The organism is Streptococcus oralis, from assembly GCF_001578705.1.
Taxonomy (GTDB): Bacteria; Bacillota; Bacilli; order Lactobacillales; family Streptococcaceae; genus Streptococcus; species Streptococcus oralis_J.
This window is the reverse complement of the sequence record NZ_KQ969037.1, coordinates 665,241-721,844: the sequence shown is the minus strand read 5'-3', so window position 1 is coordinate 721,844 and position 56,604 is coordinate 665,241. Positions and strand designations below refer to the sequence as shown.

61 protein-coding genes (1 of these 61 cut by a window edge) are annotated in these 56,604 nt (G+C 42.1%); 57 read left to right on the top strand and 4 right to left on the bottom strand.

Features of this window, described 5'->3' with window-relative positions:
• The 7 genes from SORDD05_RS03610 to SORDD05_RS03580 form a co-directional block, all read left to right on the top strand.
• Positions 1-348 carry the final stretch of a tRNA modification radical SAM protein MnmL/YtqA gene (locus SORDD05_RS03610; RefSeq protein ID WP_061417122.1) on the top strand. 609 nt of this gene lie to the left of the window's left edge, so 348 of the gene's 957 nt are visible here — the last part of the coding sequence; the start codon falls outside the window, past its left edge; it ends in the stop codon at positions 346-348.
• Entirely contained in the window at positions 332-889 is a 558-nt protein-coding gene (locus SORDD05_RS03605) for a tRNA 5-(aminomethyl)-2-thiouridylate-methyltransferase MnmM (RefSeq protein ID WP_061417121.1), read from the top strand. The genes SORDD05_RS03610 and SORDD05_RS03605 overlap by 17 nt, the downstream gene beginning before the upstream one ends.
• Complete coding sequence (locus tag SORDD05_RS03600) at positions 882-1,136, top strand: hypothetical protein (protein WP_061417120.1); 255 nt, start codon at positions 882-884, stop codon at positions 1,134-1,136. The genes SORDD05_RS03605 and SORDD05_RS03600 overlap by 8 nt, the downstream gene beginning before the upstream one ends.
• Before the next feature lie 11 nt (positions 1,137-1,147).
• On the top strand, positions 1,148-3,202 hold the full coding sequence (locus SORDD05_RS03595; protein WP_061417119.1) for a cation:proton antiporter domain-containing protein: 2,055 nt from the start codon (positions 1,148-1,150) through the stop codon (positions 3,200-3,202).
• Between the two features lie 35 nt (positions 3,203-3,237).
• Positions 3,238-4,122, top strand: a complete 885-nt coding sequence (locus SORDD05_RS03590; RefSeq protein ID WP_061417118.1) for a YihY/virulence factor BrkB family protein — start codon at positions 3,238-3,240, stop codon at positions 4,120-4,122.
• An 87-nt stretch (positions 4,123-4,209) separates the two neighbouring features.
• Positions 4,210-4,662: a MarR family winged helix-turn-helix transcriptional regulator gene (locus SORDD05_RS03585; RefSeq protein ID WP_061417117.1), complete on the top strand. Its 453-nt coding sequence runs from the start codon at positions 4,210-4,212 to the stop codon at positions 4,660-4,662.
• A 13-nt stretch (positions 4,663-4,675) separates the two neighbouring features.
• Positions 4,676-5,383 (top strand): B3/B4 domain-containing protein, encoded by a 708-nt coding sequence (locus SORDD05_RS03580; RefSeq protein WP_061417116.1) that lies wholly within the window; start codon positions 4,676-4,678, stop codon positions 5,381-5,383.
• Between the two features lie 61 nt (positions 5,384-5,444).
• Here the strand turns inward: SORDD05_RS03580 and queA are convergent, their stop codons facing one another.
• On the bottom strand, positions 5,445-6,473 hold the full coding sequence (gene queA, locus SORDD05_RS03575; protein ID WP_061417815.1) for a tRNA preQ1(34) S-adenosylmethionine ribosyltransferase-isomerase QueA: 1,029 nt from the start codon (positions 6,471-6,473) through the stop codon (positions 5,445-5,447).
• A 147-nt stretch (positions 6,474-6,620) separates the two neighbouring features.
• Between queA and SORDD05_RS03570 the strand changes: the two genes are divergently transcribed.
• The 21 genes from SORDD05_RS03570 to SORDD05_RS03470 all read left to right on the top strand — a co-directional run bounded on the left by SORDD05_RS03570 (position 6,621) and on the right by SORDD05_RS03470 (position 22,831).
• On the top strand, positions 6,621-7,328 hold the full coding sequence (locus tag SORDD05_RS03570; protein WP_061417115.1) for a glucosamine-6-phosphate deaminase: 708 nt from the start codon (positions 6,621-6,623) through the stop codon (positions 7,326-7,328).
• A gap of 287 nt (positions 7,329-7,615) precedes the next feature.
• Complete coding sequence (gene rpsU, locus SORDD05_RS03565; RefSeq protein WP_000048054.1) at positions 7,616-7,792, top strand: 30S ribosomal protein S21; 177 nt, start codon at positions 7,616-7,618, stop codon at positions 7,790-7,792.
• Positions 7,793-7,922: 130 nt separating this feature from the next.
• Positions 7,923-8,858: an HPr(Ser) kinase/phosphatase gene (gene hprK / locus SORDD05_RS03560; protein ID WP_000115188.1), complete on the top strand. Its 936-nt coding sequence runs from the start codon at positions 7,923-7,925 to the stop codon at positions 8,856-8,858.
• Positions 8,851-9,639: a prolipoprotein diacylglyceryl transferase gene (lgt, locus tag SORDD05_RS03555; protein WP_061417114.1), complete on the top strand. Its 789-nt coding sequence runs from the start codon at positions 8,851-8,853 to the stop codon at positions 9,637-9,639. The genes hprK and lgt overlap by 8 nt, the downstream gene beginning before the upstream one ends.
• Entirely contained in the window at positions 9,640-10,023 is a 384-nt protein-coding gene (locus SORDD05_RS03550; protein ID WP_061417113.1) for a DUF948 domain-containing protein, read from the top strand.
• A 15-nt stretch (positions 10,024-10,038) separates the two neighbouring features.
• The gene (locus SORDD05_RS03545; protein WP_000517387.1) at positions 10,039-10,437 is read left to right on the top strand and encodes a YtxH domain-containing protein; all 399 of its coding nucleotides are present in this window, start codon (positions 10,039-10,041) and stop codon (positions 10,435-10,437) included.
• Between the two features lie 73 nt (positions 10,438-10,510).
• On the top strand, positions 10,511-11,641 hold the full coding sequence (hemW, locus tag SORDD05_RS03540) for a radical SAM family heme chaperone HemW (RefSeq protein WP_061417112.1): 1,131 nt from the start codon (positions 10,511-10,513) through the stop codon (positions 11,639-11,641).
• A 4-nt stretch (positions 11,642-11,645) separates the two neighbouring features.
• Positions 11,646-12,383 (top strand): acyl-[acyl-carrier-protein] thioesterase, encoded by a 738-nt coding sequence (locus SORDD05_RS03535; RefSeq protein WP_061417111.1) that lies wholly within the window; start codon positions 11,646-11,648, stop codon positions 12,381-12,383.
• Between the two features lie 10 nt (positions 12,384-12,393).
• Positions 12,394-13,167, top strand: coding sequence for a TIGR01457 family HAD-type hydrolase (locus SORDD05_RS03530; RefSeq protein ID WP_061417110.1), 774 nt, complete (start codon positions 12,394-12,396; stop codon positions 13,165-13,167).
• Positions 13,157-13,777, top strand: a complete 621-nt coding sequence (locus tag SORDD05_RS03525; protein ID WP_061417109.1) for a TIGR01906 family membrane protein — start codon at positions 13,157-13,159, stop codon at positions 13,775-13,777. The genes SORDD05_RS03530 and SORDD05_RS03525 overlap by 11 nt, the downstream gene beginning before the upstream one ends.
• Before the next feature lie 197 nt (positions 13,778-13,974).
• Entirely contained in the window at positions 13,975-14,376 is a 402-nt protein-coding gene (locus SORDD05_RS03520) for a Spx/MgsR family RNA polymerase-binding regulatory protein (RefSeq protein ID WP_004246303.1), read from the top strand.
• Positions 14,377-14,655, top strand: coding sequence for a UPF0223 family protein (locus SORDD05_RS03515; protein WP_061417108.1), 279 nt, complete (start codon positions 14,377-14,379; stop codon positions 14,653-14,655).
• The gene (locus SORDD05_RS03510; RefSeq protein WP_061417107.1) at positions 14,645-15,418 is read left to right on the top strand and encodes an inositol monophosphatase family protein; all 774 of its coding nucleotides are present in this window, start codon (positions 14,645-14,647) and stop codon (positions 15,416-15,418) included. The genes SORDD05_RS03515 and SORDD05_RS03510 overlap by 11 nt, the downstream gene beginning before the upstream one ends.
• The gene (locus SORDD05_RS03505) at positions 15,419-16,723 is read left to right on the top strand and encodes an RsmF rRNA methyltransferase first C-terminal domain-containing protein (protein ID WP_061417106.1); all 1,305 of its coding nucleotides are present in this window, start codon (positions 15,419-15,421) and stop codon (positions 16,721-16,723) included.
• Between the two features lie 213 nt (positions 16,724-16,936).
• The gene (locus SORDD05_RS03500) at positions 16,937-17,818 is read left to right on the top strand and encodes a phosphate ABC transporter substrate-binding protein PstS (protein ID WP_061417105.1); all 882 of its coding nucleotides are present in this window, start codon (positions 16,937-16,939) and stop codon (positions 17,816-17,818) included.
• Positions 17,815-18,732 carry a phosphate ABC transporter permease subunit PstC gene (pstC, locus tag SORDD05_RS03495; protein WP_061417104.1) on the top strand — a complete coding sequence of 306 codons (918 nt, stop codon included), beginning with the start codon at positions 17,815-17,817 and terminating at the stop codon, positions 18,730-18,732. Before SORDD05_RS03500 ends, pstC begins: the two co-directional genes overlap by 4 nt.
• Positions 18,722-19,606 carry a phosphate ABC transporter permease PstA gene (gene pstA, locus SORDD05_RS03490; RefSeq protein ID WP_061417103.1) on the top strand — a complete coding sequence of 295 codons (885 nt, stop codon included), beginning with the start codon at positions 18,722-18,724 and terminating at the stop codon, positions 19,604-19,606. Before pstC ends, pstA begins: the two co-directional genes overlap by 11 nt.
• 10 nt (positions 19,607-19,616) lie before the next feature.
• On the top strand, positions 19,617-20,420 hold the full coding sequence (gene pstB, locus SORDD05_RS03485) for a phosphate ABC transporter ATP-binding protein PstB (protein WP_061417102.1): 804 nt from the start codon (positions 19,617-19,619) through the stop codon (positions 20,418-20,420).
• A 12-nt stretch (positions 20,421-20,432) separates the two neighbouring features.
• Positions 20,433-21,191: a phosphate ABC transporter ATP-binding protein PstB gene (gene pstB / locus SORDD05_RS03480; protein ID WP_061417101.1), complete on the top strand. Its 759-nt coding sequence runs from the start codon at positions 20,433-20,435 to the stop codon at positions 21,189-21,191.
• Positions 21,192-21,202: 11 nt separating this feature from the next.
• Complete coding sequence (gene phoU / locus SORDD05_RS03475) at positions 21,203-21,856, top strand: phosphate signaling complex protein PhoU (RefSeq protein WP_061417100.1); 654 nt, start codon at positions 21,203-21,205, stop codon at positions 21,854-21,856.
• A 159-nt stretch (positions 21,857-22,015) separates the two neighbouring features.
• On the top strand, positions 22,016-22,831 hold the full coding sequence (locus SORDD05_RS03470) for an ABC transporter substrate-binding protein (RefSeq protein WP_061417099.1): 816 nt from the start codon (positions 22,016-22,018) through the stop codon (positions 22,829-22,831).
• Positions 22,832-22,850: 19 nt separating this feature from the next.
• Here the strand turns inward: SORDD05_RS03470 and SORDD05_RS03465 are convergent, their stop codons facing one another.
• Positions 22,851-24,122, bottom strand: coding sequence for an aminotransferase-like domain-containing protein (locus SORDD05_RS03465; RefSeq protein WP_061417098.1), 1,272 nt, complete (start codon positions 24,120-24,122; stop codon positions 22,851-22,853).
• Positions 24,123-24,266: 144 nt separating this feature from the next.
• On the opposite strand from SORDD05_RS03465, the gene budA reads away from it, so the two are divergent.
• The 4 genes from budA to SORDD05_RS03445 all read left to right on the top strand — a co-directional run bounded on the left by budA (position 24,267) and on the right by SORDD05_RS03445 (position 27,737).
• Positions 24,267-24,998 (top strand): acetolactate decarboxylase, encoded by a 732-nt coding sequence (gene budA / locus SORDD05_RS03460; protein WP_061417097.1) that lies wholly within the window; start codon positions 24,267-24,269, stop codon positions 24,996-24,998.
• Between the two features lie 9 nt (positions 24,999-25,007).
• Entirely contained in the window at positions 25,008-25,763 is a 756-nt protein-coding gene (locus SORDD05_RS03455) for a YhfC family intramembrane metalloprotease (RefSeq protein WP_061417096.1), read from the top strand.
• Between the two features lie 185 nt (positions 25,764-25,948).
• Positions 25,949-26,761, top strand: coding sequence for a Cof-type HAD-IIB family hydrolase (locus tag SORDD05_RS03450; RefSeq protein ID WP_061417095.1), 813 nt, complete (start codon positions 25,949-25,951; stop codon positions 26,759-26,761).
• Positions 26,762-26,804: 43 nt separating this feature from the next.
• Positions 26,805-27,737, top strand: coding sequence for a LacI family DNA-binding transcriptional regulator (locus tag SORDD05_RS03445; RefSeq protein ID WP_061417094.1), 933 nt, complete (start codon positions 26,805-26,807; stop codon positions 27,735-27,737).
• Positions 27,738-27,761: 24 nt separating this feature from the next.
• Here the strand turns inward: SORDD05_RS03445 and SORDD05_RS03440 are convergent, their stop codons facing one another.
• Positions 27,762-28,970: an MFS transporter gene (locus SORDD05_RS03440; protein ID WP_061417093.1), complete on the bottom strand. Its 1,209-nt coding sequence runs from the start codon at positions 28,968-28,970 to the stop codon at positions 27,762-27,764.
• Positions 28,971-29,069: 99 nt separating this feature from the next.
• Between SORDD05_RS03440 and SORDD05_RS03435 the strand changes: the two genes are divergently transcribed.
• From SORDD05_RS03435 to alaS, 9 genes are all read left to right on the top strand, one after another.
• Positions 29,070-29,891 (top strand): AraC family transcriptional regulator, encoded by an 822-nt coding sequence (locus tag SORDD05_RS03435; protein ID WP_061417092.1) that lies wholly within the window; start codon positions 29,070-29,072, stop codon positions 29,889-29,891.
• Between the two features lie 268 nt (positions 29,892-30,159).
• Positions 30,160-31,065: a UDP-N-acetylmuramate dehydrogenase gene (gene murB / locus SORDD05_RS03430; protein WP_061417091.1), complete on the top strand. Its 906-nt coding sequence runs from the start codon at positions 30,160-30,162 to the stop codon at positions 31,063-31,065.
• Between the two features lie 158 nt (positions 31,066-31,223).
• A complete protein-coding gene (locus SORDD05_RS03425; RefSeq protein ID WP_000742901.1) occupies positions 31,224-32,381 on the top strand; it encodes an ABC transporter ATP-binding protein in 1,158 nt (385 codons plus the stop codon).
• Positions 32,362-33,168 carry an ABC transporter permease gene (locus SORDD05_RS03420; protein ID WP_061417090.1) on the top strand — a complete coding sequence of 269 codons (807 nt, stop codon included), beginning with the start codon at positions 32,362-32,364 and terminating at the stop codon, positions 33,166-33,168. Before SORDD05_RS03425 ends, SORDD05_RS03420 begins: the two co-directional genes overlap by 20 nt.
• Positions 33,165-33,938, top strand: coding sequence for an ABC transporter permease (locus SORDD05_RS03415; RefSeq protein WP_061417089.1), 774 nt, complete (start codon positions 33,165-33,167; stop codon positions 33,936-33,938). Before SORDD05_RS03420 ends, SORDD05_RS03415 begins: the two co-directional genes overlap by 4 nt.
• Entirely contained in the window at positions 33,935-35,005 is a 1,071-nt protein-coding gene (locus SORDD05_RS03410; RefSeq protein WP_061417088.1) for an ABC transporter substrate-binding protein, read from the top strand. Before SORDD05_RS03415 ends, SORDD05_RS03410 begins: the two co-directional genes overlap by 4 nt.
• Positions 35,006-35,142: 137 nt before the next feature.
• Positions 35,143-35,394 (top strand): hypothetical protein, encoded by a 252-nt coding sequence (locus SORDD05_RS03405; protein ID WP_061417087.1) that lies wholly within the window; start codon positions 35,143-35,145, stop codon positions 35,392-35,394.
• Positions 35,395-35,648: 254 nt separating this feature from the next.
• The gene (locus SORDD05_RS03400; RefSeq protein ID WP_061417086.1) at positions 35,649-36,134 is read left to right on the top strand and encodes an LURP-one-related/scramblase family protein; all 486 of its coding nucleotides are present in this window, start codon (positions 35,649-35,651) and stop codon (positions 36,132-36,134) included.
• 21 nt (positions 36,135-36,155) lie between these two features.
• On the top strand, positions 36,156-38,774 hold the full coding sequence (gene alaS, locus SORDD05_RS03395; RefSeq protein ID WP_061417085.1) for an alanine--tRNA ligase: 2,619 nt from the start codon (positions 36,156-36,158) through the stop codon (positions 38,772-38,774).
• A 90-nt stretch (positions 38,775-38,864) separates the two neighbouring features.
• Here the strand turns inward: alaS and SORDD05_RS03390 are convergent, their stop codons facing one another.
• Complete coding sequence (locus SORDD05_RS03390; protein ID WP_061417084.1) at positions 38,865-40,313, bottom strand: alpha-amylase; 1,449 nt, start codon at positions 40,311-40,313, stop codon at positions 38,865-38,867.
• A gap of 270 nt (positions 40,314-40,583) precedes the next feature.
• Between SORDD05_RS03390 and SORDD05_RS03385 the strand changes: the two genes are divergently transcribed.
• The 16 genes from SORDD05_RS03385 to SORDD05_RS03310 all read left to right on the top strand — a co-directional run.
• Positions 40,584-41,747: a class I SAM-dependent rRNA methyltransferase gene (locus SORDD05_RS03385; RefSeq protein WP_061417083.1), complete on the top strand. Its 1,164-nt coding sequence runs from the start codon at positions 40,584-40,586 to the stop codon at positions 41,745-41,747.
• A complete protein-coding gene (gene aroD, locus SORDD05_RS03380; RefSeq protein ID WP_007518326.1) occupies positions 41,744-42,421 on the top strand; it encodes a type I 3-dehydroquinate dehydratase in 678 nt (225 codons plus the stop codon). The genes SORDD05_RS03385 and aroD overlap by 4 nt, the downstream gene beginning before the upstream one ends.
• The gene (locus SORDD05_RS03375; protein ID WP_061417082.1) at positions 42,411-43,265 is read left to right on the top strand and encodes a shikimate dehydrogenase; all 855 of its coding nucleotides are present in this window, start codon (positions 42,411-42,413) and stop codon (positions 43,263-43,265) included. The genes aroD and SORDD05_RS03375 overlap by 11 nt, the downstream gene beginning before the upstream one ends.
• A gap of 18 nt (positions 43,266-43,283) precedes the next feature.
• Positions 43,284-44,351, top strand: coding sequence for a 3-dehydroquinate synthase (gene aroB, locus SORDD05_RS03370; RefSeq protein ID WP_061417081.1), 1,068 nt, complete (start codon positions 43,284-43,286; stop codon positions 44,349-44,351).
• Positions 44,352-44,360: 9 nt separating this feature from the next.
• On the top strand, positions 44,361-45,527 hold the full coding sequence (gene aroC / locus SORDD05_RS03365; protein WP_061417080.1) for a chorismate synthase: 1,167 nt from the start codon (positions 44,361-44,363) through the stop codon (positions 45,525-45,527).
• Positions 45,528-45,536: 9 nt separating this feature from the next.
• Positions 45,537-46,640, top strand: a complete 1,104-nt coding sequence (locus SORDD05_RS03360) for a prephenate dehydrogenase (RefSeq protein WP_061417079.1) — start codon at positions 45,537-45,539, stop codon at positions 46,638-46,640.
• A 10-nt stretch (positions 46,641-46,650) separates the two neighbouring features.
• The gene (locus SORDD05_RS03355) at positions 46,651-46,989 is read left to right on the top strand and encodes a YlbF/YmcA family competence regulator (RefSeq protein WP_000065973.1); all 339 of its coding nucleotides are present in this window, start codon (positions 46,651-46,653) and stop codon (positions 46,987-46,989) included.
• 90 nt (positions 46,990-47,079) lie between these two features.
• Entirely contained in the window at positions 47,080-48,363 is a 1,284-nt protein-coding gene (aroA, locus tag SORDD05_RS03350) for a 3-phosphoshikimate 1-carboxyvinyltransferase (RefSeq protein ID WP_061417078.1), read from the top strand.
• Positions 48,356-48,832: a shikimate kinase gene (locus tag SORDD05_RS03345; protein WP_061417077.1), complete on the top strand. Its 477-nt coding sequence runs from the start codon at positions 48,356-48,358 to the stop codon at positions 48,830-48,832. Before aroA ends, SORDD05_RS03345 begins: the two co-directional genes overlap by 8 nt.
• Complete coding sequence (gene pheA, locus SORDD05_RS03340; protein WP_061417076.1) at positions 48,829-49,677, top strand: prephenate dehydratase; 849 nt, start codon at positions 48,829-48,831, stop codon at positions 49,675-49,677. The genes SORDD05_RS03345 and pheA overlap by 4 nt, the downstream gene beginning before the upstream one ends.
• A complete protein-coding gene (locus SORDD05_RS03335; protein ID WP_061417075.1) occupies positions 49,674-50,954 on the top strand; it encodes an LCP family protein in 1,281 nt (426 codons plus the stop codon). Before pheA ends, SORDD05_RS03335 begins: the two co-directional genes overlap by 4 nt.
• A gap of 147 nt (positions 50,955-51,101) precedes the next feature.
• Positions 51,102-51,938: a LicD family protein gene (locus tag SORDD05_RS03330; RefSeq protein ID WP_061417074.1), complete on the top strand. Its 837-nt coding sequence runs from the start codon at positions 51,102-51,104 to the stop codon at positions 51,936-51,938.
• Complete coding sequence (locus SORDD05_RS03325) at positions 51,935-52,903, top strand: glycosyltransferase family 2 protein (RefSeq protein WP_061417073.1); 969 nt, start codon at positions 51,935-51,937, stop codon at positions 52,901-52,903. The genes SORDD05_RS03330 and SORDD05_RS03325 overlap by 4 nt, the downstream gene beginning before the upstream one ends.
• 21 nt (positions 52,904-52,924) lie before the next feature.
• Positions 52,925-55,084, top strand: a complete 2,160-nt coding sequence (locus SORDD05_RS03320; protein WP_061417072.1) for a LicD family protein — start codon at positions 52,925-52,927, stop codon at positions 55,082-55,084.
• Between the two features lie 57 nt (positions 55,085-55,141).
• Positions 55,142-55,954: a LicD family protein gene (locus tag SORDD05_RS03315; protein ID WP_061417071.1), complete on the top strand. Its 813-nt coding sequence runs from the start codon at positions 55,142-55,144 to the stop codon at positions 55,952-55,954.
• Between the two features lie 36 nt (positions 55,955-55,990).
• Positions 55,991-56,604: MBL fold metallo-hydrolase (locus SORDD05_RS03310; protein ID WP_155718847.1), on the top strand; the 614-nt coding region annotated here is incomplete at its 3' end.

Sequence of the window (56,604 nt, the reverse complement as noted above, 5' to 3'; positions counted from 1 at the left end):
AATGTCCGTCGCTGTGTCATGGATAATGATATTCAAGGAATTAAACTGCACTTGCTTCACCTCATGACCAATACACGGATGCAGCGAGATTACCATGAGGGACGCTTGCAACTGATGAGTCAGGATGAGTATGTCAAGGTCATCTGTGACCAGTTGGAAATCATTCCCAAACATATCGTCATCCATCGAATCACAGGAGATGCGCCTAGAGATATGTTGATTGGTCCCATGTGGAGCCTCAATAAATGGGAAGTGCTAAATGCCATTGAAACTGAAATGAGACGCCGCGGCAGTGTTCAAGGATGCAAGGCTGTAAAACAGGAGTTTGAAAATGAAAAGACCACTTGAGATGGCACATGATTTTTTGGCTGAAGTCGTGACAAAAGAGGATATCGTAGTGGATGCGACCATGGGCAATGGTCACGATACGCTTTTTTTAGCCAAGCTAGCCAAGCAAGTCTATGCCTTTGATATCCAGGAGCAGGCTTTGGAGAAGACGCGAGACCGTTTGGATCAGGCTGGAATGACAAATGCCCAGTTAATCTTGCAAGGTCATGAGACACTAGACCAGTTTGTGACAGAAGCTAAGGCAGGGATTTTTAATCTGGGTTATCTGCCTTCTGCTGACAAATCAGTCATCACTCGACCTCAGACCACCATTAAAGCACTGGAAAAGCTTTGTCATTTACTTGTTAAGGGTGGAAGGATTGCCATTATGATTTACTATGGTCATGAGGGAGGAGATATTGAGAAGGATGCTGTTTTGGACTTTGTGAGTCAGTTGAACCAACAAGAGTACACAGTTGTGATTTATCGAACCCTCAACCAAGTCAACAATCCGCCGTTTTTAGTTATGATTGAGAAATTAGAAAGATATAGACATGGATAAACAATACCTACGTGAGAAATTAGAGGCTATGCGCCAAAATTTTGTCGAGTCAACGCAGCATGAGCGAGCGGTTGGAGTACTTGACGAAGCACATATGAGCAAAAAGATGCTTAAAATCAAGAAAAAATTAGTGGCTCTTGAAATGGAACGGTGCCAGAAAAAAATTGAGCATAAAGACTGCTCAAAGATTGATCAGAAAATCCAAGAGCAAACGGAGATTTTTGAATCTTGTTGTAAAAAAGATTAAGGAGGAATTGTATGGAATTACTCATTTACTTGATTCTATTTTTATTTGTCTTAATCATTTCAACTACGACCAATAAACTTATCCCTTTTTTGCCCCTTCCTCTTGTACAAATCCTTTTGGGGATTGGGATTGGTTTATTTGTTCCCGATGCGGATTTTCATCTCAATACAGAGCTGTTTCTGGCCATGGTTATTGGCCCCTTACTTTTCCGAGAGGCAGAAGAAGCCGATATTACATCTGTTTTAAAACACTGGCGCATCATTGTCTACTTAATCTTTCCAGTGATTTTCATCTCGACCTTGAGTTTGGGAGCCTTGGCTCATTTCCTTTGGCTCAGTCTTCCCTTAGCTGCCTGTTTGGCTGTTGGGGCAGCGCTTGGTCCGACGGATCTGGTAGCCTTTGCTTCTCTTTCTGAGCGTTTTCGTTTTCCAAAACGGGTATCCAATATTCTCAAAGGAGAAGGTCTTTTAAATGACGCTTCTGGTTTGGTAGCCTTTCGGGTGGCACTGGCTGCATGGACAACTGGCGCTTTTTCCCTCAGTCAGGCTGGAACATCCCTAGCGCTTTCGATCCTTGGTGGTTTTGCAGTCGGTTTTGTGACGGCAATGATCAATCGTTTCTTGCATACATTTTTACTGAGTGTGCGAGCGACAGATATAGCGAGTGAACTCTTGCTTGAATTGAGTTTGCCTCTAATGACCTTCTTTATCGCTGAAGAAATCCATGTTTCAGGGATTATCGCAGTTGTAGTCGCAGGCATTTTGAAGGCCAGTCGTTTCAAAAAAATCACGCTCCTCGAAGCTCAGGTAGATACTGTTACAGATACGGTTTGGCATACCGTTACCTTTATGCTCAATGGTTCTGTCTTTGTCATCTTGGGAATGGAATTGGAAATGATAGCAGAACCTATTCTGACCAATCCCCTTTATAACCCCATACTGCTAATAGTATCGGTTGTTTTGCTGACACTTTTACTTTTTGCAATTCGCTTTGTTATGATTTATGGCTTCTATGTTTGGAGAACACGACGCCTCAAGAAAAGTCTCCGTAAATACATGAAGGATATGCTTCTTTTGACCTTCTCTGGTGTAAAAGGAACAGTATCTATTGCAACCATTCTTCTCATACCAAGCAATCTAGAGCAGGAGTATCCCCTTTTACTTTTTCTAGTAGCAGGTGTCACGTTATTAAGCTTTTTAACAGGTCTCTTAGTTCTTCCTCACCTTTCTGAGGAACAAGAGGAAACAAAAGATTACCTCATGCACATTGCGATTTTAAATGAGGTCACAGCAGAATTAGAAAAAGAACTGGAAGGGCATAAGAATAAACTTCCCCTTTATGCAGCTATTGATAATTATCACGGTCGAATTGAAAACCTAATCCTTAGTCAAGAAAACAAAAGTGCCCAAGAGGACTGGGAGGCTTTAAAACTCCTCATCTTGAGTATCGAAAGCGATGGTTTGGAGCAGGCTTACGAGGAAGGGAAAATCGGTGAACGTGGTTATCAAGTTTATCAACGCTATCTGAAAAATATGGAGCAGAGTATCAATCGCAAGGTGGCTTCCCGCCTGACATATTACTTCCTTGTGTCGCTCCGTATCTTGCGTTTTCTCCTGCATGAATTGCTGACCTTTGGCCAAACCTTCCGTAGTTGGAATGACAAGGAGCAACGTCGCCTTCGAGCTATTGACTATGATCAAATATCTGAACTCTATCTGGAGAATACGGAGCTGATTATCGAAAGTTTGGAAAACCTAAAAGGAATCTACAAGAGTAGTCTGATCAGCTTTATGCAAGAGTCTCGTCTACGCGAGACGGCCATTATCGGTAGTGGTGCCTTTGTCGAACGTGTTATCAATCGTATTAAACCAAACAATATCGATGAAATGCTAAGAGGTTACTATCTAGAACGTAAGTTAATCTTTGAATACGAAGAGAAGAAATTGATTACGACCAAGTATGCCAAAAAATTACGACAAAATGTCAACAATCTTGAGAATTATTCTCTAAAAGAAGCTGCAAATACCCTACCCTATGATATGATGGAATTAGTCAGAAGAAATTAGTTTAGAAAATCAACTTGTATTAGGAGGATTGCAACATGAAAAAGTGGTGGAAAGAGCTGATGGAACGGCCCTTGTTGAAAGCTTTTTTACATTTTTATCAAGCTGCCGATAGTGAACTGACCAGTGTTGCGGTTGCCTACTATTGGTTGATTTCAATCTTCCCCTTGTTGATGATAGTGGTCAATATTTTGCCCTATTTTCAAATTCCGATTTCAAATTTTTTGCTCACCATCAAGGAATTTGTGCCGGATACGGTCTATGATGTGGTCGCAAAGATTGCCCGAGAAGTCCTGACTCAACCATCGACTGGTTTGCTGAGTTTTGCAGTCTTGTCTGCCCTTTGGACCTTCTCGAAATCGATGGATTTCCTCCAAAAAGCTTTTAATAAGGCCTATGGAGTGGCTAAGAGCCGAGGAATTATCTCCCATCAACTGATGAGTTTACTCGTCAGCTTTGGCTTGCAAATTCTTTTTGCTCTAGCCTTATTTTTGAGTATGTTTGGGCGTATGTTGCTCAACCTGCTCAAAACTTACTGGCAATCAGACAGTCCTTTCTTTGATTGTCTACAAGACTTTACAGACCCTTTGATTTATGCCTTGCTCTTTGCCATCTTGGTCATGCTCTACTATTTCCTTCCAAATGTCAGAGTCCCTCGTATTCGCTACGTTTTTCCTGGCAGTATCTTTGTTTTGCTGACGCTTGTCTTTCTGTTGAATATCTTTTCTGTCTATTTCAATAACTATGTCAACCATCTGGTCGATGTCCGATTTTTCAGCTCCATTATCGTGGTAGTGATGATGTTCTGGTTTATTCTCATCGCAAAGATTTTGATTATCGGAGCAGTTATCAATGCCAGTGTACAGAGTTTGAAGGATCCAAAGTTTCGTGATAACACATTCTTTTTAAAAAATGAAGAATAAAAAAAGACGCTTTGTTTTCAAAGTGTTTTTATTGCATTTGCAACAAAAATGTGCTATTCTATCATCATAGATACGAGGGGAGGAAACATGTCGTTATTACGCGAAATCGGAGTTATAGCCCGTGCCCTAGATTCTATTGCTAATATTGAGTTTCGTGATATTGAACTAGCTCGTGGGCAATATCTTTATTTAGTACGAATCAAGGAGAATCCAGGAATCATTCAAGAAGCCTTGTCGGATTTACTGAAGGTTGACCGTTCGACAGTTGCTCGTTCAGTAAAAAAACTGGAAGAAAAGGGGTTAATAAAACAAGGAATAACCAGTACAAATCGGAAAAATAAAGAGTGGTTTGTCACTGAAAAAGGAGAGGCACTTTATCCTTTTATCCTTGCTGAACATCACTATTCAGAGAATTCTGCCCTAAAAGGATTTTCTAGGGAAGAGGCCAGGGAACTGGAGAGCCTACTAATTCGGGTTAGAAAAAATATTACAAGTGATTGGGATATGGTCAAAAAAGGCCAGAAAAGAAATTATTTATAATAAGAGGTGAAAGATGAAAGTTATCGTTGAAAATGAATTTTGGAGCTTGTTTCCAGAAGCACAGATTAGCGTTTTAGTAGTAAAGGGATTAGATAATACAGTTGATGAAAGCAAGGATCCCTATTTCAAAACCTTGCTAGATAAGGGAGCTAGACGAGCTGAGGATTTCATTTCGGACGAGAATTTTACTCAGAATGATGTCATTCAAGAATGGCGTCAGGCTTTCAGCAAGTTCAAAACGAAAAAGGGTGCTCGTTCTTCGATTGAAGCCCTACTTAAGCGGGTCAGTCAGGGAAGAGAGTTCAATCCCATCAATCCCTTGGTAGACATCTATAATAGTGTCTCTCTATCTTATGCGGTTCCCTGTGGTGGCGAGGATGCGAACAAGATTGTAGGCAATCTTCATCTTGGTCAGGCCAAGGGAGGAGAACCTTTCTTTCCACTAGGAGCTGAAAACGATGCTCCTGCACTTCCAGAAGAACTGATCTATTACGATGATGAAGGAGCAGTTTGTCGTTGTCTCAACTGGAGAGAGGCGCAGAGAACCATGCTGACAGAAGAGACAAAAGATGCTGTCTTAGTGATTGAAGCGATCAATGGTGAACAGGCGGCGCGTGCTCGGGCTGCCATGGAAGAATTACAGGACTTGGTAAAGGACTACTTTGGTGTTCAAGGCAAACTGATTCATTTAACTTCTGAGTCCCCAGAAATTACACTTTAAACAGAAATAGCCCCGTCATCTCTTAGGAATAAACTATCCTAAAGAAATGATGGAGCTATTTTTAATAGATAAACATGGCATCACCGAAACTGAAGAAACGGTAGTGTTCTTGAATAGCGTGGTGGTAAGCATCTAAGACTAATTCACGGCCTGCAAAGGCAGAAACCAACATGACGAGGGTTGATTTTGGCAGGTGGAAGTTGGTTGAAAAGGCATCCACGACCTTCCATTCGTAACCAGGTTTGATAAAGATATTGGTCCAGCCAGAATCTGCTTGGATTTGCCCATCAAACTTGGAACCAATAGTCTCCAGTGTGCGAATAGAAGTAGTTCCAACAGCAATAACACGACCTCCATTTTCCTTGACAGAGCGAAGGGTGGCTGCGGCTTCATCAGAAAGTTGGTAGAACTCTGAGTGCATTTCGTGTTCGTCCAGATTGTCAACAGAAACGGGTCTAAAGGTTCCTAAACCAACGTGGAGCGTTAAATAAACCAAATGGACACCTTTTGCTTGGATCTCTGCTAGCAGTTCTTTGGTGAAGTGCAGTCCAGCAGTCGGTGCAGCAGCAGAGCCACTTTCCTTAGCGTAGACCGTTTGATAACGTTCACGGTCATCCAGTTTTTCATGGATGTAGGGTGGTAGTGGCATTTCACCTAAACTTTCCAAAACTTCTAGGAAAATCCCTTGGTATTCAAAGCGGACAATGCGCCCACCGTGGGTCAATTCCTCCGTAACGACAGCGCTAAGGCGACCATCACCAAAGCTGACGCGAGTACCGACCTTGAGGCGTTTGGCAGGTTTGGCTAGGACTTCCCACTCATCACCGGCAGTATTTTTGAGCAGGAGAAGCTCCACATGACCTCCTGTCTCTTCCTTTTGGCCATAGAGGCGGGCTGGGAGAACACGGGTGTCGTTCATGACAAGGGCATCACCTGGCTCCAACATATCGATGATGGAGTGGAAGTGCTTATCCTGAAATTCTCCCCTCTCTCGGTTGACGATGAGGAGTTTGGAGGCATCTCGTTTTTCAAGTGGTGTTTGGGCAATCAATTCCTCAGGCAAGTGGAAATCAAAATCAGCTGTATTCATTTTTTTCATCATTCTTTCTAACTTCTAATCTTATCCATTATAACACGTTTCAAGTTTGGACGCTCTTTTTTTGGAAATTAAATCGTTTTCACTTGACAAAAATTGGTCTATACCATATAATGAATATAGAAATATGGAGGATATAAAATGAAAGTTATTAAAGTTGAAAATCAAGTCGAAGGTGGAAAAGTAGCTTTTGAGATTTTGAAGGAAAAGTTGGCCAATGGTGCTCAAACATTGGGACTTGCAACAGGGAGCAGTCCACTTGAGTTTTACAAGGAAATCGTTGAGAGTGACCTTGATTTTTCAAATCTGACCAGTGTGAACCTTGATGAGTATGTAGGGCTTGATGGGGACAATCCTCAGTCTTACCGTCACTTTATGCAAGAACACTTATTCAACCAAAAACCATTTAAAGAAAGCTTCTTACCCCGTGGGATTAAGGACAATGCTGAAGCTGAAGTTGAACGCTACAACCAAATTTTGGCTGACCATCCAGTCGATCTCCAAATCTTAGGAATCGGTCGCAATGGTCATATTGGCTTTAATGAGCCTGGTACTCCATTTGACAGTCAAACGCACTTAGTTGAGCTTGACCAGTCCACAATCGAAGCCAATGCTCGCTTCTTTGACAAGATTGAAGACGTTCCAACTCAAGCCATTTCAATGGGAATTAAAAACATCTTGGATGCCAAGTCAATTATCCTCTTTGCTTACGGTGAGTCGAAAGCAGAGGCTATTGCTGGGACAGTTTCTGGACCTGTTACTGAGAATCTCCCAGCAAGTAGCCTGCAAAATCACCCTGATGTGACTATTATTGCAGATGCTGAAGCACTCAGCTTACTTGAAAAATAAAAATTACAAGAACCACTTGCTCTTTGGAGTGAGTGGTTTTTGAGATCTTGAATTGATATCGCTTAACAACCACCAAGACCTCATTGTAAGTTGGGAGCGGAGAAAATTCTTGGCAGTGCAGATTTTAAATAACTTTCTTTTAGGTATCATGGTATCTATTGTAACAATTTGGTTCTTTCTAGGGAAGAAAGTGAAGATAATATAAGTTTATGGCAGTTTTTTCCTTGACATTTATTCATTTTGCGTGTAAAATAGAATAGATCTTGAACTTGAAGGGAGTGAAAAAAATGTCTAAAACAGTAGTACGTAAGAATGAATCTCTTGACGATGCACTTCGTCGTTTCAAACGTGCGGTTACTAAAGCTGGTACTCTTCAAGAAACACGCAAACGTGAATTCTATGAAAAACCTTCTGTAAAACGTAAACGTAAATCAGAAGCAGCTCGTAAACGTAAAAAATTCTAATTTGAAATGAAAGGCTAGAGAAATCTAGTCTTTTTATTTTTAAATAAATACTGTAAATCCTGCAAAAAAAGGAAACTTCCAACTACAATTTGATATAATAGTAAGGAGAACTCAATTGAAGGAGGAAATTATGTCGGTTTTAGTAAGAGATGTCATTGAAAAGCTCAGACTAGATATTGTCTATGGTGAAGGCGAGTTACTTGAAAAGGAAATCAACACTGCGGACATTATGAGACCAGGTCTTGAAATGACGGGCTATTTTGATTACTATACTCCAGAACGGATTCAACTGTTAGGGATGAAGGAGTGGTCCTATTTGGTCGCCATGCCTGCCCATAACCGTTATCAAGTTTTGAAGAAAATGTTTCTACCTGAAACACCCGCTGTCATCGTTGCTCGTGGCTTGGTAGTGCCAGAAGAAATGTTGAAAGCTGCTAGGGAATGTAAGATTGCGATTTTAACCAGTCGAACATCAACCAGTCGTTTATCTGGAGAGTTATCTAGCTACCTTGATTCCCGTTTAGCTGAACGTACGAGTGTGCATGGCGTCTTGATGGATATCTATGGCATGGGTGTCTTGATCCAAGGGGATAGTGGTATCGGTAAGAGCGAGACAGGTCTTGAGCTTGTGAAACGTGGACACCGTTTGGTAGCAGATGACCGTGTGGATATCTTTGCCAAGGATGAAATGACCCTTTGGGGAGAGCCCGCTGAAATTTTGAAGCATTTACTTGAGATTCGTGGAGTGGGTATTATTGACGTGATGAGTCTCTACGGAGCAAGTGCTGTGAAAGATTCTTCGCAAGTCCAGTTGGCTGTTTACTTAGAAAATTATGATACCCATAAGACCTTTGACCGTCTAGGAAATAATGCCGAAGAACTCGAAGTTTCTGGTGTGACGATTCCGCGTATCCGCATCCCAGTAAAAACAGGACGCAATATCTCTGTTGTTATTGAGGCGGCAGCCATGAACTATCGCGCTAAAGAAATGGGATTTGATGCGACGCGTTTATTTGAAGAACGCTTGACTAATCTCATCTCAAAAAATGAGGTGAAAGATGATTAATCCAGTTGCATTTGAAATCGGTCCTTTTTCCATTCGTTGGTATGCTTTGTGTATTGTGGCTGGATTGGTCTTGGCTGTCTATCTTGCCATGAAAGAAGCTCCTAAAAAGAAAATTCTATCAGATGATATTTTGGATTTTATCCTGATTGCTTTTCCAGTTGCGATTTTAGGTGCTAGACTTTACTATGTGATTTTTCGATTAGATTATTATCTGCAAAATCCAGGTGAAATCATCGCCATCTGGAATGGTGGCTTGGCCATTTACGGAGGTTTGATAGCAGGGGCTATTGTTCTTTATATCTTTGCAGATAGAAAGCTGATCAATACTTGGGATTTCTTAGATATTGCAGCTCCGAGCGTCATGGTTGCGCAAAGTTTAGGACGCTGGGGAAACTTCTTTAACCAAGAAGCCTACGGTGCAGCAGTAGATAGTCTGGAATATTTGCCAGGCTTTATCCGTGATCAGATGTACATTGAGGGGAGCTACCGTCAGCCGACCTTCCTATATGAGTCGGTTTGGAATCTGATCGGATTTGCTTTGATTCTGATTTTTAGACGAAAATTAAAAGGAATCAGACGCGGTCAGATCACTGCTTTCTACTTGATTTGGTATGGCTTTGGTCGTATGATCATCGAAGGAATGCGGACGGATAGTCTCATGTTCTTTGGTCTGCGAGTTTCCCAATGGTTATCAGTTGTCCTTATCGGACTTGGTATTTTTATCATACTTTATCAAAATCGAAAGAAAGCCCCTTTCTATCATACAGAGGAGGAAAAATAAATGTTAGAAGTTGCATATATACTTGTTGCGATTGCTTTGATTGTCTGTTTAGTCTATTTGACAATCACGATTCAAAAAGCAGGTCGTATGATTGATGAGACAGAGAAAACCATCAAAACGTTGAGCTCAGATGTGAACGTTACCTTGCATCAGACCAATGAGTTGTTGGCTAAGGTCAATGTGTTAGCAGACGATATTAATGTCAAAGTTGCGACGATTGATCCACTCTTTACGGCTGTAGCAGACTTGTCAGAGTCAGTATCTGATCTCAACCAACATGCACGTGTTTTAGGCAAAAAAGCTTCATCTGCTGGTTCAAAGACCATTAAAACAGGTGCAAGCTTGTCAGCTCTTCGTTTCGCAAGTAAATTTTTCAAAAAATAAAAAAGGAGAAATCTTATGGGAAAACTATCCTCTATCCTTTTAGGAACGGTTTCAGGTGCAGCTCTTGCCTTGTTCTTAACCAGTGACAAGGGCAAGCAAGTTTGCAGTCAAGCTCAGGATTTTCTGGATGATTTGAGAGAAGATCCAGAATACGCTAGAGAGCAAGTCTGTGAGAAATTGACAGAAGTGAAGGAACAGGCAAGGGACTTTGTGCTGAAAACAAAGGAACAAGTAGAATCTGGTGAAATCACTTTTGATAGTGTCCTTGACCAAGCTAAAAACTGTGCTCGACAAGCGACAGAAGCATCGAAGGAAACCTTTAACAACCTCAAGGAGCAATGGCAAGAACAGTCAGCAACTCCAGACGTCGCTGAAGACCAAGAAGAAATCATCATCGATATTACTGAAGTATAAGGTATCACCATCTCTGATTTTTGGAGATGGTGATTTTTATCTGCAAGCCTGTCTTTGTGGTATAATAAATACTATGCAGAAAAAACCAACGTCCGCCTATGTGCATATTCCCTTTTGCACACAGATTTGTTATTATTGCGACTTTTCAAAGGTCTTTATCAAGAATCAACCAGTAGATAGTTACCTGGAGCATCTGCTGGAAGAGTTTCGTTCTTATGATATCCAAAAGTTGTCAACTCTCTATATTGGAGGTGGAACGCCAACGGCTCTGTCCGCTCCGCAATTAGAGCTGCTCTTAGATGGCTTGACTAAAAACTTGGACTTGTCTGTCTTGGAAGAGTTGACCATTGAGGCCAACCCAGGCGATTTGGACGCGGATAAGATAGCCGTTTTGAAGAACTCGGCTGTCAATCGTGTTTCGCTAGGTGTGCAGACCTTTGATGACAAGATGCTGAAAAAAATTGGGCGCAGTCATTTGGAGAAGGATATTTATGAAAATATTGACCGTCTGAAACTGGCTGGTTTTGACAATATCTCCATCGACCTAATCTACGCTCTTCCTGGTCAAACTATGGATCAGGTCAAGGAAAATGTGGCTAAGGCCATTTCCCTTGATATTCCTCATATGAGCCTTTATAGCTTGATTTTGGAGAATCATACGGTCTTTATGAACCGTATGCGACGAGGGAAGTTGCCTCTGCCCAAGGAAGAGTTAGAAGCAGAAATGTTTGAGTACATCATTGCAGAACTTGAGCGGGCTGGTTTTGAGCATTATGAGATTTCCAATTTCTCCAAGCCAGGCTTTGAAAGTCGCCACAATCTCATGTACTGGGACAATGCTGAGTATTATGGTATTGGTGCGGGTGCTTCAGGTTATGTGGACGGGGTGCGTTATAAAAACCACGGTCCTATCCGCCACTATCTCAATGCAGTAGAGGCAGGGAATGCTCGGATTACAGAAGAACACCTGAGTCAAAGGGAGCAGATGGAAGAAGAAATGTTCCTAGGACTCCGGAAAAAATCCGGGGTTTCCATGACACGATTTGAGGAAAAATTTGGACGGTCCTTTGATGGACTTTATGGCGAAATCATCAGAGACTTGGTTCAACAAGGCCTCATGCAGATAGATGGAGATCGTGTCCGAATGACAAAGAGAGGTCTCTTTTTAGGAGACACTGTAGCAGAACGATTTATTTTGGAGTAGAACAATGGGCTTAACTTATCAAATGAAAATGAAAATTCCTTTTGATATGGCGGACATGAACGGTCATATCAAACTTCCAGATGTGATTTTGCTGTCCCTGCAAGTATCAGGTATGCAGTCGATTGAATTGGGAGTTAGCGACAAGGATATGTTAGAACGTTACAATCTGGTCTGGATTATTACAGACTATGCGATTGACGTGGTTCGCTTGCCTCGCTTTGCTGAGGAGATTACGATTGAAACGGAAGCTTTGAGCTATAATCGTCTCTTTTGCTATCGTCGCTTCACCCTCTACGATGAAGCAGGCCAAGAAATCATTCGCATGGTAGCAACCTTTGTTCTCATGGACAGAGACAGTCGTAAAGTTCATGCTGTCGAACCGGAGATTGTTGCTCCTTATCAGTCTGAGTTTGATAAAAAACTCATCCGTGGGCCAAAGTATGCAAATCTAGAAAACCCGATCAGTAAAGGCTACCATGTTCGTTTTTACGACTTGGATATGAATGGTCATGTTAATAACAGCAAATACCTGGATTGGATTTTTGAGGTCATGGGAGCAGACTTTTTGACCAAGTATATTCCAAAGAAAATCAATCTCAAATATGTCAAAGAAGTGCGACCGGGTGGCATGATTGCTTCAGCTTATGAACTCAAGGGACTAGAAAGCAAGCATGAGATTATCAGTGATGGCGAAATCAATGCCCAAGCCATGATTACTTGGCAAGAAATTAAAGGCAATTAGAAAGGACGATATGGCTTATAAAGGTTATTTAATTGATTTAGACGGGACCATTTACAAGGGGAAAGACCGAATTCCGGCAGGTGAGGCTTTTGTGCATGAACTGCAAAAGCGAGAGATTCCCTATCTCTTTGTAACCAACAATACAACCCGAACTCCAGAGAGTGTTCAAGGGATGTTGGCTCAGAATTTTAACATTAATACCCCTCTATCAACTGTCTACACGGCAACTCTGGCAACCATAGACTATATGAACGACTTGGGACTGGAAAAGACAGTCTATGTCATCGGTGAAGCTGGGCTCAAGGATGCCATTCAGGCAGCTGGTTATGTCGAAGACAAGGAAAATCCTGCCTATGTGGTAGTTGGACTGGACTGGCAAGTCGACTATGAAAAATTTGCTACGGCGACCCTAGCAATCCAAAAGGGTGCTCATTTTATCGGAACTAATCCAGACCTCAATATTCCGACGGAACGTGGCCTTTTGCCTGGTGCTGGTTCACTAATTACACTTCTTGAAGTGGCAACACGAGTGAAGCCTGTTTATATTGGAAAACCAAATGCTATCATTATGGATAAGGCAGTTGAGCACTTGGGCTTGAAAAGAGAAGAATTGCTCATGGTCGGGGATAACTACTTGACTGATATTCGAGCAGGGATTGACAATGGCATTCCAACGCTTTTAGTGACAACAGGTTTCACCAAGGCAGAAGAAGTAGCAGACCTGCCAATCGCACCAACTCATGTGGTGTCTAGCCTTGCGGAGTGGAATTTTGATGAAAACTAAACTGACCTTTTGGGGAAGTATGCTCTTTCTCCTCTCCCTTTCTATCCTACTGACTATTTATCTGGCATGGGTTTTCTATCCTTGGGAAATTCAGTGGCTGAACTTAACGGAACGGGTTTATCTAAAGTCCGAAACCATTCAGTACAATTTTCATATCTTGATGAATTACCTGACCAATCCCTTTAGTCAGGTCTTAGAGATGCCAGATTTTCGTTCATCAGCTGCAGGTCTACACCACTTTGCGGTGGTGAAGAACCTCTTTCACCTAGTTCAGCTAGTTGCCCTAGTGACACTTCCAAGTTTCTATTTCTTTGTTAGAAAGATTGTGAAAAAAGGCTTTTTGCCCCTATATCGTAAAAGTATCCTGGCTCTAGTGCTACTGCCTCTAGTCATTGGGCTTGTAGGAGTGTTGATTGGTTTTGAGCAATTTTTTACTCTCTTCCATCAGATTCTCTTTGTGGGAGATGATACCTGGCTTTTTGATCCCGCAAAGGATCCCGTTATTTTGATTTTACCAGAGACCTTCTTCCTCCATGCTTTCCTTCTCTTCTTTGGACTCTATGAAAGTTTCTTTGGTTTTCTTTATTTGAAAAGTCGTAGAATACTTTAATGTGTTGCATTGATAAAACAGAGATGAAGTTAAAAATTCTTATGAGGAGTGAATTAACTTCATCGGAATTGAGTAATTCGTTCGCATACAGTCTATTTTTCTAGAAAAAAATAGGCTTTTTTCTAGAAATTGCTAGTCAAGCGCTTTATTTTTTTGTATAATAGGAATAGCAAAGTATAGATAAAGAAGAGAAAAGCATGATTACACTATTTTTATCACCGAGCTGTACATCATGTCGTAAGGCAAAGGCCTGGTTAGAGACGCATAAAGTTCCTTTTGAGGAGCACAATATTATGACCAGTCCTTTAACAAGAAAAGAATTGCAACACATTCTTTCCTTGACCGAAAATGGTACTGATGACATCATTTCAACTCGTTCAAAAATTTTTCAAAAATTGGATATTGATGTAGAGAGTATTTCGGTATCGGAGTTGCTTCAGTTGATTGAGCAATATCCTAGTCTTTTGCGTCGCCCAATTATTATAGACACCAAACGCATGCAGATCGGTTTTAATGAAGATGAGATTCGTGCTTTTCTCCCTCGTAGTTACCGTAAACAAGAACTGAAAGAAGCAACATTGAGAGCTGGTATTGGATAAATGAACAAACAGTATAGTTACCCACTAGATTTGTCGTGGAGCACTGAAGAACTTGCTTCAGTGCTTTCTTTTTTTAATGATGTTGAAGCTGCCTATGAAGACAAGGTAGAAGCAAAAAAACTGCTAGAATCTTACCAGAAATTTAAGTCTGTCGTTCCAAGCAAAAGCGAAGAAAAGCGCCTAGGTCGCGAATTTGAGACGGCTAGCGGTTATTCCTTCTATCATGCAGTTCAATTAGCAAAAGAAAAAAGAGAAGGGAAGATTTCTCTTGGAAACTAAATTTGAATTTGCCAAGCAGATTGTACAGGAAGCTGCTGACTATATTTTGGCTCACATGAAAGAAGATTTGCAGGTTGAGCGCAAGTCTTCGCCTACTGACTTGGTGACGCGTTTGGATAAGGAGGTTCAGGATCTCTTAGTTCAGAGAATTTTGGCATCTTATCCAGAAGACTTGATTTGCGCGGAAGAGGGCTGTTTACGTGCTGCGGTCGGTCAAGGTTCCGTTTGGGTGATTGATCCCATTGACGGTACCAATAATTTTGTTGCCCAGCAGGAAGATTTTGCAGTTATGTTGGCCTATTTTGAAAATGGGGTTGGGAAATTTGGCATCATCTATGATGTCATGAAAGGTGATTGTTACCATGGTGGTGGTGCCTTTCCTGCTTGTCGCAATAATGAGCCCTTACCAACATTTAAAAAGAAACCTCTTCAAGAATTTTTAGTTGCCGGTAACTCAGCTATGTTTGAAACCAATGAGTGGGGCTTGGCAGATTTGGGCCGAGCAGCGTTGGGAGTCCGTGTCTATGGTAGTGCGGCCATTAGTTTTGCCAAGGTTTTATCGGGTCGTCTTCTGACTTATATTACCTACTTGCAGCCATGGGATTACGCTGCGGCCAGTATTTTAGGAGAAAGTCTGGGTTATCGCCTTCTTACGGTATCAGGTGAGCCCGCTGATTTTAAAACGCGTCAGCCTGTCATGATGGTGCCAATCGAGATGCAAGAAGAGATTCAGTCTTATATCTACGAAAGGAAAGAGAACTAAATGCAATTTCCAGAAGGATTTGTTGAAAAATATGAAGCGATACTAGAAGATGAGGCAAGAGATTTTCTTGCCTCTTTTAAGCAGGAAGCGGTTTCGGCTTTTCGGGTTAATCCCTTAAAAGAAAGTCAATTGTCGTTTGCGGATGCTATTCCAAATACACCTTGGGGACATTATGGCAAGGTCTCAGGGAAGTCACCAGAGCACGTGACGGGTCTCGTTTATTCACAAGAGCCTGCAGCCCAAATGGTGGCCCAGGTCTCTCAACCCCTTCCTGGTATGAAGGTCTTGGACTTGGCGGCAGCACCAGGTGGAAAATCCACTCAACTAGCAGCTTATCTGGCTAATCAGGGAGTCCTTGTTTCCAACGAAATTTCAAGCAAGCGTGCTAAAATTTTAGTGGAAAATATGGAGCGGTTTAGTGCTACAAACGTAGTTGTGACCAATGAGTCTGCGGACCGCTTAGCCAAGGTCTTTAAAGGTTATTTTGATGTTATTGTCCTTGATGCCCCTTGCTCGGGGGAAGGAATGTTCCGTAAGCAGCCAGAGGCCATGGATTATTGGAGTTCCGATTATCCTAGCCAATGTGCTAGTCTCCAAAGAGAAATTTTAGAAGATGCAGTGACCATGCTTGCAGAAGGTGGTCGTTTGGTCTATTCGACCTGTACTTGGGCACCTGAGGAAAATGAAGAAATCGTCCACTGGTTGCTGGATACTTATGACTTTGAATTGCTTCCAGTTGAGCATGTGAACGGTATGGTAGCAGGAATTGATCTTCCTGAAACGGCGCGGATGTACCCTCATCATTTCAAGGGAGAAGGCCAGTTTGTTGCCCACTTGCAGTTTAAGGGAGAAAATCCAGCACCTAAATTCAAGGCTGGCAAGAGCAATCTCAGTCGTGAACAACTGGCTTTGTGGCATGATTTTGCCCAAAAACACTTGCGGGTCAATCTAACAGGTATCTTGCAGACTTTTGGAGACCAACTCTATCTCTTGCCAGAGATGCTACCTGATCTAGGGAAACTCAAAATTGCCCGAAATGGACTTCATCTGGGGACGTTTAAGAAGAAACGTTTTGAACCAAGCTTTGCTCTCGGTTTGGCCTTGAAACCAAGCCAAGTAAAACAAAGTGTTGAAATCAATGATGAGGACTTTGTAAAATATGTGGCTGGTGAGACCGTTCAATTGTCTGAAGCTCGACCAAATGGCTGGTACCAAGTTGTGGTTCAAGGAAACGGATTAGGCTTTGCCAAGGTAACGGGTAATGTTTTGAAAAATTATTACCCAAAAGGGCTCAGATTCAGGTGAAAAAGCTAGTCAAAGAGTCTATTCTATGTTATAGTGGAAGTATGAGTTTTTTCTGATAGTCTTTCATTATTACTTATATTATGTGGTGGACTTGGTTTGCTCTTGGAACACGAAGTGTAAAAGGAGTAGGAGCGCTAGAATCACGATGATAAGATGATTGAGACATAAGGAAAGAAATCAGAACATTCATTATTATGTTCAAGGAGAAAAACAGTGAAAAAAAGAAAAAAGCTCGCCATGTCTCTTGCAGCTCTTTTGATGGCAGGTTCTCTAGCAGGGTGTGCTAGCTGGATTGATCGTGGAGAGTCCATGACGGCCGTTGGCTCCACTGCTCTTCAGCCTCTAGTAGAAGCAGCAGCAGATGAATTTGGCTCTAGAAATATCGGAAAAACAGTCAATGTTCAAGGTGGTGGATCGGGAACTGGTTTGTCTCAGGTTCAGTCTGGAGCGGTCGATGTCGGAAATTCGGATGTCTTTGCTGAGGAAAAAGATGGCATTGATGCGACGGCGCTTGTAGACCATAAGGTTGCCGTTGCTGGCTTAGCTGTTATCGTCAATAAAGAGGTGGATGTCACCAATATTACGACCGAGCAGCTTCGTAAAATTTTTACCGGTGAGATCACCAACTGGAGTGAATTGGGGGGGAAGGACTTAGCCATTTCAATCATTAACCGGGCAGCCAGCTCCGGTTCTCGGGCAACTTTTGATAGTGTTATTATGAATGGTCAGTCTGCCCAGCAGAGCCAAGAGCAGGATTCCAACGGAATGGTTAAATCCATCGTGTCTCAAACACCTGGAGCCATTTCTTACCTAGCCTTTGCCTATGTGGATGATTCTGTTCAAACCATTCAGTTGAACGGCTATGCGCCAACCTCTGAAAATGTGACGACCAACAATTGGCCACTCTGGTCTTATGAGCATATGTATACCTTGGGACAACCCAATGAATTGGTCCAAGAATTCTTAGACTTTGTCCTTTCTAGTGAAGCACAGGAAGGAATTGTCAAAGGAATGGGCTACATCTCCATCAATGAGATGAAGGTGCAAAAAGATGCGACAGGAGTCGTGACTGAGATTGAAGGAGCAACCCCATGAATCATCAAGAATTAGCTAAAAAATTAGTCTCCCCTTCTAAAAATTCGCGACTGGAGAAGTTTGGAAAGGTTCTTACCTTCCTTTGTCTGTCCCTGATTGTTCTCATTGTGGCGATGATTTTGGTTTTTGTAGCCCAAAAAGGCTTATCGACTTTCTTTGTCAATGGGGTCAATATCTTTGATTTCCTCTTTGGACAAACTTGGAATCCTTCAGGGAAACAATTTGGTGCCCTTCCGATGATTTTGGGTTCCTTTATTGTGACGATTTTATCAGCCCTCATCGCAACACCCTTTGCTATTGGTGCTGCAGTCTTTATGACAGAAGTATCACCAAAGGGTGCAAAAATCTTGCAACCAGCTATTGAACTTCTCGTCGGTATTCCTTCGGTCGTCTATGGATTTATCGGTTTGCAAGTTGTGGTGCCTTTTGTTCGTAGCGTCTTTGGTGGAACTGGTTTTGGGATCTTGTCAGGGATTTTCGTTCTCTTTGTCATGATTCTACCAACTGTAACCTTTATGACAACAGACAGCTTGCGTGCTGTTCCTCGTCATTACCGTGAAGCTAGTTTAGCTATGGGAGCCACTCGTTGGCAAACCATCTGGCGTGTGACCTTGAAAGCAGCACGTTCAGGTATTTTCACTGCAGTGGTCTTTGGGATGGCGCGTGCCTTCGGTGAAGCCCTTGCCATTCAGATGGTGGTCGGAAACTCAGCAGTTATCCCAACCTCGCTAACAACACCAGCTGCGACCTTGACATCTGTATTGACTATGGGAATTGGGAATACTGTCATGGGAACGGTTGATAATAACGTTCTCTGGTCACTGGCCTTGGTATTGCTCTTGATGAGTTTGGCCTTTAACAGTGTGATTAAATTGATTACGAAAGAAAGAGGAAAGAAAAACTATGCACGCTAAGAAATTTGATAAATTGGCGACGGGAATCCTCTACACCATTGCAGGTATAATCGTGGCTATTCTAGCATCCTTGATTCTTTATATCTTGGTTCGTGGTTTGCCCCATATCTCTTGGTCTTTCTTGACTGGCAAGTCATCATCTTACCAAGCAGGTGGAGGGATTGGAATTCAACTTTATAATTCCTTCTTCCTTTTGGTCATTACCCTGATTATTTCTGTTCCCCTATCTATGGGGGCTGGGATTTACCTAGCTGAATATGCCAAAAAAGGTCCTGTGACCAATTTTGTCAGAACCTGTATTGAAATCTTGTCCTCTCTTCCTTCTGTTGTTGTAGGTCTCTTTGGTTACTTGATCTTTGTCGTCCAGTTTGAGTATGGATTTTCAATCATTTCAGGTGCCTTGGCCTTGACGGTCTTTAACCTCCCTCAGATGACTCGAAATGTTGAGGACAGTTTAAAACACGTTCACCATACACAACGTGAGGCTGGTTTGGCCCTTGGAATTTCTCGTTGGGAGACTGTAGTCCATGTCGTCATTCCAGAAGCTCTTCCAGGTATCGTAACGGGTGTTGTCTTGGCATCTGGCCGTATCTTTGGTGAGGCTGCCGCTCTTATCTATACGGCAGGACAATCTGCTCCAGCCCTTGACTGGTCTAACTGGAATATCCTCAGTGTTACCAGCCCTATCTCAATCTTCCGACAAGCAGAAACCTTGGCTGTCCACATCTGGAAAGTCAATAGCGAAGGAACCATTCCTGATGCGACCATTGTATCTGCTGGTTCTGCCGCCGTGCTCCTCATCTTTATCTTGATTTTTAACTTTGGAGCTCGCAAACTCGGAAGCTATTTACACAAGAAATTAACCGCTGCCTAAAGGAGAAGCCATGTCAAAATATAACTGGGATGAAAAGCATATCATCACCTTCCCTGAAGAAAAAGTGGCCCTCTCAACCAAGGATTTACATGTTTACTATGGTAAAAATGAATCCATCAAGGGCATCGATATGCAATTTGAAAAAAATAAAATTACAGCCTTGATTGGTCCTTCTGGATCAGGGAAATCTACCTATCTTCGCAGTCTCAATCGGATGAATGATACCATTGATATTGCCAAGGTCACAGGTCAAATCCTCTACCAAGGGATTGACGTCAACCGTCCAGAAATCAATGTCTATGAGATGCGCAAGCATATCGGAATGGTCTTTCAACGTCCAAATCCATTTGCCAAGTCTATCTATCGCAACATCACTTTTGCACACGAACGTGCTGGAGTTAAGGATAAACAAGTTCTAGATGAAATTGTAGAAACGTCACTTCGACAAGCTGCCCTTTGGGACCAGGTCAAAGATGACCTTCACAAATCAGCCTTGATGCTTTCTGGTGGTCAGCAGCAACGTCTCTGTATCGCTCGTGCTATCTCTGTCAAGCCAGATATACTCTTGATGGATGAGCCTGCTTCAGCCTTGGATCCGATTGCGACAGCCCAGCTGGAAGAGACTATGCTGGAATTGAAGAAGGACTTTACCATCATCATCGTTACCCACAGTATGCAACAGGCTGCGCGTGCAAGTGACTACACTGGATTTTTCTACTTGGGTGATTTGATTGAGTATGATAAGACATCCAATATTTTCCAAAATGCTAAGTTACAGTCAACCAATGACTATGTAACGGGACACTTTGGTTAGAAAGGAAACGGTATGTCAGAAGCGATTTTACAGGTGTCAGACCTGTCTGTTTATTACAATAAAAAGAAGGCCTTGAATAGTGTTTCTCTTTCTTTCCAACCTAAGGAAATAACGGCCTTGATAGGTCCTTCTGGATCAGGAAAGTCCACCCTGCTCAAAGCCATCAACCGCATGGGCGATCTAAATCCTGAGGTGACAACAACTGGATCAGTGGTCTATAATGGTCACAATATCTACAGTCCCCGCACCGATACGGTTGAATTGCGTAAGGAAATCGGTATGGTCTTTCAACAGCCCAATCCCTTCCCCATGTCTATCTACGAAAATGTTGTCTATGGGCTACGTATCAATGGTATTAAGGACAAGCAAGTTCTTGATGAAGCAGTAGAAAAGGCCTTGCAACGTGCTTCTATCTGGGATGAAGTCAAGGATCGTTTGCATGATTCGGCCATTGGTCTCTCAGGTGGACAACAACAACGTGTTTGTGTTGCTCGTGTCTTAGCAACCAGTCCGAAAATTATCCTCTTAGATGAACCAACTTCAGCTTTGGATCCTATCTCGGCTGGTAAGATTGAAGAAACATTGTATGGCCTAAAAGACAAATACACCATGCTCTTGGTAACGCGTTCCATGCAGCAGGCTTCTCGTATCTCTGATAAAACTGGCTTTTTCCTAGATGGAGATTTGATTGAGTTTAATGATACGAAGAAGATGTTTCTTTCCCCTCAAAACAAGGAAACAGAAGATTATATTACAGGAAAATTTGGATAAGGAGTTGAAAGATGTTACGATCACAATTTGAAGAAGATTTGGAGAAATTGCACAACCAGTTCTACGCCATGGGACAAGAAGTGCTCTCACAAATCAATCGTACAGTGCGTGCCTTTGTCACGCATGACCGTGATTTGGCAAAAGAAGTCATCGAAGACGATGCAGAGATAAATGAATACGAAGTGAAATTAGAAAAGAAATCATTTGAAATGATTGCCCTTCAACAACCTGTTTCGCAAGACCTTCGTACCGTCTTGACCGTTCTCAAGGCAGTTTCAGACGTGGAACGCATGGGAGATCATGCAGTGTCTATCGCTGAGGCGACCATTCGTATGAAGGGGGAGCAACGTATCCCTTCCGTTGAAGAAGAAATCAAAAAGATGGGACGCGACGTAAAAAACTTCGTCGAAGCAGCTCTAGATCTCTATCTCAACGGTTCTGTGGATCAAGCCTACGAAGTAGCCGCTCTGGATGAAAAAATCAACCATTACTTTGATAGCATCCGTGATTTGGCTACAGAAGAAATTAGGAAAAATCCTGAAGCTATCGTTACAGGTCGTGATTACTTCCAGGTCATTTCCTTCTTGGAGCGTATCGGAGACTATGCAAAAAATATCTGTGAATGGGTTGTTTACTTTGAAACAGGTAAAATCGTCGAACTCTAAGAAACGGATTAAATATGCAATAAAAAAGGCTAATCAACTCAGATTAGTCTTTATTTTTGAATAAAAAGGAATTTTTTTGAAATGAAAATTCTGAAAATGTTGATAAGTATTTTCAAATAAGTTATAATTATTCGGAAATAACAGAAAGGTCGTTTATTTATGAAGTTTAAGAAATGGATAGTAGTTGTGTGTAGTATGCTTGCCAGCATGATTTTAGTAGCTTGTCAATCAAGTACGGATAGTTCCCAGTCTGCTGTGGAAGCTATCAAACAAAAAGGGAAGCTAGTTGTTGCGACCAGCCCAGACTATGCGCCATTTGAATTCCAATCCTTGGTAGATGGTAAAAACCAAGTGGTTGGGGCAGATATTGATATGGCTCAAGCGATTGCGGATGAACTTGGAGTTAAACTTGAAATCTCTAGCATGAGTTTTGACAATGTCTTGACCAGTCTTCAAACTGGAAAGGCTGACTTAGCAATTGCAGGAATTAGTGCCACAGATGAGAGAAAGGAAGTCTTTGACTTTTCAATCCCTTACTATGAAAATAAGATGAGTTTCTTGGTTAGAAAAGCCGATTTAGACAAGTACAAGGATCTTTCAAGCCTTGCAAGTGCCAATATCGCAGCTCAAAAGGGAACTGTGCCAGAAACCATGGTCAAGGAACAATTGCCAAATGCCCAGTTGACATCCTTGACTAATATGGGTGAAGCAGTCAATGAATTGCAGGCTGGAAAAGTGGACGCTGCTCATCTGGATGAACCAGTTGCTCTTAGCTACGCTGGTAAAAACTCAGACCTTGTCGTTGCATCTGTTAACTTGACAATGAAAGATGGCGAAGCCAATGCCGTTGCTATCAAGAAGGATCAATCAGACTTGAAAGCAGTAGTAGATAAGGTTATCCAAAAACTGAAAGATGACGGAACCTATCAAACTTATCTTGAAAAAGCAGCGAAACTAACAGAAGTTGAACAATAAGAAAAAGCAGAGTTGGACTTTAATCCAACTCTGCTTTTATGTATTCTAATAGCTCTTCTAGATTTTCAAGAGTGACTTTGGCAAACTGATAAGGGCAGGCATCCAAATAAGCCTTCTCAAAAAAGTCTAGTTTGAGTGAGCTGTGTTTCAAACTGGCAATCTTAGGATAGTGTCTCAAATCAAGCAAAAGACCATCGTGTAGAGGGTAGTGGGGCAAGGGACAGGTGTTTTCTTCAAGCACTTTCTTTATCTGAGCCTGATAGTTCTCTTGAAGGGTCAGTCTGGCCAATCGATTTTTTTCAAATAACTGGCTATCGATGTAAAGAGAAAGAGCCTTTTGCATGATGAGATTGCTGTCATAGTCCAGGATATTTTTGTAGGAAACAAAGGCCTCTTTTAGGGCATTTGGAAGAATGAGAGCTGTGATGCGGAGAGCTGGAAAGAGGCTAGTTGAGAAGGACTTGATATAAACGACCCGATCCTCAGTATCCAGATAGTGGAATGTTTGGCCCTTTCTAGGATCTAGGTCCCCTAAATAGTCATCCTCGACGATATATACACCATACTGGTTTGCTAGATCCAGAATAGCCCTCTTTTCCTGATCAGAATAGGAATGACCTAGGGGATAGTGGAAGCGAGGAATAGTGTAGAAAAACTTGATTTTCCCAGATTTGAATTGTTCTTCCAGTTCTTCAAGGTCAATGCCATCAATACGGCGTTCAATGGTCTGGTAGGCCAATCCCTGAGCGACCAAGAGGCGGTTCATCCGGTGGTAAGTCGGTTGTTCGACCAAAATCTCAGCTCCCTCGCTCGGAAAGTCAATCTGAGAAAGGATAAAGAGAGCTTGCTGGGTGCCAGATGTTAGAACCAGTTGATCGGGTTTGCAGTAGAGGGCTTGGTTGAAAAGAAGTTGATGAACAGATTGTCTGAGTTCCTCAAGGCCTTCTTGGTTGTCATAGTAGTTGAAGAGGTAGTTTTCTCTTCCAATCAATGTTTCATTGACACAGAGTCTGAAGTCGTCATAAGCACTGGCATGTTCGTCAGGGACTTCGATTTCCAAGTCCTGATGTTGCCCCTGTTCTAGAACATAGTAGCCACTTTGGGGCTTGGCATAGAGGTATTGTTCATGGCGTAATTCCAGTAGGGCTCGTTGGATAGTGTCCTTGCTACAGCTGAAGTCTTGGCTCAATTGACGGATGGAGGGAAGCCGGCTACCTGTTGGAAATTTTCCTGATTCGATACCCTTTTTGAGAAAGGAAACGACTGCTTGGTATTTACTTTCTTTCTTCATTCCAGACCTCCCTTGATTTTGTTACATTGTACCTTTTTTTTGCCTCCTTTGCAATGGGAAAAGCATTCCCCCTTTCACAACTAGGAGCAAATGTGGTATACTTAGAAAGTATGATGATTCATTGAAAAGAAGATAAGAAAGAGAATGGATAGAAAAGTGCAGGAACCGGTAAAATTATTTCAATACAATACTCTAGGTGCCCTAATGGCTGGTCTCTATGGCGGAACCATGACAGTAGGAGAATTGCTGGAGCATGGCGACCTTGGTTTAGGAACCCTTGATTCGATTGATGGGGAATTGATTGTCCTTGATGGCAAGGCTTATCAAGCCAAAGGTTCAGGGGAACAACCTGAAATCGTTGAGGTGGCAGCGGATTCCCTTATTCCCTATGCGGCAGTGGTCCCTCATCAGGCAGAAGTGATTTTCCGTCAGCGCTTTGAGATGACTGACAAGGAATTGGAAAAGCGGATTGAGTCCTACTATGATGGGGAGAATCTCTTTCGCTCCATCAAGATTCATGGGGAATTCGCCCACATGCACGTACGGATGATTCCTAAATCCACACCTGATACCAAGTTTGCTGATGTCGCGACTCACCAGCCTGAGTATAGCCGTGAAAATGTATCAGGAACCATTGTTGGATTTTGGACACCGGAGATTTTCCATGGGGTGAGTGTTGCAGGCTACCATTTGCACTTTATCTCAGATGATTTGACCTTTGGTGGGCATGTGATGGACTTTGTTATCAAAGAAGGAATGATTGAGGTTGGGGCAGTCGACCAGTTGGATCAACGTTTTCCTGTCCAAGATCGCCAGTATTTATTTGCCAAATTTAACGTTGACGAAATGAAGAAAGATATTGATAAGTCAGAATAGGAGAAAAAGATGACACTACATATTATCCTTACCATGATAGCTTTGGTTTTAGTCCTAGTAGGTGGGACTTGGTACGCCAAAAAACGGTTTAAAATCTCTCTTGCAGTGATGGGCTTGGGGGCAATCGCATTTTTTGTTTCTTCTCAAGTGTTAGAGAAGATGGTTCACCTTCTGATACTCCATCCGCAAAAAGATGGAACCATTCCGCTCATGCAGGAGCAGCCTTTCCTATATGTTCTTTACGCGATTGCCATGGCTGCCCTTTTTGAGGAAACTGCCCGCCTTGTCTTTTTTAAATGGTTGGAGAAAAAGAGAAGTCTAGAAGAGAAAGACGCTTTGGCTTACGGCTTGGGACATGGAGGTTTGGAGTTGCTCTATCTCGGGATGGGAAGCTTAATCAGTTTGTTGATCCTCTTTTCACTCATCCAGTCTTCAAACACTGATGTAGCCAATCTCCTTCCAAAGGCTACCCTCGAAACGGTTCAGTCTCTATCGATATGGCAGGTTTATTTATTAGGAGTTGAGCGTGTGCTTGCCCTAGTTCTCCAAATCGGTCTTTCCATCTGGGTTTACCAAAGTGTTAGCCAAAAGAAATGGATCTACCTAGTTGCTGCTTATTGTTTGCATGCCTTGTTTGACTTGGCTCCAGCCTTATCTCAAGTGGGATGGATTGCAAATCCGCTTCTAGTTGAGTTTATTCTTCTCGTAGAACTACTAGCCTTTATCTGGCTAACAAAATCTACATTTTGGAAAAAATCATCATAAAAAGAGGGAAACCTCTTTTTATTGTTCTCTGTTAACTCTATGCTCGAAAATAATTTAAAAATTTTTTTATTTTTCTCTTGACATGGAACGCGTTCCAGAATGTACAATGGTATCAAAGGTTGGGAATGCGCATTTAAACCGACCTATCACACGCTAGCGAACAAAGAAGAAAAGAGGACAACATTATGACCATCAAACGTATTTTTTCGGATATGGACGGCACCCTTCTCAATTCTGAGGGCCGCGTTTCTAGCGAGAATAGCAAGGCTATCCGCGATGCTCAGATTCCGCTGACTCTGGTTTCTGCTCGAGCTCCAATGGAAATGAGAGAGGCTATCGAAGCACTTCAGCTGACTGGCCCTCAAGTAGGTTTTAACGGTGGTTTGATTTATCAGATTGTGGATGGAAAGGTCAAGCCCCTTCATATAGATATTCTCCCTAGAAAGACAGCACAAACTATCTTACAGGCAGTGCGCCAGCATTTTCCACAAATTAGCGTCAGCTATTATGATATGACGAACTGGTATTGTGATAGAATAGATGAAGGGATTCGTCTAGAGTTCAACATCACGCGCCAGGCACCAACGCTTACGAACGAGGCTGATTTTCTAGCAGTCAAGGACAATACCTTCAAGATAATGATGATTGCCCTAGATAATGACGAACTATTAGCACTGGAGAAATACTTGCAAGCCCTAGACTTGGGCGAGGTCAGTATTCTCCGATCTGGTCAATATCATCTAGAAATTACCAGCAAAACTGCTAAAAAATCAAAAGGTATTGCTTATATTCTCAAAAAAGAAGGTTTAGATAAGAGCCAGACCGCTGCCTTTGGTGATGGGCACAACGATATCCCAATGTTTGAGATGGTGGGCTATCCAATTGTAATGGGCAATGCCTTTCCTGACATCAAAGAGCTGGCTTATAAGGTAACACGCAGCAATGATGAACATGGTGTCGGCTACGGCATCCGTAAATATCTCAAAAAAATCCATTAATCACGTGTTCGGAGGGTGTCAATCCTCCTATAGAAAGCAAACAATGACAAATATTCGAAAAATTGCCAAACTGACTGGTTACTCAGTTTCTAGCGTGTCACGCGTCATCAACAACCATCCTCATGTATCCGAGGAGGCTCGCCAGAAAATCCTGCAAGTTATGGAGGAATTGGACTATCGTCCTAACATCCTAGCTCAGGAGTTAAGTTCGGGTTCGACTCGTAGGGTTGGTGTTGTTATTCCCTACACGACACTCCATCCATATTTTAGTCAGTTACTTAACGGACTCTTGGATGCGGCTATGGATCATAACTATACCTTGCTCATCCTACCTTCTCGTTATGATATAGACTTGGAAAAATATTATCTGGAGCAGCTTCGAGGAAGGGCCTTTGACAGTCTTATTTTCACCTCTCGCAGTGTGGATTTAGAAACCATTGCTTCCTACACTAAGTATGGTAATATTGTCTGCTGTGAGGAAGTGCAGGACCCCAATCTGAGCAGCGTCTATGTGAACCGGACCCATGCCTGCAAGACAGCCTTCAACTGGATTAAAGACCAGGGAAAAAGTAGAATTGCTCTGCTATTTACCCGAAAAGACCTAAAAAGTTCCACCTACCGTCTCACTATGGAAGCCTACAAGGAAGTTTTTGGTGAAAAAACAGAACCTCTGATTTTGGATGGTATTTCCACGGGAGAGGATGCTTATGAGCAAGGGGATAGCCTACTAGAGCAAGATTTAGACTGTATTTTCAGCAACGGAGATGATGTGGCAACTGGTGTAGTTCGCTATTATCAGGAGAAAAATCTTGAATTACCCTTGCTGATTGGCCAAGAAAAGCAACTGACAGGAGAGGTACTGGGGATTCCTACCATTGATAACAAATCCTACCAACTCGGTCAGGAAAGCTTCAAGCAAGCTCTCTCTGACGAAAAACGGACCATTATCCTACAATCGGAGTTTATCATACGATGATAAAATAGGCTCAAGCGACAATCGTCACTTGAGACCTATTTTTCTTCTATACAGCATCCGTAAACAAATCAGGATGCAGATGCTTAGGCAGGCAATCAAGACCAGACGATACGGATCCAGCCCTGAACTAGAACTAGCTAGGTGCACCAAGTTACCAGAGAGATAAAAGACAAGTACGCTAACAAGATAGGCAATCCCCTGATAAATATTCCAAATTGTAAAGGGGCTAGGACTTGCTGCCTGGTGTTTGACTAGAGAAATGTAGAGTCCCCATAGAGCTCCCACAGCCCCATTTAATAACCCCCAACCTATGCTCCAAAAGATTGTATAGGATACAGCATCGTGGGGAAGAAAGAAGATCAAAAGAATCTCGCATCCCGTTACTACCAGTAAGATTGTGAAAAACAGAGAACGTCTTTTCTCAAAACAAGGACCTGCAAGAGCAAGGGCTAGGACGTTCCCCAGCAAACTCATACTCGAATATAGAGACACGAGTTTGGCGGAAAGGTGCAATACCTGTACCATATAGAGAACATTCATCGTTAAGGTTACATATAAAATCAAACTATCCAAAAGTAGGATACGGACATGGTGCCAGAGCTGTTTTTTCAAAACCTGCCAGTCCATCTGCCTTGTTACTTGATGATTTTGAAACAAGCTATAGTCTGTTTGTAACTGTTTCAAAAGGATAAACTGCATGAACAGACTAGCAAGAGCAATCACCAGTAACCAACGATAATGAAGTGCAGTCAGTTCTTTTCCGATGAAAAAGGAAATAAGAAGGGTATAAAAGCTCGTGACCAGCTGAAACAAACTTAAGTAACTGAGAAATTTTGCGCGGACTTTCTCTTCTGTTAATAATAATATTAAGGGATTCCAAGCCAGACCAAAGCCCAACTCCACGGCTATCTGATATAGAACCAGAAAAAGAGCATAGATAGAAAAAGTCACACTTTCGTAGGGAATCACTACTAATATCCCTAGCAAACACAGCTTAGACAGTATACTCCACCGCATCAGGTCAAGGAGATTTTTCCTTCGCATCAGATAAGACAAGGGAATGCGGACAAGGGCTATAATCGGTAGCATTGTGATAAGCCAACTATTTTGCAAATCACTAAAACTTAAAATCTGACTCATAAAAAGAATCATGAAGTCACCTGTTATGGTGATAGAAACAATTTGATTACTGAGGTTGAGCCCTACCATACTAGATTGATACGATTTTTTCATTTGTTCTCCTTTCTTGCCCCATTATAAACCAGAGTTTGTTCCTTTTCTAGGAGTTCATGATGAAGAAATATGCACTTATGTTGCAAGGAGAAAGTATTTATGAAACTATGGCACTATTTTAAAGAAACATCTAAGGAATTTTACCTTGAAGAATGTGGGATTGATGATTATTCTAGCTTTCCTTTTTATGACTATACTGTTTTTCAGGATTTTATTATCCACTGGATTTGTGAGGGGAAAGGGTATCTGCAAGTTGATGGGAAAACCTATTCTTTGGAGAAAAATGATGGTTTTATCCTAAGAAAAGGCCAAAAAGTACGCTATTGGGCAAATCCAGAAGATCCTTGGACCACCTATTGGCTGGGATTTTCTGGAGACAAATTAAGCGACTATCTCCAAAACACACAAGTTTTTTATGAGTCTGTTTGCCATTTTGATAGTCTTTTTCAAAGCAGAGAAATCATTCAAGGCATCTGTCACAAAACTGTAGAAAATAGGCAAAAAGAAAGCTGGTATCAGATGCAAGTTTATACCTTCCTATACTACCTGCAGGAAGAATTTCCAGCAGAAATACCGCTGAATGTCACTCAAATCCCTGTTGAAAAAGCTGTGCTAATTTTGCTACAACAGTACCAACAAGACATTTCCATTCAAGACTTGGCATCTCAGGTCGGACTCAGTCGTAGTACTTTGTTTCGTCAGTTTAAGAAACTTTACCATAAATCTCCTCAACAATTTCTCCTTGAAACACGCCTGCTAAAGGCAAGAACACTCTTAACTGACACCAATCTATCTATAAAAGAAATTACCTTGGAAGTCGGCTATCAGGATCAACTAGTCTTTTCAAAAGCTTTTAAACATTTTTTCTCTGTGAGTCCTAAATTTTACCGCCAAAGCTCGAAAAATCCTCCATCCAACTAGCATCCATCTCAACATTTGCTTTAGAAGGGTCTTATTGATTGCTTCAAGTGCAGACAGATTCAATATAAAAAAATTTTCAAAACAGCATCCTGAAAGTTAGATGACATTCAACTAACTTTTGGGGTGTTTTTCTATTGCCTCCTATTCACGTCAACATCTGAATCCATCATTTGAAAAACATGAGTTGAATTATCAATAGTAATTTTGAGGTCGTCAAATGTCTCTAAAAATGGTATAATGGAATGAATTTTGAAAAAGGATGAGTAACATGTCAGTAAAAGAAAAAATACTTGAAATCCTAGAAGGAATCGATATTCGTTTTAAGGAACCTTTGAAGCTCTATACCTACACTAAGGTAGGGGGACGAGCGGATTATCTGGTTTTGCCACGCAATCGCTATGAGATGGCGCGTGTCGTCCAATTTGCCAATCAGGAGAATATCCCTTGGATGGTGCTAGGAAATGCCAGCAATATCATCGTTCGTGAAGGTGGAATCCGTGGTTTTGTCATCTTGTGCGATAAGCTTAATAACGTTTCAGTTGATGGTTATACCATTGAGGCAGAAGCGGGTGCTAATTTGATCGAGACAACACGTATTGCACTTCGTCATAGTTTGACTGGTTTTGAGTTTGCTTGCGGCATTCCAGGGAGCATCGGAGGTGCTGTCTTTATGAATGCGGGTGCCTACGGAGGAGAGATTGCTCACATTTTGCAGTCTTGTAAGATTCTGACCAAGGAAGGGGAAATCGAGACCTTATCTGCCAAGGATTTGGCTTTTGGTTACCGCCATTCAGCTATTCAGGATTCTGGGGCCATTGTCTTGTCGGCTAAATTTGCCCTTGCTCCAGGAAATCACCAGGTCATCAAGCAGGAAATGGATCGCTTGACGCACCTACGTGAACTCAAACAACCTCTAGAATACCCATCATGTGGTTCGGTCTTTAAGCGTCCAGTGGGGCATTTTGCAGGTCAGTTGATTTCAGAGGCTGGCTTGAAAGGCTATCGTATCGGTGGTGTTGAAGTATCTGAAAAGCACGCTGGTTTCATGATCAATGTTGCTGACGGTACGGCGAAAGACTACGAGGACTTGATCCAATCTGTTATCGAAAAAGTCAAGGAACACTCAGGTGTCACTCTTGAGAGAGAAGTCCGAATCTTGGGTGAGAAAGAGTAAAATTTAGGCAGAATAGCTGCTGCTATGTCAATGGAAAGGGGGTGAAAACCTATCGGTAGCGAAGATGTATGCAGGTGGTTTTACTCCCTGCAAGAGGTAGTAGCGGCTTGACAGAGCCCTGATCTGTTAATTTATGAAAAAGAAGGAATTTATGCCAATTGAAAAAACCAATTATCGAATTCAAAAACGTCTCTAAAGTTTTTGAAGACAGCAACACCAAGGTTCTCAAAGACATTAACTTTGAGTTGGAAGAAGGAAAGTTTTACACTCTTTTAGGCGCATCTGGTTCAGGAAAATCAACCATTCTGAACATCATTGCAGGTTTACTGGATGCGACGACAGGGGATATTTTGCTGGATGGGGTACGGATCAATGATATCCCAACCAACAAGCGAGACGTCCATACGGTCTTTCAATCCTATGCCTTGTTTCCACATATGAATGTGTTTGAAAATGTTGCCTTTCCGCTCCGCTTGCGTAAGATTGACAAGAAAGAAATCGAACAACGTGTAGCGGAAGTTCTCAAGATGGTTCAGTTGGAAGGGTACGAGAAGCGTTCCATCCGCAAACTCTCTGGAGGACAACGTCAGCGTGTGGCCATTGCCCGTGCCATCATCAACCAACCCCGTGTGGTCTTGCTGGACGAGCCTTTATCAGCGCTGGACTTGAAGTTGCGAACAGATATGCAGTACGAACTGCGTGAATTGCAACAACGATTGGGGATTACCTTTGTCTTTGTCACTCACGATCAGGAAGAAGCCCTTGCTATGAGTGACTGGATTTTCGTTATGAATGATGGCGAGATTGTTCAGTCTGGAACGCCTGTGGACATCTATGACGAGCCGATCAACCACTTTGTTGCCACCTTTATCGGTGAGTCCAACATCTTGCCAGGAACCATGATTGAGGACTACTTGGTCGAGTTCAACGGCAAACGCTTTGAAGCGGTTGATGGAGGGATGAAGCCAAATGAACCTGTTGAGGTTGTCATTCGTCCAGAGGACTTGCGCATTACCCTTCCTGAAGAAGGCAAGCTCCAAGTTAAGGTTGATACCCAGCTTTTCCGTGGAGTTCACTACGAGATTATTGCCTATGACGAACTAGGAAATGAATGGATGATTCACTCGACTCGTAAGGCCATTGTGGGTGAGGAAATCGGTCTGGACTTTGAACCAGAAGACATCCACATCATGCGTCTCAACGAAACCGAAGAAGAGTTCGATGCTCGTATCGAGGAGTACGTAGAAATCGAAGAGCAAGAAGCAGGTCTAATCAACGCGATCGAGGAGGAAAGAGATGAAGAAAACAACCTCTAAACTCTTTGTAGTGCCCTATATGCTTTGGATCGCCCTCTTTGTTCTCGCACCCTTGGTCTTGATTTTTGGACAATCCTTTTTCAACATCGAAGGGCAGTTTAGTTTAGAAAACTACAAATCCTACTTTGCGTCACAAAACTTGACCTATCTCAAAATGAGCTTCAACTCTGTGCTTTATGCAGGAATTGTGACCTTGGTAACACTGCTCATCAGCTATCCAACAGCCCTCTTTTTGACCCGTCTCAAGCACCGTCAACTCTGGCTCATGCTGATTATCCTGCCAACCTGGATCAACCTACTCCTTAAGGCCTATGCCTTTATCGGGATTTTTGGTCAAGATGGCTCCATTAACCAATTCTTGGAATTTATCGGAATCGGTTCGCAGCAATTGCTCTTTACTGATTTCTCCTTTATCTTTGTCGCAAGCTACATCGAGCTTCCCTTTATGATTTTGCCGATTTTCAATGTTTTGGATGATATGGACAACAATCTTATCAATGCCAGCTATGACCTCGGTGCGACCAAGTGGGAGACCTTCCGCCATGTCATCTTCCCTCTGTCTATGAACGGTGTAAGAAGTGGGGTTCAGTCTGTCTTTATCCCTAGTTTGAGTCTCTTCATGCTGACACGTTTGATTGGGGGTAACCGCGTTATCACACTGGGAACGGCCATTGAGCAGAACTTCCTGACCAATGACAACTATGGAATGGGTTCTACCATCGGTGTAATCCTCATCCTGACCATGTTCATCACCATGTGGGTGACCAAGGAAAGGAGAGAACGATGAAAAAATTATCGAACCTTTACCTAGCCTTTGTCTTTATCATCCTTTATCTGCCAATTTTTTACTTGATTGGCTATGCATTTAATGCTGGCGATGATATGAACAGCTTTACTGGTTTTAGCTTGAACCATTTTAAAACCATGTTTGGTGATGGTCGTCTCATGTTGATCCTCACTCAAACCTTCTTATTGGCCTTTTTATCAGCCTTGATTGCGACCATTATCGGGACTTTCGGTGCTATTTACATCTATCAGTCTCGTAAGAAATACCAAGAAGCCTTTTTATCACTCAATAATATCCTCATGGTTGCGCCTGACGTTATGATTGGTGCCAGCTTCTTGATTCTCTTTACCCAGCTTAAGTTTTCACTTGGATTTTTGACGGTTCTATCTAGTCACGTGGCCTTCTCGATTCCTATCGTGGTCCTGATGGTCTTGCCTCGTCTTAAGGAAATGAATGATGACATGATCCATGCGGCCTATGACTTGGGAGCCAGCCAGTTTCAGATGTTTAAGGAAATCATGCTTCCTTACCTGACTCCGTCTATCATTGCAGGTTATTTCATGGCCTTCACCTATTCGCTAGATGACTTTGCCGTGACCTTCTTTGTAACAGGGAATGGCTTTTCAACCCTGTCAGTTGAGATTTACTCTCGTGCTCGTAAGGGGATTTCGCTAGAAATCAATGCCCTGTCTGCCCTTGTCTTTCTCTTTAGTATTATCCTAGTTGTTGGATATTACTTTATCTCACGTGAGAAGGAGGAGCAAGCATGAAAAAACTCTACTCATTTTTAGCAGGAATTGTAGCGATTATCCTTGTCTTGTGGGGGATTGCGACTCATCTAGATAGTAAAATCAATAGCCGAGACAGTCAGAAATTGGTTATTTACAACTGGGGGGACTATATCGATCCAGAACTCTTGGAGCAATTCACAGAAGAAACAGGAATCCAAGTACAGTATGAGACCTTTGATTCCAATGAAGCCATGTATACCAAGATTAAGCAAGGTGGAACGACCTACGATATTGCCATCCCAAGTGAATACATGATCAACAAGATGAAGGATGAAGATCTCTTGGTTCCACTCGATTATTCAAAAATTGAAGGAATCGAAAATATCGGACCTGAGTTCCTCAACCAGTCTTTTGACCCGGGAAATAAATTCTCCATTCCTTATTTCTGGGGAACCTTGGGAATCGTCTACAATGAAACCATGGTAGACGAGGCTCCTGAGCATTGGGATGACCTCTGGAAGCCAGAGTATAGGGATTCCATCATGCTCTTTGATGGGGCGCGTGAGGTGCTGGGACTCGGGCTTAACTCGCTCGGTTACAGCCTTAACTCAAAGGAACCTCAGCAGTTGGAAGAGACGGTAGATAAGCTCTACAAACTGACTCCAAATATAAAGGCCATCGTTGCCGACGAGATGAAGGGCTACATGATTCAGAACAATGCGGCTATCGGCGTGACCTTCTCTGGGGAAGCCAGCCAGATGTTGGAGAAAAATCCTAACCTCAAGTATGTCGTTCCGACTGAGGCCAGCAATCTCTGGTTTGACAACATGGTCATTCCAAAAACTGTGAAAAACCAAGATGCAGCCTACGCCTTTATCAACTTTATGTTGAAACCCGACAATGCTCTGAAAAATGCCGAGTATGTCGGCTATGCAACACCAAATAACACGGCTAAGGAATTGCTCCCAGAGGAGACCAAGGAAGACAAGGCCTTCTATCCAGACGCTGATACCATGAAAAACCTAGAAGTTTATGAGAAGTTTGACCATAAATGGACAGGCAAGTATAGCGACCTCTTCCTACAATTTAAGATGTATCGGAAGTAGTGATAGTAACGAAACGAATCAGTCAAGCTGGTTCGTTTTTTGAATAGTTGTATAGCTGTGTATTTTTACTATCCTATTTGCTTATTTTATAGCCTAGTAGTATACTAAGTTTATAATAATAGAAAGCGGTAACAAAGATGAAAATGTCTACTTTTTTCAAAAAAAGTTATTGGCCAACCTTTTTGATTGTTCAGCAAACTGTTATACTATTCTATCTAAAGGATGGTTTGGATCGACAATACCTAACAACTGAGTCTATATATTTGGTGATAGGGTTCTTTATATTTGTAAATATTTTCGAAGCTATCTTTAACAATTCAAAACTTTGGAATAAAAGTTGGGATAAAAAGAAAAATGGCAGTAAGAAAAAATATATCCTGAAAAAGTAATCAGGGATGTAGGGAATGATTTCCAGTTGACGCAAGCTTAAAAAAACGATATAATAAGAAAGTTGAGAATTGATTTTCTGTCATCTTAGTCCAGAGAAATGGCGGTGCTGCGAGCCATCTAAGCTAGGAAATCATGCTACTCAATCTAATAATTGCATAAGATTTTGAGAATGACAAGTTCATTGAATGAAGGTGGTACCGCGGTTTTTCGCCCTTCGTGATATGAGCTTGTCTTTTGATTTTTGGAGGTGTTTATGAAGACATTTCTCGTGAAACAAAAGTTTCGTCTCGGAGGCGAACGCTTTGATATCAAGGATGATAGAGGAGTGGTGAACTATCAGGTGGAGGGATCTTTTTTCCAAATTCCTAAGACCTTTACCATCTATGACGCCTATGGTGAGCAAGTCAGTGAGATTAGTAAAGAATTTTTTACTTTGCTTCCCCGCTTTAACATTCAGTTACGGGACGGGTCAAATTTCGTCATTCGTAAGAAGTTGACCTTCTGGCGAGATAGGTATGAGTTTGATAATCTGGGGCTTCGTATCGAGGGCAATATCTGGGATTTGAATTTCAAATTGCTAGATGATCGTGATCAGCTTATCGCCGAGATTCGGAAAGAGATTTTCCATTTAACCTCAACTTACACCGTAACCGTCTATGAAGACTCTTATGCAGATCTGGTCATTTCCCTCTGTGTCGCGATTGACTATGTGGAGATGCTGGAAAGCCAATCAAATTAAACAAGTAAATAAGGAGATATTATGAAACAACTATCTAGTGCTCAAGTTCGCCAAATGTGGCTAGATTTCTGGGCAAGTAAAGGCCACTCTGTAGAACCATCAGTGAGCTTGGTTCCAGTAAACGACCCAACTCTTTTGTGGATCAACTCTGGGGTAGCAACTCTTAAGAAATACTTTGACGGAACCATCATTCCTGAAAATCCACGTATTACCAATGCGCAAAAAGCCATCCGTACTAACGACATCGAAAACGTAGGGAAGACTGCGCGTCACCATACCATGTTTGAAATGTTGGGGAACTTCTCTATCGGTGATTACTTCCGTGACGAAGCCATCACTTGGGCTTACGAGCTTTTGACAAGTCCAGAATGGTTCGATTTCCCAGCTGAAAAACTTTATATGACCTACTATCCTGAAGATAAGGATTCTTACAACCGCTGGATTGAAGTAGGAGTGGATCCAAGCCACTTGATTCCAATTGAGGATAACTTCTGGGAAATCGGTGCGGGGCCTTCTGGACCTGATACAGAGATTTTCTTTGACCGTGGAGAAGCATTTGATCCAGAAAATATCGGTATTCGCCTGCTTGCAGAAGATATCGAAAACGACCGTTATATCGAAATCTGGAACATCGTTTTGTCACAATTTAACGCTGACCCTGCTGTTCCTCGTAGCGAGTACAAGGAATTGCCACACAAGAACATTGATACGGGCGCTGGTTTGGAGCGTTTGGTGGCAGTTATCCAAGGTGCTAAGACAAACTTTGAAACAGACCTCTTCATGCCAATCATTCGTGAAGTTGAGAAATTGTCAGGTAAGGTTTATGACCAAGACGGTGACAACATGAGCTTTAAGGTCATCGCAGATCATATCCGTTCCCTCTCATTTGCTATTGGAGATGGAGCTCTTCCAGGAAATGAAGGTCGTGGTTATGTCCTTCGCCGTCTCCTCCGTCGTGCATCTATGCACGGTCAAAAATTGGGCATCAACGAGCCTTTCCTTTACAAATTAGTTCCAACTGTTGGAAAAATCATGGAAAGCTACTACCCAGAAGTGCTTGAAAAACGTGACTTTATTGAGAAAATCGTGAAGAGCGAGGAAGAGTCATTTGCACGTACCCTTCACTCAGGTCAACACTTTGCAGAAACCATTGTAACTGATTTGAAAGCGAAAGGTCAAAACGTTATCGCGGGACAAGATGTCTTCAAACTCTATGACACTTACGGTTTCCCAGTGGAGTTGACAGAAGAAATTGCTGAAGAAGCTGGGATGACTGTAGACCGTGAAGGTTTTGAAGCAGCCATGAAAGAGCAGCAAGAGCGTGCGCGTGCGTCTGCTGTTAAGGGTGGCTCAATGGGTATGCAAAATGAAACCCTTCAAAACATCACAGTGGAAAGTGTCTTTAACTACAATGCCAGTCAACTGCCATCTAAGTTGGTGGCTATCGTAGCGGATAATGCTGAAGTAGAAGCTGTATCTGAAGGAACTGCCTCTCTGATCTTTGCAGAGACTCCATTCTACGCTGAGATGGGTGGACAGGTAGCTGACCACGGTCAAATCTTGGATGCTGCAGGAAACGTCGTGGCTACTGTGACAGATGTTCAAAAAGCACCAAACGGCCAACCATTGCACACAGTTGAAGTCCATGCTCCGCTTGCTTTAAACCAAGAGTATACATTAGCGATCGACAGCAATCGTCGTCATCGTGTCATGAAAAACCACACAGCAACTCACTTGCTTCATGCTGCTCTTCACAATATCCTTGGTCACCATGCGACACAAGCAGGATCTCTGAACGAAGTCGAATTCCTCCGCTTTGACTTCACACACTTCCAAGCAGTAACTCCTGAAGAATTGCGTGCCATTGAACAACAAGTCAATGAGAAAATCTGGGAAGCGATCGTAGTGGAAACTGTTGAGACAGATATTGATACGGCTAAAGAAATGGGAGCCATGGCTCTCTTTGGTGAAAAATATGGTAAAGAAGTTCGTGTTGTAACGATCGGTGACTACTCTGTCGAACTTTGTGGTGGTACCCACGTTGGCAACACTTCTGAGATTGGTCTCTTCAAGATTGTCAAAGAAGAAGGAATCGGTTCAGGAACTCGCCGTATCTTGGCAGTGACTGGTAAGGAAGCCTTTGAAGCTTACCGTGAACAAGAAGACGCTCTTAAAGCCGTCGCAGCAACCTTGAAAGCACCTCAACTCAAGGAAGTACCTCACAAGGTGGAAGGACTTCAAGAACAACTCCGTCAACTTCAAAAAGAAAATGCAGAATTGAAGAATAAAGCAGCAGCTGCGGCTGCAGGTGATGTCTTCAAGGATGTGAAGGAAGTCAACGGCCACCGTTACATTGCTAGTCAAGTTTCTGTATCAGATGCAGGTGCCCTTCGTACCTTTGCGGATAACTGGAAGCAAAAAGACTACTCTGATGTGCTTGTTCTTGTCGCAACAATCGGTGACAAGGTCAACCTTCTTGTAGCCAGCAAGACAAAAGACATCCACGCAGGTAACTTGGTTAAAGAATTGGCTCCAATCGTCGATGGACGTGGTGGTGGTAAAGCAGACATGGCCATGGCAGGAGGAAGCAACCAAGCGAAGATCCAAGAATTATTGGATGCCGTAGCAGGTAAATTGTAAGAAAACATTTAGGATCTATCCACTTGGGTAGATCTTTTTGCATACACAAAAAAGCCAAATCTGGTTGGATTTGGCTTGTAACTGATAGATTTATTTAACTGCCCAGACACTGACTGAACCTGCTGCTACTGGAAATTCTCCATAACCGTCAGCATTGATAGTGACTTGTGCTGAATGACTTTCAAGGAGATCAACAAAGGTTTGGCCAGCCCATTCTTGACCGACAAACATGGACTTGCTGTTTTCTTGGTCGTTTGAGATAAGGACAGCGATTGGTGATTGTTTTTCAGCACCTGAACGAACCCATCCGATACAGTTGGCATCATCAAAGTAGTCTGTTTGCTCTCCATAAGCCAAGTCTTTTCGGATGACTAGGAGATGGTCAAGAACTTCTTTGAAATCTTCTTGGGCATATTGCCCTGAAATGCCGTAATAGTCTCCATAAAAGACACATGGAAGGCCTTGCTCACGAAGAAGGATGAGGGCGTAGGCTGCAGGTTTAAACCATTCTTCGACGGTTGATTCAAGTGCCTGTCCTCTTTGAGTATCATGATTGTCCACGAAAGTGACAGCCTTATCAGGTTTGATTTCCACTAAACTATCGTTAAAAATACTACGAAGGTCGTAGCTTGATCCAGCTTGACTGGCTTCAAAGAGGTTTTGGTGGAGACGAACATCGACAAGGTCAAAACGTTCTTCTATTTTCTCGAGATAGTCTAGGTTAGCTTCCTTGTCTGGATTCCAAAACTCACCAAAAACATAGAAATCTTCACCGTATTTTTCCTTCATATCTCGGATAAAATTGCCCATAAAGAAGGAGTCAATGTGTTTAACGGCATCCAAGCGGAATCCTGCCACACCAGTTGTTTCCATGAACCAGTCAGCCCAGTCATAGATATTTTGGATGACTTCAGGGTGTTTAAAGTCCAGGTCAGCGTACATGAGGTAGTCGTAGTTGCCGTTTTCGTTATCCACCAATTCCTCATTTGCCCAACCTTTATTGTCTCCTTGGATTAGGTAAATGCCAGACTTACGGCGTTTGGCATCGTAGTCTGTACCTGTAAAGTGGTACCAGTGCCATTCAAAGTCATTATAGGTTTTCTGACGTCCATCAAAAGTGAAGTGGGTCCATCCGTTGATAGTAAAGGGCTCACTTAATTGAACTGTACGGTCCTCGGGATCGACTTCGATAACTTGAAAGGCTTCTAATTTATCTGCTGCAGCCTTGTGATTAAGAACGATGTCAGCCATTGGTTGGATTCCGTGATCCTTGAGAGTCTGAATCGTTTGGAGATAATCTTCCTTAAAACCATACTTAGTACGAACAGTCCCTTTTTGGTTAAATTCACCCAGATCAAAAAGATCATAAACGCCATAGCCAACATCTTTTTCATTGGTTGCCTTGAAGGCAGGTGGCATCCAGACATGACTGATACCGAGATTTGCTAGGTGTTCTGCGTCATCTGCCAATCGTGTCCAGTGTTGTCCGTCGTGGGGCAGATACCACTCAAAGTATTGCATAAGTGTCTGATTTTGCATTGTTTTTCCTCTTACTTATCAATGATGTGTTATATTCTACCATAAAGTCCAAAACTACGCAAACGTTTGCGCAAATTTTCTCTACTCATTTCTAGAAATGTCTATTTTTAGAGAATGACCATTATCTTTTCATTGGTTAGGAAAGAAGGATTAGAAAAAATGAATTGACTAAACTTTTTTTAACAAAAATAACACTTAGTAAACTAAAGTAAAAATGGAGAAACGCTTTCTATTTTGAGAATTGTCACAAAATTTGCTATAATAGTAGCTATGAATAGAATTAGGGTCAGCAGACGTGTTGAAAAAAAGCTAGCTAAGGGTCTAGTTCTTTTGGAAGCAAGTGATTTAACAGATATTGATCTGACGGATCAGTCAGTAGAAGTTCTTAGTCAAGACGGGAAGTTTTTAGGGAGTGCCTATCTTTCTCAGCAGAACAAGGGCATTGGCTGGTTGGTCAGCAAGGAAAAGGTTGGTTTCAACCAATCCTTCTTTGAAATTCTGTTTCGTAAGGCCAAGGAAGCTAGAAAGCCTTATTATCAGGATGACTTGACTACTGCCTTTCGCCTTTTTAACCAAGAAGGGGATGGTTTTGGTGGTCTGACTATTGATCTCTACGGAGATTATGCTGTCTTTTCGTGGTACAACTCCTTTGTTTACCAGATTCGTAAGCTGATAGTAAAGGCTTTTAAGGAAGTTTTTCCTGAGGTCTTGGGAGCGTACGAAAAGATTCGTTTTAAAGGTCTAGATTATGAGTCTGCCCATGTTTATGGTGAGGAAGCGCCAGACTATTTTACTGTTCTTGAGAATGGCGTGCTCTATCAAGTCTTTATGAATGATGGTTTAATGACAGGGATTTTCCTAGATCAGCATGAGGTTCGTGGGAGTCTGGTTGACGATCTAGCCATGGGCAAATCCTTGCTCAATATGTTTTCCTATACGGCTGCCTTTTCAGTTGCTGCAGCTATGGGAGGCGCGAGTGAGACGACTTCTGTCGACTTGGCTAAACGGTCCAGAGAGCTGTCAGAAGCCCATTTTCAGGCAAATGGACTCAGCACGGACAATCATCGTTTTATCGTTATGGATGTCTTTGAGTACTTCAAGTATGCCAAGCGAAAAGGCTTGACTTATGATGTGATTGTTCTTGATCCGCCAAGCTTTGCCCGCAATAAAAAACAAACATTTTCTGTAGCTAAGGACTATCACAAGTTGATTTCCCAAAGTCTAGAGATTTTAAATCCGGGAGGCATTATCATTGCTAGTACCAATGCTGCCAATGTTTCCCGTCAGAAATTTACAGAACAAATTGATAAAGGTTTTGCAGTAAGAAGGTATCAGGTCTTGAACCAATACGGACTTCCAGCAGACTTTGCCTATAATAAAAAAGATGAAAGCAGTAATTACCTCAAGGTGATTAGTATGAAGGTTAGTAAATGAAATTAGTCGTCTCAGTAATGCCAAGAAGTTTAGAAGAAGCGCAAGAACTGGATGCCACTAGGTATGAAGATGCCGATATCATTGAGTGGCGTGCGGACTTTCTTGCAAAGGACGCTATTTTACAGGTAGCACCTGCTATCTTTGAAAAATTTGCAGGACGCGAACTGGTCTTTACCCTTCGGACTCGCGCTGAGGGAGGAGAAATCGAACTTTCCTCAGAAGAGTATGTTCAAATCATCAAGGAAGTTACTCAGCTTTATCAGCCGGATTATGTAGATTTTGAGTATTTCAGCTACAAGGACGTTTTTGAGGAAATGTTGGATTTTCCAAATCTGGTTTTGAGCTACCATAATTTCCAGGAGACACCTGAAAATATGATGGAAATCCTGTCTGAGTTGACCAGTCTCTCTCCAAAAGTGGTCAAGGTATCTGTCATGGCCCATACGGAGCAGGATGTTTTAGACCTGATGAACTACACACGAGGATTTAAGACACTCAATCCTGAGCAAGAGTACGTGACCATTTCCATGGGGAAAATGGGCAAGGTATCACGTATCACTTCAGATGTGACGGGTTCAAGTTGGTCATTTGCTAGTCTAGATGAAGCGAGTGCCCCGGGTCAAATTTCTCTATCAAACATGAAGAAAATCAGGGAGATTTTGGATGAAGCTTGATGGCTATACACGTTTAGCTGCAGTTGTTGCAAATCCCATCAAACACTCTATTTCACCCTTTATCCATAATAGGGCCTTTGAGGCGACAGCTACCAATGGTGTCTATGTGGCTTGGGAGATTGAAGCGGGTGACTTGGCAGAAACAGTCGCAAATATTCGCCGTTACCAGATGTTTGGAATCAATCTCTCCATGCCTTACAAGGAGCAAGTGATTCCTTATCTGGATGAGTTGAGTGATGAGGCTCGTTTGATTGGGGCGGTCAACACAGTTGTCAATCAAGATGGAACGTTAATTGGATATAATACAGATGGCAAGGGATTTTTTAAGAGCTTGCCTTCTTTTACAATCTCGGATAAGAAAATGACCATTCTAGGAGCAGGTGGTGCAGCCAAGTCCATTTTGGCTCAGGCTATTTTGGATGGCGCCAGTCAGATTGCAGTCTTTGTTCGTAAAGTTTCCATGGAAAAAACAAGACCTTATCTAGACAAGTTGCAGGAGCAAACAGGATTTGAAGTTGACTTGTATGCTTTAGAAGATGTTTCTGAACTGCAATCAAGGATTGCCGATTCGCACTTACTAGTCAACGCGACTAGTGTGGGAATGGATGGCCAGTCGTCCCCCGTTTCAGAAAGCATCAATTTGCCAGAGGCTCTCTTGGTCGCAGATATTATTTACCAACCCTTTGAAACGCCATTTTTGAAATGGGCCAGAAGTCAGGGCAATCCAGCCGTCAATGGTCTGGGGATGTTGCTCTATCAGGCTGCAGAAGCTTTTCAACTGTGGACAGGCAAGGAAATGCCGACAGATGAGATTTGGCAGTCCTTAACAGAAAAATATAAATAGTGAAAAGGAGACCCTACTATGAAAATCAGAATCGATATTCCGCATCATCCTTATGATATTCAGATTGAAAAAGGTTGTCTAGCTCAGGCTGGTCAATGGTTGCGAGAACTCTGGCAACCGCAAAAAGTAGTCATTGTAACAGATAACCATGTAGCTTCTCTCTATGCAGAGAAGGTTAAACTCAGCCTAGAAGATGCTGGTTTTCAGGTAGCTGTTTTTGACTTTTTAGAAGGCGAAGAACGAAAAAATTTAACCACTGTTCAGAAGGTCTATGAATTTCTAGTTAAGCAAGGTTTGACTCGTAGCGATGGAATCGTGGCTCTAGGTGGTGGTGTCGTTGGGGACCTGGCTGGTTTCGTAGCCTCTACCTATATGCGGGGCATTCACTTTGTTCAGATTCCGACTAGTTTGACAGCCCAGGTGGATTCTTCTATCGGTGGAAAGACAGGTGTTAACACTCCATTTGCTAAGAATATGGTGGGTACTTTTGCCCAACCGGATGGGGTTCTGATTGATCCGCTTGTCCTTGAAACACTCGGGAAAAGAGAGTTGATTGAAGGGATGGGTGAGGTTATCAAGTACGGCTTGATTGAGGATCCAGAACTGTGGGCTCTCTTAACGGACCTGGATGGTTCTGTTGAGAGTATACTGGAACATGCGGAGACTTTGATTGAACATTCTTGTCAAGTTAAGCGGAAGATGGTGGTTGAGGATGAGTTGGATAATGGTGTTCGCCTTTACCTCAATTTTGGTCACACTATTGGTCATGCCATTGAAGCAACGGCCGGTTATGGAAAAGTCATGCATGGTGAGGCCGTGGCTATGGGAATGGTTCAGATTTCCAAGGTTGCTGAGGGAAAAGGCCTCATGCCAGAAGGAATAACCCAGTCTATTAGAGAGATGTGCCAGAAATTTGGCTTGCCTGTTGACTATGAAAACTGGGATGTTGACAAGCTCTATCAGGCTTTGACTCATGATAAGAAAGCGCGTGGCAACACCTTGAAATTGGTCTTGGTACCAGAGCTTGGTTCAGCGACCGTTCACCCAGTTTCTCTGGAAGAGATGAAAGACTACTTGGTAAAATAAGGAGAACGTATGAGATATTTAACTGCAGGAGAATCACACGGTCCTCGTTTGACGGCTATCATTGAAGGAATTCCAGCGGGCCTTCCGTTGACAGCAGAGGATATCAATGGGGATCTTAAACGCCGTCAGGGTGGCTACGGACGTGGTGGTCGTATGAAGATTGAGAGTGACCAGGTTGTCTTTACATCGGGCGTTCGCCACGGGAAAACGACAGGGGCTCCTATTACCATGGAAGTTATCAATAAGGACCACCAGAAATGGCTGGATATCATGTCTGCGGAGGACATTGAAGACCGGCTTAAAAGCAAGCGGAAAATCACTCATCCTCGCCCAGGTCATGCCGATTTGGTTGGGGGAATCAAGTACCGTTTTGATGATTTGCGAAATTCTTTGGAGCGTTCATCAGCTCGTGAAACTACCATGCGAGTTGCTGTTGGGGCAGTAGCCAAACGTCTCTTAGCTGAGCTAGATATGGAGATTGCCAACCATGTCGTGGTCTTTGGTGGTAAGGAAATCGATGTACCTGAAAACCTAACAGTCGCTGAGATTAAGGAACGAGCTGCCCAGTCAGAAGTTTCTATTGTCAACCAAGAACGGGAACAAGAAATCAAGGACTATATTGATCAAATCAAGCGTGACGGTGATACCATCGGTGGGGTTGTTGAGACAGTCGTCGGAGGTGTTCCAGTTGGCCTTGGTTCCTATGTCCAATGGGACAGAAAATTGGATGCGCGATTGGCTCAGGCTGTTGTTTCCATCAATGCCTTTAAAGGCGTGGAATTTGGTCTTGGCTTTGAAGCTGGTTACCGAAAAGGCAGCCAAGTTATGGATGAAATTCTCTGGTCTAAAGAAGACGGCTATACTCGCCGTACTAACAATTTGGGTGGCTTTGAAGGTGGTATGACTAATGGGCAACCAATCATTGTTCGTGGCGTCATGAAACCAATTCCTACTCTCTACAAACCACTTATGAGTGTGGATATCGAAACCCACGAACCTTATAAGGCAACTGTGGAGAGAAGTGATCCGACCGCCCTTCCAGCTGCAGGAGTGGTTATGGAAGCTGTTGTGGCAACGGTTCTAGCACAAGAAATCCTTGAAAAATTCTCATCTGACAATCTAGAGGAATTAAAAGAAGCGGTAGCTAACCACCGAGACTATACAAAGAACTATTAAGGAGTTCCTATGGCAAAAACAATCTATATCGCAGGTCTTGGTTTGATTGGTGCTTCGATGGCACTCGGTATCAAGCGCGATCATCCTGATTATGAAATTTTGGGTTATAATCGTAGCCAGGCTTCGAGAGACATTGCCTTGGAGCGGGGGATGATTGACCGTGCGACGGATGATTTTGCCAGTTTCGCTCCCCTAGCAGATGTCATCATCCTGACCTTGCCAATCAAACAGACCATTGCTTTTATTAAGGAGCTGGCAGATTTAGACTTGAAAGAAGGCGTCATTATCTCGGATGCGGGCTCAACCAAGTCAGCCATTGTGGAAGAAGCGGAGGAATATTTGGCTGGCAAGCCTGTTCGCTTTGTCGGGGCCCATCCCATGGCTGGTAGCCACAAGACAGGGGCTGCCTCTGCGGATGTTAATCTCTTTGAAAATGCCTATTATATCTTCACACCTTCGAGACTGACAAGTCATGGCACGCTTGAGGAAATGAAAGATCTGCTTTCTGGCCTTCATGCTCGTTTTATCGAGATCGATGCCAAGGAGCATGATCGGGTGACTTCTCAGATTAGCCATTTTCCTCATATTCTGGCTTCCAGTCTCATGGAGCAGACAGCGGTCTATGCACAAGAACACGAAATGGCAAGGCGCTTTGCAGCGGGTGGTTTTCGAGATATGACTCGGATTGCAGAGAGTGAGCCAGGTATGTGGACTTCCATTCTCTTGTCTAATCGTGAGACCATTCTAGAGCGAATTGCGGATTTCAAGGAGCGTTTGGAAGCGATTGGCCAGTCTATCAGCAAGGGAGATGAAGAGCAAATTTGGAACTTTTTCAATCAAGCACGTGAGCAACGGCAGGCCATGGAAATCCATAAGCGTGGTGGTGTGGATAGCTCTTACGACCTCTATGTCGACGTTCCCGATGAAGAAGATGTCATCTTGCGAATTTTGGAATTGCTACGTGGGACTTCCTTGGTTAACATTCACATAAACGAAGAAAACCGTGAGGATGTTCACGGGATTCTACAAATTTCCTTTAAAAATGCTCAGGATATGGAACGAGCTGAGCGCTTAATTACAGAAAATACGGACTACACAGTCGTCATCAAATAAGGAGAAAATCATGTCAAATATTTACGATAGTGCAAATGAACTCAGTCGCGGGTTACGCGAATTACCAGAATACAAGGCGGTTAAGGCAGCAAAAGATGCCATCCAAGCTGATGAACAAGCTAGCAAGATTTTTGCAGACTACCTCGCCTTCCAGCAAGAAATCCAAGTCATGGCGCAAACGGGACAGATGCCAGACGCCTCTTTCCAAGAAAAGATGCAGTCTTTCAGCAAGCAAATCCAAGAGAACGCTCTTTTGTCAGATTTCTTTGCCAAACAGCAACAATTGTCTATTTACCTTTCAGACATTGAAAAAATTGTCTTTGAACCTGTTTCAGAATTATTGAAATAGTATTTTATCTGTATAAAAGCCAGAAATTTCAGGAATTTCTGGCTTTTTTATGATAAAATAAGAAAAAGTATCGCAAGTATGGGGTCAACTATGAAACTAAAAACAAACATTCGCCACTTACATGGCAGTATCCGGGTTCCAGGTGACAAGTCTATTAGCCATCGTTCGATTATTTTTGGTAGTTTGGCTGAGGGAGAGACCAAGGTTTATGATATTCTGCGTGGAGAGGATGTACTTTCAACCATGCAGGTTTTTCGTGACCTTGGTGTTGAAATTGAGGACAGAGATGGGGTTATTACCATTCAAGGTGTTGGAATGGATGGCTTAAAAGCGCCGCAAAATGCCCTCGATATGGGAAATTCTGGAACCTCGATTCGCCTGATTTCAGGTGTCCTGGCTGGTGCAGACTTCGAAGTAGAGATGTTTGGAGATGATAGTCTTTCTAAACGTCCTATGGATCGCGTGACGATTCCTCTGAAAAAAATGGGCGTTAGCATTTCGGGGCAAACTGAGCGAGACCTGCCTCCTCTTCGCCTCAAAGGGACGAAAAATTTAAGACCGATTCACTATGAGTTGCCAATTGCCTCTGCCCAAGTCAAGTCCGCATTGATTTTTGCAGCCTTGCAGGCTCAGGGGGAGTCCGTTATTATCGAGAAAGAATGTACTCGTAACCACACCGAAGATATGTTGCAACAATTTGGTGGCCATTTAAGTGTGGATGGCAAGAAAATCACAGTTCAAGGGCCACAAAAACTGATCGGACAAAAGGTAGTTGTTCCAGGAGATATTTCCAGTGCAGCCTTTTGGTTGGTCGCAGGTTTGATTGTGCCAGATTCTCGTGTGGTGCTGCAGAATGTGGGCATTAACGAAACGCGTACTGGTATCATTGATGTCATTCGCGCCATGGGTGGGAAACTCAAAATAACTGAAATCGATCCAATCGCTAAATCAGCAACACTGACTGTAGAGTCTTCAGACCTGAAAGGAACAGAGATTGGTGGAGCCTTGATTCCCCGCTTGATTGATGAATTGCCTATTATTGCTCTTCTCGCGACACAAGCGCAAGGTGTAACGGTCATTAAGGATGCTGAGGAACTCAAGGTAAAGGAAACTGACCGCATTCAGGTGGTGGCAGATGCTTTAAATAGCATGGGGGCGGATATCACTCCTACAGCAGACGGGATGATTATCAAAGGGAAATCAACCCTTCATGGTGCGAGAGTCAATACGTTTGGTGACCACCGAATTGGAATGATGACAGCCATCGCAGCCCTCTTGGTTGCTGATGGAGAAGTGGAACTTGACCGTGCTGAAGCCATCAATACCAGCTATCCTAGCTTCTTTGATGATTTGGAGAGCTTGATTCATGGCTAAGGTATTACTCGGATTTATGGGGGCAGGCAAGTCGACAATTGCTAGAGGATTGGACCCTGACTACATCGATATGGATGCCTTAATCGAGGAACGTTTGGGCATGTCCATTGCGAATTTTTTCGCTGAAAAGGGAGAGGCGGCCTTTCGTCAGGTGGAGTCTGAAGTTTTAGCGGATTTACTAAAAACGGACCGAGTTGTGTCAACTGGTGGAGGAGTAGTCGTTTCTCATAGGAATCGTGACTTGCTTAAGACTAATCCTGATAACATCTATCTGAAAGCAGACTTTGAAACCCTTTACCAACGTATCGCAGCTGATAATGACAATCAGCGCCCGCTTTTTCTCAACAAAAGTAAAGAAGAACTGGCCAGTATTTTCCAAGAAAGACAAGCTTGGTATGAGGAAGTAGCCAGTCGGATTCTAGATGTGACCAAGTTAAGCCCAGAGGAAATTATAGAGGAACTGAGATGAAAATTGCCTATCTAGGTCCCAAGGGATCTTTTTCGCATCATGTTGTGCAGACAGCCTTTCCCAAAGAGAAATTGCAGGCTTTTGCTAATATCACAGATGTCATCAAGGCCTATGAACAAGGCTTGGTAGACTATTCAGTGGTGCCGGTTGAAAACTCCATTGAGGGGAGTGTGCATGAAAGCTTGGATTACCTTTTTCATCAGGCGGATATTCAGGCTGTTGCAGAAATCGTACAACCCATTCATCAGCAGCTGATGGTAGTTCCTGGTCAGTCAGAAATTGAGAAAATCTTTTCTCATCCTCAGGCTCTAGCTCAGGGAAAGAAATTCATAGAGGAGCATTATCCAGAAGCCCAGCTTGAAGTGACGGCAAGTACAGCTTATGCAGCTCGCTTTATTGCTGAACATCCAGACCAACCTTTTGCAGCTATTGCGCCTAGAAACTCAGCTAGAGAGTATGGACTGGAGCTAATTGCCGAGAATATTCAAGAGATGGAAGCTAATTTCACACGTTTTTGGGTGTTAGGGGCAGAGATACCGAAGATTCCTTTGAAGCCACAAGCTGAAAAAATGAGTTTGGCCTTGACCTTACCAGACAATCTACCTGGTGCTCTTTACAAGGCACTTTCGACTTTTGCTTGGAGAGGGATTGACTTAACAAAGATTGAAAGTCGCCCCCTTAAAACAGCCTTGGGAGAATACTTTTTCATTATCGATGTAGACTATAGTGACAAAGAGCTGGTTCATTTTGCCAGACAAGAACTAGAAGCAATTGGAATCCAGTACAAGATACTGGGAACCTACCCTATTTTCACCATAAGGGACCTAGGAAAGGAGAGCCTATGAGCAAAGAAAGCCCTTTAAGTCATCATGAGCAGTTACGCTATGATTACCTTTTTAAGAATATTCATTACCTAAATGACAGAGAAAAGAGAGAATTTGACTATCTGAAAAGAAAAATGGACGGTGGATTTCCCTCTAATGAAGGTGAAAGGGAAAAAAATCTAGGGAAGGACATTGGGATTCCACAGTATTCCAATCAAAGTCGCTCGAATAGACATCAGAAATTTCCCTCTCTTCCAAAAGTGAAAAAGAAGAAACCAAGAAAATTTTTCAAACGAGTTCTAATTTGGCTTTTACTGTTGATAACCTGTGTGGCTGCGGGCATGATTATTATGTTCCTTCGAGGTTTCCAGTCGGCAACTACTAGCAATAAGCCAGCTGATGCAAAAGCGGCACAAGTAGAGGTCTTTAATGGTCAGGACACCAAAGATGGGGTGAATATCCTAATCATGGGGACAGATGGTCGTATCGGTCAAAATAGTGCAGAAACTCGCACAGACACGATTATGGTGTTGAATGTTAGTGGTTCGGATAAGAAAATCAAGCTAGTCAGCTTCATGCGTGACAACCTAGTCTATATTGATGGCTACAGCCAGATTGTGAATGGCAAGAAACAAACGGATAATAAACTCAACGTAGCCTATGAACTTGGGGAGCAGGAGGGGCAAAAAGGAGCAGAAATGGTTCGCAAGGTTTTAAAAGATAACTTTGATTTGGACATTAAGTACTATGCTCTAGTGGATTTTCAGGCCTTTGCAACTGCCATTGATACGCTATTTCCTGATGGAGTGACTATAGACGCTAAGTTTTCAACGTTAAATGGCCAGCCTCTAACAGAAGCTACAGTTGGAGATGACCTTCATGCAACAGAAACGGAATCACCAACTCAAACGATTCGTGCTGGCAAGCAACAAATGAATGGCTCAACCTTGCTTAACTATGCCCGTTTCCGTGACGATGATGAAGGAGACTATGGTCGTACCAAACGTCAGCAGCAAGTCATGTCAGCTGTTCTTGAGCAAATCAAAGATCCAACCAAACTCTTTACAGGATCAGAGGCACTTGGAAAAGTATTTGGAATGACTTCTACCAACCTACCATATACATTCTTACTGACCAATGGCTTATCAGTTATCGAAGGTGCACAGAATGGTATCGAAAGACTCACAGTGCCAGAACTAGGCGATTGGGTAGATGCTTATGATGTCTACGGAGGACAAGGTCTACTTGTCGACCAGAACAAATACCGGACTAAACTCGCCCAAATGGGAATGAGATAAGAGATAGATAAATAAAAATCAAAGCTTCATTCACCAGTAAAAATGGTGGATTGGGCTTTGATTTTTTACGGTATCTGATGGATTTTTAAGGCTTTTTTATGGTATAATAAAACGATATAACTCGTTATTGGACAGAAGAGGAGAGACATGAGTGATTTGAAAGCGATTCAGGCTCGTAGTCTGGAAATGGCTGAATATTTCGTCGCATTTTGTAAAGAACATAATTTGTTGTGCTATCTCTGTGGTGGAGGAGCGATTGGTGCCCTTCGCAACAAGGGCTTCATTCCTTGGGATGATGACCTAGATTTTTTCATGCCTCGCAAGGACTATGAAAAGTTAGCCGAACTATGGCCTCGTTATGCAGATAAGCGTTATTTCTTGTCAAAGAGTCACAAGGATTTTGTAGACCGTAACCTTTTTATTACCATTCGTGATAAGGAAACGACCTGTATCAAGCCTTATCAGCAGGATTTGGATTTGCCACACGGTTTGGCCTTGGACGTTTTGCCTTTGGATTATTATCCTAAAAATCCAGCTGAGCGCAAGAAACAGGTTCGCTGGGCCTTGATTTATTCCCTTTTCTGTGCGCAAACTGTTCCAGAAAAGCATGGTGCAGTCATGAAATGGGGAAGTCGTATCTTACTCGGTTTGACTCCCAAATCTCTACGTTATCGCATTTGGAAAAAAGCTGAAAAAGAAATGACCAAGTATGGTCTGGCTGAGAGCGATGGAATCACGGAATTATGCTCAGGGCCTGGCTACATGCGAAACAAATATCCAATCGCATCCTTTGAAGACAATCTCTTCTTGCCATTCGAAGGAACTGAGATGCCCATTCCGGTCGGTTATGATGCCTATCTCAGCACTGCTTTTGGGGATTATATGACACCGCCACCAGCGGACAAGCAAGTACCGCATCATGATGCCATTATAGCAGACATGGACAAGAGCTACACGGAGTACAAGGGAGAATATGGGGCATGATGGAAGAAAAAATTAGCGTCATTGTTCCAGTCTATAATGTAGAAGCCTATCTGGAACGATGTGTGGAGTCAATTCTTCATCAAACTTATACCAATTTTGAGTTAATCCTAATCAACGATGGTTCTACCGATTCCAGCGGACAGATCTGTGATCACTTAGCATCTCAGAATGAAAACATCAAGGTTTATCATATCGAAAATGCTGGGGTTTCAAATGCTAGAAATATGGGAATTCAGCTAGCGACGGGTGCTTGGATCACCTTTATTGATAGCGATGATTTCGTTACCAAAGATTACCTAGCTACTTTAGCAAGTGCAGTTGAAGGGTTGAATGTGGGCTTTGTAATCGCTCCTCTGCACCATATCAAAAACGGCATTGTAACAGACTTACCTCCACATTCTGGAAAAACAGAACTCTGGTCAACAGAAGAAACCATGAAGGAACTACTGATGACTACCAGAACGTCATTTTTTCCAGTTGCAAAACTGTTTAAGAGAGACCTGCTAGCGGATGAAAAGTTTAATACAAATTATCACCTAGCTGAAGATGCCTTATTTTTAACTGAATTGCTACTAAAGACAAGATGCAGTTGCGTATTTATTGACAAACCTGTTTATTATTATGATCATCGTGAGGGAAGTGCAACAACATCTGTTAATCGATATGCATTTGACACGATAGAAGTTTATAAGCAAATAATTGCTCAAGTTTCACAAGTCTTTCCTAATTTAAAATACGAATTAAAAAATAGAGAATGTTGGTCGTACATCACAGTTTACGATAAAATTATCTTTACTTCATCTGAAGAGTATCAAAAGGAGAAAACCGAGCTAAGGACTTGGATTGTTCAGCATCGACGTGAAATATGGAAGGATGCTTATTTCACCACTTTTCGCAAGGTAGCGATCCTTTCACTTGTCATTTCTCCATGGCTATATAAGAAAATTGTTGGATTAAAAAACTAATATCATGAGAAGGAGTTGAAAATGAATTTTTCAAAATTGGATGAATACTTTGAAAAATCAAAACTATGGATTGCATATCTATTTGTTTTCATTTCGATTTTAAGTATGAGTTCACTGGTTTATAAGGTAGCAAATCCCCTCTACAAGGGATTGTCAGCGATTGTTGTACTTTATATTTGCTATACCTTGTTGTTTAAGTGGAAACAGATTACAGTAGATCGAAAGTTTTTGGCCTTATTTGGCTTGTTATCTGGGAGTCATCTGCTATCGGCTATATTCAATCGCTCTGGACATTTGATTGGGAATGTGATTGAAATCCTTTTCATGGTAACCTATGTTTTATTATTTACCATGTTACAATCAGGGCAACTTAAAAAATTATTTGACTGGATTGCCTATACGGTTCAAATTGTATCTTTTTCTTCCGCAATTTTTGCGTTTGGTTTATTAGTAAGTAGAGTCCTTATCCTATTTAAAATTGGCGAACAATCTTATTATTATGGTGTCATGAATGGACGTCTGTGGGGAATTGTCAATCCTAATGCTAGTGCGATATTTTCATACATTAGCATTATTTTGGCCATGTATTTGATCCATAAAGGAAGTAAATATTCTGTTTATCTTAAACTGAATAATCTGATTCAATTAGTATACTTTGCTACTATGCAAAGTAGAGGAGCCTTACTTTCTTTACTCCTCATGATTGGACTCTATAGTTTCTTTGCCACTAGAGGAAGTATCCTTAAACGATTCCTCACTTTTATAGTTGCTGGTTTGCTGATTACTGCTGCTAATATTGGATTAAGCTATGCAACTTCAATTTATATCTCATCTGAAACTGCGACTGTTTTTGACTTAAACAAAGGACAATCCTACGCTGAGACAGATTCGTCTATCACTAAGAAGAATGGTGAACTCCATCTAATTGAAACAACACCAAGTGGTAGGACCTACATTTGGAAAAATGCTATTAAAATGGGAAGTGCCAAACCAATTTTTGGTTATGGTGTACGGAATGTTCCAGATTACTACACAAAATATTTCAGTAAATTTGAGATTCAAAACTCCCTTATCGGTGGGAATTTCCATAACATTTTTGTGACCATATTTGTCAGTTCGGGAGTTCTAGGCTTGGTATCCTTCCTTCTTATACTGGCTTATGTCATCAAGCGCTTTTTAACTTATTTGATTGTGTCCAAGAAAAATACTGACAAATTGATTATGATTCTTTTCTTCGGTATTTTGTTTGGTCAGTTGTTTGAAAGTCAGATTATGTATTCAACCAACTTTATCAATATCATCTTTTGGTTGGCAATCGGTTATGGACTAGTGGTTTGCAAACGGGATGAAGGAGTTCGGTATCAAGAAGTAACAGATGTCAGTGAAATTCAACAGATGGAACTTGGAATCATGGAGTACATTCATGAGGTTTGTCAGAAAATTGGTGTCAAGTATTTCCTAGCATATGGAAGTCTAATTGGTGCGGTTCGCCATAAAGGTTTTATCCCTTGGGACGATGATATGGATATTTGCATGCTAAGAGAAGACTATGAGAAACTACAAGATTACCTTATCGCTAGCCCTGATGAACGTTATGAGGTTATGTCTTATAAAAATAATCTCAACTATGTCTATCCTTTTATGAAAGTGCAGGATAACCATACCTACTTGCTAGAAGAAGATGTACGGATCGATTCCAATATGGGAATCTATGTGGATATTTTCCCTGTAGATGGTTACGAAGATGACGCGGACTTTAAAAACAAAATGACGAAACTCATAAAGAAACGTCAATTGAGTTGTTACACTTTTAAAGGAATTACCAACACGAAAAGTCTACTAAATTCTTTAATTCGTTATATCTCTGTTGTCATTTTCTATTTCACAAATACGAATAAGTATGTTGAGCAAATTGATGAGCTTGCTAAATCTAGAGCAGTTGCTGACTACGAGCAAGTTGACTATTTGATTTACAAGGATATGAATAAGCCAGTTTGGAAACGTGAGTGGTTAGAACAAGTGATTGTGGGAACGTTTGAAGGCAAGGAATTTATGATTCCAAAACACTACCATGAAATTTTGACCTCTGACTATGGGGATTACATGCAATTGCCCCCTCTTGAACAGAGAGTATCTCACCATGATTTCAAACTGTGGAAAATTACTAAAAATTCTAAGTAAGCAAATCGCAGTTAGAAATCGTTTAAAAAATTAGTCAAAATTAGGAGAATAAAACGTATGTCTGAGAGAGTTTTAAGTCTTGAAGAAATAAAACAAGTGGAGTTGGATATTTTAAAGTATCTACATGAACTATGTGAAAAGCATCAGATTAAATATTTTATTGATTTTGGAACCTTACTAGGAGCTGTCCGCCATAAAGGATTTATCCCTTGGGATGATGATACGGATATTTCCTTGGCGCGAGATGAATTTGAAAAGCTTTATAAGGTTTTAAAAAATGAGAATCATCCTTACTACAAATTGATTTCATTTAGAGAAACAAAAGGCTATCCGTACAGTTATCTGCGTGTTCATGACATTAGAACACGTAGAGATGCCAATCTTCTGGACCCGACAGTCGTATTGGGAACTTGCGTTGACATTTTTCCATACGATGGTGTCGTGACGGAGAAAAGTGATTGTAAGAAAATGAAGCTCTATAAACACTTTGTCCGCCTTTCTTCTTTGAATTTTAAAGGGATCAAGTCTGAGAATGGTGGACTTAAAAATCTGCCTCGTTATATTGGGTCAGCTTTTTTCCGTCTAAGCTCTCCACAAACTTGGAATCAAAAATTAGAGAACCTTGCTTTGAAATATAGTGTAAATCAAGCTACAGATCTTACCTGTACGATATTTGATCCAAGCTTTCCAGAGGGAATCAAAAAAGAATGGCTCTATGATCTGATTGATATGCCATACGAAAACATCGTAGTGAAGGCTCCGAGAAAATACCATGAAATTCTTGTCTACGAATTTGGATCAGATTATATGACTCCACCACCTGTTGAACAGCAGGTTCCAGGAACTGATAAGAATTATTGGATTGATTAGTAAGAGATTGTTTTCATCGAGAAAGGAGTGTTCAAGATGAAGAATAAAAGATTAGTTAAATCAGTCAGTTATAGTTTATTTGCTTTCCTTTTTGTGTTGATTGGTTTATCACAACAAGTTAATGCAGACACCATTACTGCTGGTTCAGGCAACCGTATCCATTTCATAAATACTAAAGCAAAATCTGGGAGTGATGCTATCCTTCTGGAAAGTAATGGTCATTATGCCTTGATTGATATGGGAGAAGACTATGATTTTCCTGATGGGAGTGATCCACGGTATCCAAGCCGCTGGGGGATTTCCATGAGAAATTATCAAGTCTTGGAGGACCGTTTGATTCGCCACCTTGATCAGATTGGTGTTAAAAAACTGGATTTTATTATAGGAACCCATGTCCATAGTGACCATATCGGCGGAGCAGATGAGATACTTAACCGTTATCAAGTTGGTAAGTTTTATTTAAAAAAATATTCAGATGAACGGATTACCTCACACTGGGGACTCTGGGATAATCTTTTCAATTATGATAATGCTTTGAGAGTCGCACAAAAACGAGGGGTTACTCTTATTCAGAATATTACAGATGAGGATAGTCACTTTAAATTAGGTGATATGGATATCCAACTCTACAACTATAAGAATGAATATGA

Bases quoted from the DNA above. Each gene is read 5' to 3' on its own strand.
- SORDD05_RS03505 (WP_061417106.1), top strand. From the start codon at position 15,419: ATGCAATTTCCAGAAGGATTTGTTGAAAAATATGAAGCGATACTAGAA.
- queA (WP_061417815.1), bottom strand. From the start codon at position 6,473: ATGAATACAGCTGATTTTGATTTCCACTTGCCTGAGGAATTGATTGCC.
- pstB (WP_061417102.1), top strand. From the start codon at position 19,617: ATGTCAAAATATAACTGGGATGAAAAGCATATCATCACCTTCCCTGAA.
- SORDD05_RS03570 (WP_061417115.1), top strand. From the start codon at position 6,621: ATGAAAGTTATTAAAGTTGAAAATCAAGTCGAAGGTGGAAAAGTAGCT.
- SORDD05_RS03550 (WP_061417113.1), top strand. From the start codon at position 9,640: ATGTTAGAAGTTGCATATATACTTGTTGCGATTGCTTTGATTGTCTGT.
- hprK (WP_000115188.1), top strand. From the start codon at position 7,923: ATGTCGGTTTTAGTAAGAGATGTCATTGAAAAGCTCAGACTAGATATT.
- aroA (WP_061417078.1), top strand. From the start codon at position 47,080: ATGAAACTAAAAACAAACATTCGCCACTTACATGGCAGTATCCGGGTT.
- SORDD05_RS03420 (WP_061417090.1), top strand. From the start codon at position 32,362: ATGAAGAAAACAACCTCTAAACTCTTTGTAGTGCCCTATATGCTTTGG.
- alaS (WP_061417085.1), top strand. From the start codon at position 36,156: ATGAAACAACTATCTAGTGCTCAAGTTCGCCAAATGTGGCTAGATTTC.
- SORDD05_RS03320 (WP_061417072.1), top strand. From the start codon at position 52,925: ATGAATTTTTCAAAATTGGATGAATACTTTGAAAAATCAAAACTATGG.
- murB (WP_061417091.1), top strand. From the start codon at position 30,160: ATGTCAGTAAAAGAAAAAATACTTGAAATCCTAGAAGGAATCGATATT.
- SORDD05_RS03440 (WP_061417093.1), bottom strand. From the start codon at position 28,970: ATGAAAAAATCGTATCAATCTAGTATGGTAGGGCTCAACCTCAGTAAT.
- rpsU (WP_000048054.1), top strand. From the start codon at position 7,616: ATGTCTAAAACAGTAGTACGTAAGAATGAATCTCTTGACGATGCACTT.
- SORDD05_RS03530 (WP_061417110.1), top strand. From the start codon at position 12,394: ATGGCTTATAAAGGTTATTTAATTGATTTAGACGGGACCATTTACAAG.
- SORDD05_RS03450 (WP_061417095.1), top strand. From the start codon at position 25,949: ATGACCATCAAACGTATTTTTTCGGATATGGACGGCACCCTTCTCAAT.
- pstB (WP_061417101.1), top strand. From the start codon at position 20,433: ATGTCAGAAGCGATTTTACAGGTGTCAGACCTGTCTGTTTATTACAAT.
- aroB (WP_061417081.1), top strand. From the start codon at position 43,284: ATGAAAATCAGAATCGATATTCCGCATCATCCTTATGATATTCAGATT.
- pheA (WP_061417076.1), top strand. From the start codon at position 48,829: ATGAAAATTGCCTATCTAGGTCCCAAGGGATCTTTTTCGCATCATGTT.
- SORDD05_RS03465 (WP_061417098.1), bottom strand. From the start codon at position 24,122: ATGAAGAAAGAAAGTAAATACCAAGCAGTCGTTTCCTTTCTCAAAAAG.
- budA (WP_061417097.1), top strand. From the start codon at position 24,267: ATGGATAGAAAAGTGCAGGAACCGGTAAAATTATTTCAATACAATACT.
- SORDD05_RS03595 (WP_061417119.1), top strand. From the start codon at position 1,148: ATGGAATTACTCATTTACTTGATTCTATTTTTATTTGTCTTAATCATT.
- hemW (WP_061417112.1), top strand. From the start codon at position 10,511: ATGCAGAAAAAACCAACGTCCGCCTATGTGCATATTCCCTTTTGCACA.
- phoU (WP_061417100.1), top strand. From the start codon at position 21,203: ATGTTACGATCACAATTTGAAGAAGATTTGGAGAAATTGCACAACCAG.
- pstC (WP_061417104.1), top strand. From the start codon at position 17,815: ATGAATCATCAAGAATTAGCTAAAAAATTAGTCTCCCCTTCTAAAAAT.
- SORDD05_RS03470 (WP_061417099.1), top strand. From the start codon at position 22,016: ATGAAGTTTAAGAAATGGATAGTAGTTGTGTGTAGTATGCTTGCCAGC.
- SORDD05_RS03360 (WP_061417079.1), top strand. From the start codon at position 45,537: ATGGCAAAAACAATCTATATCGCAGGTCTTGGTTTGATTGGTGCTTCG.
- SORDD05_RS03455 (WP_061417096.1), top strand. From the start codon at position 25,008: ATGACACTACATATTATCCTTACCATGATAGCTTTGGTTTTAGTCCTA.
- SORDD05_RS03580 (WP_061417116.1), top strand. From the start codon at position 4,676: ATGAAAGTTATCGTTGAAAATGAATTTTGGAGCTTGTTTCCAGAAGCA.
- SORDD05_RS03355 (WP_000065973.1), top strand. From the start codon at position 46,651: ATGTCAAATATTTACGATAGTGCAAATGAACTCAGTCGCGGGTTACGC.
- SORDD05_RS03535 (WP_061417111.1), top strand. From the start codon at position 11,646: ATGGGCTTAACTTATCAAATGAAAATGAAAATTCCTTTTGATATGGCG.
- SORDD05_RS03590 (WP_061417118.1), top strand. From the start codon at position 3,238: ATGAAAAAGTGGTGGAAAGAGCTGATGGAACGGCCCTTGTTGAAAGCT.
- SORDD05_RS03405 (WP_061417087.1), top strand. From the start codon at position 35,143: ATGAAAATGTCTACTTTTTTCAAAAAAAGTTATTGGCCAACCTTTTTG.
- SORDD05_RS03445 (WP_061417094.1), top strand. From the start codon at position 26,805: ATGACAAATATTCGAAAAATTGCCAAACTGACTGGTTACTCAGTTTCT.
- SORDD05_RS03435 (WP_061417092.1), top strand. From the start codon at position 29,070: ATGAAACTATGGCACTATTTTAAAGAAACATCTAAGGAATTTTACCTT.
- lgt (WP_061417114.1), top strand. From the start codon at position 8,851: ATGATTAATCCAGTTGCATTTGAAATCGGTCCTTTTTCCATTCGTTGG.
- SORDD05_RS03400 (WP_061417086.1), top strand. From the start codon at position 35,649: ATGAAGACATTTCTCGTGAAACAAAAGTTTCGTCTCGGAGGCGAACGC.
- pstA (WP_061417103.1), top strand. From the start codon at position 18,722: ATGCACGCTAAGAAATTTGATAAATTGGCGACGGGAATCCTCTACACC.
- SORDD05_RS03410 (WP_061417088.1), top strand. From the start codon at position 33,935: ATGAAAAAACTCTACTCATTTTTAGCAGGAATTGTAGCGATTATCCTT.
- SORDD05_RS03545 (WP_000517387.1), top strand. From the start codon at position 10,039: ATGGGAAAACTATCCTCTATCCTTTTAGGAACGGTTTCAGGTGCAGCT.
- SORDD05_RS03345 (WP_061417077.1), top strand. From the start codon at position 48,356: ATGGCTAAGGTATTACTCGGATTTATGGGGGCAGGCAAGTCGACAATT.
- SORDD05_RS03325 (WP_061417073.1), top strand. From the start codon at position 51,935: ATGATGGAAGAAAAAATTAGCGTCATTGTTCCAGTCTATAATGTAGAA.
- SORDD05_RS03525 (WP_061417109.1), top strand. From the start codon at position 13,157: ATGAAAACTAAACTGACCTTTTGGGGAAGTATGCTCTTTCTCCTCTCC.
- SORDD05_RS03415 (WP_061417089.1), top strand. From the start codon at position 33,165: ATGAAAAAATTATCGAACCTTTACCTAGCCTTTGTCTTTATCATCCTT.
- SORDD05_RS03390 (WP_061417084.1), bottom strand. From the start codon at position 40,313: ATGCAAAATCAGACACTTATGCAATACTTTGAGTGGTATCTGCCCCAC.
- SORDD05_RS03515 (WP_061417108.1), top strand. From the start codon at position 14,377: ATGAACAAACAGTATAGTTACCCACTAGATTTGTCGTGGAGCACTGAA.
- SORDD05_RS03330 (WP_061417074.1), top strand. From the start codon at position 51,102: ATGAGTGATTTGAAAGCGATTCAGGCTCGTAGTCTGGAAATGGCTGAA.
- SORDD05_RS03385 (WP_061417083.1), top strand. From the start codon at position 40,584: ATGAATAGAATTAGGGTCAGCAGACGTGTTGAAAAAAAGCTAGCTAAG.
- SORDD05_RS03520 (WP_004246303.1), top strand. From the start codon at position 13,975: ATGATTACACTATTTTTATCACCGAGCTGTACATCATGTCGTAAGGCA.
- aroC (WP_061417080.1), top strand. From the start codon at position 44,361: ATGAGATATTTAACTGCAGGAGAATCACACGGTCCTCGTTTGACGGCT.
- aroD (WP_007518326.1), top strand. From the start codon at position 41,744: ATGAAATTAGTCGTCTCAGTAATGCCAAGAAGTTTAGAAGAAGCGCAA.
- SORDD05_RS03605 (WP_061417121.1), top strand. From the start codon at position 332: ATGAAAAGACCACTTGAGATGGCACATGATTTTTTGGCTGAAGTCGTG.
- SORDD05_RS03335 (WP_061417075.1), top strand. From the start codon at position 49,674: ATGAGCAAAGAAAGCCCTTTAAGTCATCATGAGCAGTTACGCTATGAT.
- SORDD05_RS03585 (WP_061417117.1), top strand. From the start codon at position 4,210: ATGTCGTTATTACGCGAAATCGGAGTTATAGCCCGTGCCCTAGATTCT.
- SORDD05_RS03375 (WP_061417082.1), top strand. From the start codon at position 42,411: ATGAAGCTTGATGGCTATACACGTTTAGCTGCAGTTGTTGCAAATCCC.
- SORDD05_RS03315 (WP_061417071.1), top strand. From the start codon at position 55,142: ATGTCTGAGAGAGTTTTAAGTCTTGAAGAAATAAAACAAGTGGAGTTG.
- SORDD05_RS03600 (WP_061417120.1), top strand. From the start codon at position 882: ATGGATAAACAATACCTACGTGAGAAATTAGAGGCTATGCGCCAAAAT.